Below are 57,671 nucleotides of genomic sequence, written 5' to 3' on the forward strand. Positions count from 1 at the left end.
TTGATAGCAGACGAAATTTTAGAAAATCTTTCAACACAAATTTCACCTGAAGAATACCAAAGTTATATCAAGCAATTAAAATTTAACGAAAAGGCTTCAGACGATCATATTATAGTATTCACTGCACCAAATGAGTTAATGGCTAAATTTATAAATACAAGATATGCTGATAAGATCGCTCATCTATATGAAGTTAGAACAGGGATAAAGCCAAATATTGAAATTTCATCTACTAAAAGTAGCAAGGTATCGAAGCAAAATCAAATAAATGTTAAGCAAATAAAAACACAAAGTAGCATTTTAAATCCAAGCTACACATTTGAAAATTTTGTCTGTGGAGCGTCAAATCAATACGCATTTTTAAGCGCAAAAGCAGCCGCTGAAAAACCTGGCGTACTTTATAATCCACTTTTTATCTATGGCACGACAGGGCTTGGCAAGACTCACTTACTCCAGTCAGTCGGAAATCACTGCCTAAATAAAGGAAAAACCGTTATTTGCGTAACTAGCGAACAATTTATGATAGATTTTACCAGTCATATAAATAACCACTCAATGCCAAAATTTCGTGAAAAATATAGAAACTGCGATGTTTTACTAATAGACGATGTACAGTTTCTTGGTAAAACTGATAAAATCCAAGAGGAATTTTTCAACACATATAATGAACTTTTAGCAAAAAATGGTCAAATAGTTATGACTTCAGATCGACCTCCAAAGACACTAAAAGGCTTTGAAGATAGGATGATTTCAAGATTTGATAAGGCTTTTATGGCTGATATTACGCCACCTGAACTTGATACAAAAATAGCCATCATCATCAAAAAATGCGAATTTGATAAAATCGATCTAAATAAAGAGGTCATAAACTACATAGCTACAAACATGGGAGATAATATCCGTGAGATCGAGGGAGCTATCATAAATTTAAACGTATTTAAAACTCTTATGAAAGAAGAGATCACACTTGATCTTGCAAAAAGTATATTAAAAGATTTGATCAAAGAAAAACGTGAAAATATAAATTTTGATACTATCGTTGAAATAGTTAGTAAAGAACTAAATATCAAACAAAGTGATATAAAAAGCAAATCAAGAGTTACAAATATCGTAGAAGCAAGACGAATCATCATATATCTTGCAAAGATGCTTACAACAAACTCAATGCCACAAATTGCAAACTATTTTGGTATGAAAGATCACAGTGCCGTTAGTCATAATATTAAAAAGATAAATGAGCTAATACAAACTAATGAAATTTTTAGTCTAAAAGTTACTGAATTAAAAAATAAAATTTTGACAAAAGGATAAAATACAATATGAAATTTGTGAATAAATGTGAAAAAGAAAATATAATTTTTCACATTTCAAATAGCTGTATTTCGATGTTTAAAAGTACTTTTCACTTTTTAACATCACCTACTAAAACAAAAAAATTAAATTTAAAAATAGAAGGAAGTTTTTAATGAAGGTTTTAATAAACAAAAATATGCTTGAAAGCATAGTAACAAATACAAATCCATATCTTGAAAAAAGAGATCTTAGTGCTATAACTTCTCACATTTATATCTCAGCAAAAGATGGAGTTTTAAATATAAAAGCAACTGATCATGAGATAGGACTAGCGTATAAGCTAAGTAATGTAAAAATCATTGATCAAGGCTATGCAACTGCAAATGGTAAAAAACTACTTGACATTATAAAAAGTCTAAAAGACGAAGAAGTGATGTTAGAAACTGTAAATAACTATCTTTATATAAAACAAAAAAACTCAAAATACAAACTTCCAATGTATAAATTTGAAGATTTTCCAGAATTTCCAACGATAGAAGGCAAATCAAAATTTGATGTTGATGCTGTTATGTTAGGAAGAAGTTTAAAGAAAATTTTACCAAGTATTGATAGCAATAACCCGAAATTTGAATTAAATGGTGCTTTCCTTGATATTAAACAAGACTTTATAAATATCGTTGGTACTGATACAAGAAGACTTAGTGTATTTAAATTTCAAACACCAACTGAAAAAGAATTTTCACTTATAATCCCTAAAAAAGCTATCAATGAAATACAAAAACTATTTTTTGACAAGATAGAAATTTACTATGATGAAAATATCTTAATCGCTCAAAGCCAAAATTTTGAGTTTTTCACAAAACTTATAAATGGTAAATTTCCAGACTATGAGCGTGTCATACCAAAAGAAGTAAGAAAAAGACTTCAGCTAAGTAGAGATAAGATGATAGATGGTATAAAAACTATCTCAATGCTAAGTGATACAATGAAAATAACTTTTTCAAAAGACAATATAACATTTGAAAGTGTTATAGAAGATAACTCTGAAGCAAAAACTATGATTGATTATCAAACTGGCTTAGAAGATGAATTCTTTATAGGCATAAAAAATAGATACTTGCTTGATTTCTTAACTAGTATCGAAGATGAAAATTTTGAGCTTGGATTTAATGAAAGCTCACTAGCATTTGTTGTAAATTCAAAAGAATTAACAACAGTAATAATGCCGATAAATTTATAAGATAAGGCAAGATTATGGAAAATAATTACGGCGCAGAAAATATCAAAGTACTAAAAGGGCTTGAAGCGGTCAGGAAACGCCCAGGCATGTATATAGGTGATACAAACGTTAGTGGTCTTCACCATATGATCTATGAAGTCGTTGATAACTCTATCGACGAAGCGATGGCAGGATACTGCGATACGATAGACATTGAGCTTACACGTGAGGGCTCAGCTATCATTAGCGATAATGGCCGTGGTATCCCAGTAGATATGCACCCAACTGAAAAAATTTCAGCTGCGACAGTTGTTTTAACTGTTCTTCACGCTGGTGGTAAATTTGACAAGGACACTTATAAAGTTTCTGGTGGTCTTCACGGTGTTGGTGTATCTGTTGTAAATGCTCTTTCTAAAAAACTAGTCGTAAATATCAAACGTGATGGCAAGCTTCATAGACAAGAATTTGCAAAAGGTATCCCTCAAAGCGATCTTGAAGTGATAAAAACTACAAACCGCACAGGTACGCAAGTCGAGTTTTGGCCAGATGATAGCATTTTTGAAGTGACAGAATTTGATGATGAAATTTTAGTTAAGAGATTTCGCGAGCTAGCATATCTAAACCCAAAGATAACTATAAATTTTAAAGATCAAAGAAATGGCAGAAGCGAAAGTTTTCATTTCGAGGGTGGGTTAGAGAGCTTTGTAACTGATATGAACAAAGCAAATGCTGTTAGTAAAGCAGTATCATTTAGCGGCGGCGAAGATGATGTTATGGTTGATTTTGCACTACTTTACAACGACACTTATAGTGAAAATTTACTAAGCTTTGTAAATAACATCAAAACTCCAGATGGTGGTACGCACGAGGCTGGCTTTAGAGCGGGCCTAACAAGAGTTATTACAAACTACGTTCAAGCAAATGCTGCTGCACGTGAAAAAGATACAAAGATAACTGGCGAAGATATCCGCGAGGGACTTATCGCAGTTGTAAGCGTAAAGGTGCCAGAGCCGCAGTTTGAGGGACAAACAAAGGGTAAACTAGGTTCAAGCTACGTAAAACCTATCGTTCAAAAGATGGTTTTTGACGTGCTTACAAAGTATTTTGAAGAAAATCCTATCGAAGCAAGAGCGATAATGGATAAAGCTCTAATGGCTGCTCGTGGTCGCGAGGCCGCTAAAAAAGCTAGGGATCTAACTCGCAAAAAAGAGAGCATGAGCGTAGGTACACTCCCTGGCAAACTAGCTGACTGCCAGAGTAAAGACCCAGTAATTAGCGAGCTATATCTAGTGGAGGGCGACTCTGCGGGCGGTTCTGCAAAGCAAGGACGTGATAGAGTTTTTCAGGCGATATTGCCGCTTAAGGGTAAAATTCTAAACGTTGAAAAGGCAAGACTGGATAAAATTTTAAAGTCTGACGAGATAAAAAATATGATAACAGCACTAGGCTGCGGTATCGGAGATGAATTTGACGCTGAGAAGCTTAGATATCATAAGATTATCATCATGACCGATGCCGACGTCGATGGTAGCCACATCCAGACGCTACTTTTAACATTCTTCTTTAGATTTTTAAATAAAGTTGTAGAAAACGGCCACATCTACCTAGCTCAGCCGCCACTTTACCGCTATAAAAAAGGTAAGAAAGAAATTTATCTAAAAGATGAAAAGGCACTAAACGAATTTCTTATCGAAACTGGCATAGAGGGCGTTGATATAGAGGGTATCGGTAGTGCTGATCTGATCGACTTCCTAAAGATCGTTGCAGCTTATAGAAGTGTCTTAAAAGAGCTTGAAAAACGCTTTAATGTCCTTTCAGCGATACGCTATATGATAGAAAATCCAGACATCGTCTCAAAAAGCTACAATGAAATTTTTGAAATTTTAAGGGATTTCTTAAAAGCTGAGGGTCACAACATACTAAACCACTACGTTAGCGAAGATGAGGTTAGAATTTACGTCCAAACAGAGAGTGGTCTAGAAGAGCTTGTGGTAAATGAAAATTTATTCACAAATCCACTTTATGAAGAGGCACTTTATATCAGCCAAAAGATAAAAGAGCGCGGCCTAGACTTGCATAGTGACGTTATAGACGTGCTTGATGAAGTAGAGAAAAATGCGAAAAAAGGTGCATATATCCAGCGTTATAAAGGTCTTGGTGAGATGAACCCTGAGCAGCTTTGGGAGACTACGATGAACCCTGAGAACAGAAGACTTTTAAAGATCGATATAAACGACGCTATAAGCGCCTCTGATACGTTTAATCTCTTTATGGGCGATGAGGTCGAGCCAAGAAGAAACTATATCCAAGACCACGCAAAAGACGTTAAACACTTAGATATTTAAAAGGTGATCAAATTTAAATTTGACCTAGTTAGTAAAAGTATAAAGGATAAAAAATGAGCGAAGAGCTAGATATGAAATATGGCGAGAAAATTTTGAAAGAATTTGACGTAGAGAGTGACCTTGAGGTCTGGGAAAATAAGCAAACAAGAGACTATGTCATAAAGATTACTCTGCCTGAGTTTTGCTGCCTTTGCCCTCGCTCTGGTTATCCTGACTTTGCGACGATCTATCTTGAGTATATCCCAAATAAGTTAGTTGTTGAGCTAAAAGCGATAAAGCTTTATATAAATAGTTTTATGAACCGCAACATCAGCCATGAAGATAGTATAAATGAAATTTACTCTGTTTTAGAGAAAAAACTAGAGCCAAAATTTATGAAGATAGTTGGCGACTTTAACCCACGTGGAAATGTCCATACAGTTATCGAGATCAGCTCTGATCTAGTGGTGAAAAAGCCAGTTGAGGAGAAAGAATTTACTCCAAGAACTAGAGAGAGAAGTAGCTTTGGTGATAAGCCACGTGAAAGACGTAGCACGAGCGATCGTGGCAGTAGTAGAGCTGGTGGCAGCAGAGGTGGCAGAGATGATAAATTTCAAAAAGATGACAAACCAAGAAGAAGTTTAAACAAAGAGGGCTTTAGAAAAATAAGCTATGCCGATGATAAGAAGCCAAAAGTAGTCAAAAAGGATAAATAATGATAAGTGCTAAGCTTATAGAACATATCTTTAAAGCAGCATCTATATCACGTTGGAACGACTATCCAAAGATGGCAAATTTAGTCGAGCTTGATAAACAGGCTCATAAATTTATCATCGCTTATTTCATAGCAAAACAAGAGCAAAATGCCGACATAAACTATATCATAGAGGCTGGAATTTTTGAGTTTTTAAGCAGGGTCGTAGTCACAGACATACGACCAGATGTCTTTCATCACATCCAAAAGACAAAAAAAGAGCAGATAAATAGCTGGGTCTTAAGCAACCTAGAGGAGCTGATCTCGGAAATAGAAGATGGCAAATTTTTAGAGAGATTTAAAAATCACTTTAAAAACGACAAAACCCACGAAAAAGAGCGTCTCATCCTAAAAGCAGCGAGCTATCTTGCCACGAGGTGGGAATTTTCTATCGTCTATCAAACGAGCCAATTTTTAAGCGATATCGACGAGCTTAAGGCGAAGGTTGAAGAGGAGATGGAGGATTATTATGAACTAATTGGCGTTAGAAAGATCGCTATGAATCAAAAATTAGCCCGCCTTGTTGATCTAAGCGGTAGACTTAGATTTCAAAAGCGCTGGGCACAAACGCCTCGCATTCCAGAAACTGCGGTCTTAGGACATATGCTAGTAGTTGCGATACTTAGTTATTTTTACTCACTAAAAGCAAAAGCTTGCAAAAGACGCCTAGAAAATAACTTCTTTTGCGCGCTATTTCACGACTTGCCAGAGAGCCTCACAAGAGATATCATAAGCCCTGTAAAATACGGCGTAAAGGGGCTAAATGAGATCATCAGCGAGTATGAGATGAGGCTTATTGATGAGAGAATTTTACCATTTGTGCCTGAAAAAATAAAAGATGAGTTTAGCTACATCCTTGGCATCAGAAAAGATGGTGAGAAATTTATAAAAGATGAGTTTGAAAATAGAACATATGAGCGTAAAATCATCTGCCATGAAGGGACGATGGAAAACGTAAATGAGGATAAATTTAACTCAATCGATGGCAAAGCGCTAAAATACTGCGACAAGCTCTCAGCCTACATCGAAGCTGGAATTTCGATAAGCTACGGCGTCAAGTCAAAAGAGCTAACTGATGGCTTTAATAATATGTATAAATTTTTTAGTGAAAAACCTAAGATTGATGGAGTGGATTTTTTAGAAATTTGCGATGATTTTAATGAGCATTTTGGTTTAGAAAGACCCCTTCTCAGATAACTGCGGCACACACTTAATACAAGTGCTCTGCTGTGTTCCCACCCTGAAGCGGTGCTCATAAAAAGCATTGCACAGGTCTAAGAAGGAGCTTCGCAATCATACAGAAACTATACTTAAATTTTGTTTTATAGTTACATTTTTAAAAATTTAGCTTTAAAAGTATATAATCAGCCCAAATTTCATAAAAAGTAGAGTAATGTCTGGAAAGTTTAAACTTCGTTTTTTATCAGCTTTTAGAGATTTTTTTATCTATCATCACAAATCTTTAGAATTTCGTGCAAAAATTTTTGCCGCTATGATCTCTGCTAAATTTGACCCAGACGAAGATGATTTTTTTGTTTTAAATGACATTACAAATGAAATTTATGAAAATGACCAAACTAGAAAAGACTTTTTGATCCAAACTGTTAGAGAGTATGTAGCAAGAGTTAAAAGAAACGATAGGATCACACTTGATGCACTACTTTTAAGCATTGATAAAGACCTAAAAGATCACAAAAGATACGCCAAAAAGATAGATTTTTCTCACCTTCGTCGCTTGATGAGTGGCTGTGAGGAAGAAATTTTAGTTCAGCAAAGAGTTTATGAGTTTTTAATAAACGAAGTCAAACTCTATTCTTAAAATTATCATTCATTTTAAATTTTTAATCATCAACTAGTATAAAAATTATTTCTTCATCTGAATAGCAGTCTGGATCATCTCATCACTTGTTGTGATACTTTTTGCACTAGCCTCATAAGCCTTTTGTGTGACTATAACCTCACTTAGCGCTTGACCAAGATCGACGTTACTCATTTCAAGTTTATTTGAAAGAATTTGTGAACCATAAATGGTCTCACCAGCTTTATTTTTGTAAAAAAATGCTTCGCCTGAATTTGGAGTTGCTTCATAGAGATTATCACCCACTTTTGATACGCCTTGCTCATTTTGGAAGTGATATAGAGCTATTTTTGCAACTATAAATGAACGAGAATTGTCAAAATTTGCCATTATATTTCCACGATCATCAACGCTATATTTTGAGAGATTTCCTTCGGCGTAGCCATCTGCTTTTATGACAAAGTCTTTTTTTGAATTAGCCGAGCTTGTTATGCCATTATAGACATTTGCATCTCCATCGCCAAGAAAATTTAAAGCCACGTTTCCAACGCTTGTTAATGTATTTGTAACAAGTCTGCCACTACCATCAAAAGTAAGTGTTCCCATAGCTGTATTTTGTACAACACCATTAGCATCAGTTATCGTAGCTGTAGCATTCCAGGTAGTTTGATTGCCACCTTGAGGGATTTGCTTTGTAAAATTTATAGTTACTAAGCTCTTTGTGCCATCGCTGTTATATATCTCTGAACTTAGTTTTTCTTTATTAGCTACTTCAACTAGTGAAGTAACTTCAGCTTTTACATCTAAGCTAGCAAAATTCATAAATTTTAGGCTTTTATTGTTTATATGCCAGCTGCCATCGCTCTCTAGCGTGGTTGAAAACTCACTAAATTTACCATCGCCGTCTTTTACTTTTACCACTACGCTATCGCCTGCTTTTGCACCAAATCTTGTCTGACTTAGCGGAATTTGTCCATTTAGTGAGATAGTTTTGTTTGTATTATCGAGTGTATAGTTAAAATTTGCCGCATCAATGGCTGTTGTTCGCTTATCTGTTATAAGGCTTGAGTCTAGGTTACCTTTTAAATTTATATTTTTTGTTTGCTTGGCTGGCATATATAAAAAATGAGGTAAATTTATACCTTTTTGTGAGCCAGTATCGGCTAGTTTTAGATCTTCTTCTTTTGCAGTAAATGCCTGCGTGGTACCTTTTGTTTGACCATATTTTCTAAGAGCATTAGCACTTGGAGTGACTGGAGTAAAACTTGTTAATGTACCAAGAAGCAAGTTGCCTTTATTATCTACTAAATTTCCAGCTGCGTCTATATCAAAGCTACCTGTTCTTGTATAGTAGTTTCTACCATTTTTGTCAACAACACCAAAAAAGCCTTTACCACCTATGGCTAGGTCGAAGTTATTATCAGTATTTTGAAAACTACCATTTGTCATCTTTAAAGCTGTCGTTTGTTTCGTAGCTCCAAGACCTACTTGATTGTTAGTTGGACCACTTCCAGCAGAAGCCATATGTTGATTGATTAAATTTTTAAACTCAGGGATTGAAGCTTTAAAACCTACGTTGTTGATATTTGAAATATTATTTGCCCAAACATCCATGCCAAAGCTTTGTGTTTTAATGCCACTAATTCCGTTGTAAAAACCTCTCATCATGGCTTTTATCCTTCGTAAAATTCAGATATTTTATCCATTGGGACATATTCGCCTGCGATTTTTATCATGGCTTTACCATCTACAAATTTTACTGCTTCAACCGGATAGCTACCTACTTGAGTCTTGTATGAATTACCATCTTTTCCAGTGTAATTAACAGAAACTGTATATGCACCATTTGGTAATTGTTTTCCAGAATCATCTTTGCCATCCCAAGATATTCTGCGAACTCCTGATTTTAGATCTTTTATATCGATTGAACGAACGACCTCTCCATTTGCATTTTTAATTTCAAGCTTACCATTTGCAAGATCTGATTTAAAATAAAGTGCAAAATTTACAGTTTTTTGCTCATCTGTTAGTAAAACTGAGTTTGAACCAGTTGAGACCATTTTGCCAAGAGCTGATATGGCGTAGGCATTTGCATTTGATTTTAACTGATTTACAAGCTCTTTCATAGCTGAGTTTGTATTTTGTTGCATCTCTAGTGATGCTAGTTGGCTAGTTTGTGTGAGCATCTTTTCAGTATCCATAGGGCTTGTTGGATCTTGATACTGAAGCTCTGTTAAAAGTAGCTTCATAAATGCATCTTTATCTAGCTGCGCATTTGGGTTAGTTCCTGTGCCAGCTGCTGCATCTTGCTTTGCTTTTGCCTTTTTCTCGGCATTTTTTTGTTGTGTTGTTTGTGTAGTTATATCTGAAACTGAAGCCATGATCTCTCCTAAATATATCTTGGTATTACTAGCTCAAGCAAGCTTTGTTCCGCTTGAGTGTTTTCGCTCTCATCGCTTTGATTTGAGCTGTATTTATTCTTTGCTTGTTCTCTTTTATCTTGTCTTTGATTTTGATCTGAGAAATTCATCTCAAGCTCGGTAAATCCCATATTTACAAGGCTATTTTTAAACTCGGCTTGATTTTGCAAAAAGAGATTCATCGTAGCCGTGGTTGAGTTAAAATTTACATGCAAATTATTGCCGCGATTTACCATCGTGATCTCAACCTCGCCTAAATTTAGTGGATTAAGCGTGATGTTAAAACGAGTGATCGGAGCTTTGTAATTTTGAACCTGCTCTTTTAGCGTAGAAGAGAAATTACTAAGCGTCTCTTTTATCTCAGCCTTTGTTTGAAGCTGGTGTTTAGCACTACTAGCGATATCTTTTACCATTTGATTTAGTTCTGATTTATTATCGCTATTAAATGTCTCTTTGCTCTCTAAATTCTCATTTTTTTGTTGTTCTCTTTCAGGAAAGAGTAGCGACTCAAGAGTTGGAGCTTTTTGTGCCTTTTGCTCGTGTAAATTTACCTTTACTTTAGGCTGCTCGTCTGGTTCAACATCCACTATCTCATCATCAAGCTTTACTTCACTATCTAGCTTTTTAGGCTCTTCTTTTACTAAATTTTTAGCTTCGCTAGTTGGATTTGCCACTACCTCTTTTAGCAAGGTATCAAGCTTTACTACCTCTTTTGGTTCATTTTTGATGATGGTTTGCTCGACCTCATTTTTTAGCTCTTTTAGATAAAAAGGCTTCTCTTCGGTCTTTATCGGTGTGAAAAATTCTTTCTTGCCCAAATTTTTAAACATCTCATTTAGTTTTGGCACATCTTCGTTTGAAATTTCTATATTTTCAAGGCCAAGATCAAATTTCTTAGCAAGGTCGATAAGATCGCTAACGCTTTTAACGTTGCTAAGCTCTTCGACGTTTTGGGGCACACTTAAGAAATTTGCTATTTTGTCGCTGAAATTTGGAAACTTACTTACTTTTTCATTGCCATTTAGAATTTCTAAAACTTGCAAAAGCTGCATGAAATTTGCATTTTCATAGAGCTCATTTTTTGTATCTTCGTCCAAATTTTCTTCAAGTGCGGTTGAAATTTTTGCCGTGCTTTCGCTTTGAGATTTTTGCAGCGTCTCTTTTTGAGTAGTAACCGTTTTTACTATCTCTTTGACATCTTTTTCAGTGATTTTTTGGCCGCTATTTGCCTTGCTCGCAGCTGCATCTAAAACCATCGACAAAAATTCGCCGTTGTTTTGAGATTTTTTAGAAACAGAGGGCTTTTTATTCCCAGCAGGAGCCAGCAAATCTACGTTATTTTTCGCTGTATAAGCTTGCATTCAAACCTTTCAAATTTTTAAACTTAATGCCAAACATGCAAAATCTATTCCAAAAATTAATTTCTTGATATCAGCTTAAAATTTATAAAAATTTGGCTATAATCTGCCCCTATTTTAAAACTGACAAACGAAAAATAGCAAACTAATAAACGGAGAAAAATTTGGAAAAGATACGAAATATAGCCGTTATCGCACACGTCGACCACGGTAAAACAACAATGGTTGATGAGCTTTTGAAACAGTCAGGAACATTTAATGAGCATCAAAACCTTGGCGAGCGTGTAATGGATAGTAATGACATCGAAAGAGAGCGTGGTATCACGATTCTTTCTAAAAATACTGCTATTCGCTACAAAGATACGAAGATCAACATCATTGACACCCCAGGCCACGCCGACTTTGGTGGTGAGGTAGAGCGTGTTCTTAAGATGGTTGATGGCGTTTTGCTACTTGTAGATGCGCAAGAAGGCGTTATGCCACAAACTAAATTTGTCGTCAAAAAGGCGCTCTCACTTGGACTTCGCCCAATCGTCGTCGTAAATAAGATCGATAAGCCAGCAGGCGATCCAGACCGCGTTATAAATGAAATTTTTGACCTTTTTGTAGCACTTGATGCAAATGACGAACAGCTAGAATTTCCAGTTGTGTATGCAGCTGCGAAAAATGGCTATGCTAAGTTAAAGCTAAGTGATGAAAACAAAGATATGCAGCCACTTTTTGAGACCATCTTATCTCACGTACCAGCTCCAAGCGGTAGTGACGAGAACTCACTTCAGCTTCAAGTGTTTACTCTTGATTATGATAACTACGTCGGCAAGATCGGTATTGCAAGAATTTTTAACGGCAAGATATCAAAAAACCAAAATGTTATGCTTGCAAAGGCTGATGGCACAAAGACAACTGGTAGAATTTCAAAGTTAATTGGCTTTATGGGTCTTGAAAGAACCGATATTAATGAGGCTGGCACTGGTGACATCGTAGCGATCGCTGGCTTTGATGCGCTTGACGTTGGCGATAGCGTCGTTGATCCAAATAATCCTCATCCACTAGATCCTCTTCACATCGAAGAGCCAACACTTAGCGTTGTATTTTCTGTAAATGACGGCCCACTAGCAGGTACTGAGGGCAAACACGTTACATCAAACAAGATCGATGAGCGCCTTGCAAACGAGATGAAGACAAATATCGCGATGAAATACGAAAACATCGGCGAGGGCAAATTTAAAGTAAGTGGCCGTGGTGAGCTTCAGATTACTATTTTGGCTGAAAATATGCGCCGCGAGGGCTATGAGTTTTTACTTGGCAGACCTGAGGTCATCGTAAAAGAGATAAATGGCGTAAAATGCGAGCCATACGAGCTTTTAGTGATTGACGCACCTGATGATACGACAGGCACTGTCATAGAAAAACTAGGTAAAAGAAAAGCTGAAATGGTCTCTATGAACCCAACAGGCGACGGCCAAACAAGGATCGAGTTTGAGATCCCAGCGCGCGGCCTTATCGGTTTTAGAAGCCAGTTTTTGACTGATACAAAAGGTGAGGGCGTTATGAACCACAGCTTTTTGGAGTTTAGACCGCTTAGCGGAACTGTGGAGCATAGAACAAATGGCGCGCTAGTTTCGATGGAAAATGGCGTAACGCTTGCTTATTCACTATTTAATTTGCAAGATCGTGGTGTGCTTTTCCTTGATCCGCAAGCAAAAGTCTATGTGGGTATGATCATAGGCGAGCATAGTCGTCCAAATGACCTTGACGTAAATCCTATCAAGGGTAAAAACCTAACAAACGTGCGTGCTAGCGGTAGCGACGATGCGATCAAGCTTGTGCCGCCTAGAAAGCTAAGCCTTGAGCGCGCTCTTGAGTGGATAGAAGATGACGAGTTAGTCGAGGTTACGCCTATAAATATCCGCGTTCGCAAGCGCTATTTAGATCCAACAGAGCGCAAAAGAAAAGCAAAACTCTAATCAAAATTTGTCATCTAGCCCCTTTGTAAAGGGGCTAATAATTAAACTCTAAAAACAGCAAATAAATTTCTATAAATTTCTCATATTTTTTTGCATTATTTATTTAAGTTGGCTTTGTTTAAGACGATTAAAATTTATCAATCCTAAAACTATTTATGCTTTAAAATACCATACCTACTTTTCTATTTTTACTTTTAATATAATCAATATAAAAATGTCTAGTTTATGCTAGAATCGGCGTAAATTTAAAGGAAACCGATGAAAAAAACTAAAATTTATCATTACTCTCGCCGCGGCGTTTATTTTTAGCGGCTGCTATGAGACTACGCTGCTTACTCGCGTGCCGATCTCCGCGCTTGTTTCGGACAAAGGCGCGGACGTGAAATCAACGATCATGCTAACGGGTATAACGCCGCAGACGCACGTTACGAAAACGGTAACGGACAACGTGCGGGTTTTCGTCCCGGACGCTAAATTTAAGGACTTTCCGACCGGAGAAACCGCCTATGAGATGAGCGTTAGCGTCGGCAAGGACGAAAAAGGCGGCAAAAACTCGGATAAGCGCGCCGTGCGGATATATCTAAGCCAAGACGGCGACGTCTACGGCAAGCTTAGCAAAAACATACTCGAGTAGTACGCGGGCGCAGCTAAACAGAAAATGGAGCCGACGCTAAAAGCGGCGATCAAATTTGAAAATGACACGAACGTCGTTTATGAGCTGGTCGTGGGCAACGAGTTTAAGGCGAGCGACGAGGCGCAAACGGGCGGCGTTTATACCTTGGCGCCTGGGCAGGTTACGGGGGCTATCTGGGCGGATAGTACGGCGGTACGTGACGCGGTCGCGGGCAAAGCGGTCAAAATCGGCACTCTAAAAAAGGCGGCAAAATGAAAAATCCTAAAATCGGCTTTATCGGCGGCGGAAATATGGGCGGTGCGATGATAGAGGCGCTTTGGCGCGCGCAATCTGACGAAGTGGACGCGGGGCGAAGCTTTGCCGAGGAGGAGCGGAAATTTGACGGCGGTAGCGAGGCGCAAAGGGCGGAAAATTTAGCGCAAACAGGCAAAACCTCGAGCCAGCGCGAATGTGAAAAAAAGACGAAATTTGAAATCATAGCCTGCACCAGAAGTAAAAACGAAGCCTTGCGGCAGAGATTTAGCGTAAAAATAGCCGCGAGCGAAACGGATCTAGCGCGCGAAGCGGACGCGGTCGTGCTGGCTACTAAGCCCGCTAGCTACGAGGCTATCTTGCGCCTGATCGCGCCTGATCTTGCGGGCAAAATTTTGCTTCTTTTGGCGCCGAATTTTGACATAAAACGCGCTAGGCAAATCGTAGGCGAGGGCGTTTATATCGCTCGCGCGATGCCAAATATAGCAGCTTGCATCGGCGCGTCGGCCACGGCTCTTTGCTTTGACGCGGGTTTTAGCGATGAAGCGCGCAAGACCGTGCGCGAGATAATCGCTAAAATCGGTAAAATTTACGAGATAGACGAGGCCTGGTTTGCCGCATTTACGGGCATCGCGGGAAGCTTGCCGGCGTATGCGTGCGCCTTTATCGAGGCTGCGGCCGATGCCGGCGTGCGGGGCGGACTGCCTAGGCAGCTTTGCTACGACGCCGTTGCGGCAGCCGTGGAAGGGACGGCGCGCCTGATCCAAAGCGGCAAGCACCCAGCCGCGCTAAAAGACGAGGTTTGCTCGCCGGCGGGAACCACGATCGAAGGACTTGTCGCGCTTGAAAAAGGCGGATTTCGCGGCGCCTTGATGGATGCCGTCGCTGCTTGCATCGCCAAAGCGCGGGGTTAGGCAAATTTTTAAGGATAAAAATGAAAAATTTATTATTTGCGCTATTTGCGGCGTTAAATTTATTCGCTAGCGAGCCGGGCCTTTCGCCATTGCTAGCCGCAGATACGCTAGAAAAGGTCAAAAAATGCAAAAATACCGACCTAAACGCTACCAAAGAGTGCGTGCAAGCGGGCATAGTAGCGGCAAACTTAAAGCAAGACTACGGCGCGGCGGAGGGGCTATTTAGTCTAGCCTGCGCCAAAGGAGATGGCGAGGGCTGCTTTTATCTTGGCGAACTTTATAAAAATAACTTAGTAAAAGCTGCGGATAAGAGCGAGCGCGAGACTAAGATTAGCGCGTATTACAAGGCTAGCTGCGTCCTTTACGAGTATTTGCCCGGTTGCTTGGCGCTAGCTAATTTCATGCAAGAAGAGCTGGGCGACGAGGTGCAGTCGTTTGCGATAAACAATACCCTATGCAACAAAAAATACGCTCCCGGATGCTACAACGTGGGCTGGATGATAGAGCGAACGGGGGGCGATATAGGCGAGATGATGGAGTATTACGAGCGCTCGTGTAAGCTTGGCTACGTAGGCGGCTGTGCGCGAGCGGCGTGGCTGTATGAGGGAAATTTCAACGAAAATAGATACGAGCAAGTAAAAAAAGACGCGAAAAAGGCAAAGCAAATGCGAAAAAAGGCGTGCGAGCTAGGCGATAAGCAAAGCTGTTAGATTGATAATAAGGCGTTTTGACAAAAATTTTAAAACGATAAAACTCTAGAAAGTCTTAACATAGCTAGCAATGTAGAGTAGTAACTTTTAGTATATTTATAAATACTGTAAGAGGTTTACTAATTTATGTTTTTAAGTTTATAAAAGCTTTGCCATACTTTTTATAGTAGCTAGTGAAGTAAAGTTAAATTTTTACTTCACTAGATCCATAATTAAAATTTTTACAGAGCTTGTAAGCTAGAAAAATTTTACTTATACCTTCAGCAATTAAGCCATCCAATAAAACTCATTGATAAATTTTCTGCCAAATCTTATTTTTAATAAAAATGAATATTAACTTTCTTAAATAAAGCTAAATATAACAATGTAATTTTAAACCATTAGGTTATAAGATTTTTTTAAATTTTATTTTTAAGGATTGCAACATGAAAATGCTATTTTTAGCCCCTGTCTTAGCATGTAGTCTTGCTTTTAGTGCCGATGTCATCGCAAAAGATGCCAATATAACGCTAGATGGCAAGATGATAGGAAAGATCGAGGTTTTAACACCAGTTGAAGTCGTCGAAAAAGGTGATAAAACGAGTAAGATCAAGGTTAATGGCGTAGTTTCGGCAAACTATTTAGCCCAACTTCAAAGAAGTATAGAAGATCCTGAAGTTTTTGTAGCTTTTAATGACGAGAGCGAGGCAAATTTCAAAAAAGTAAAAGACCTTGAAGACGACTACGGCGAGGTTTGGTATCAAGTTGATGGCGTTTATGAAGTGCCAAATGACGCACTTGGTGGCAACCAAAAAGAGCTTTACGCAAAGTCAAAGAAAATTTACGAAGAGACCTGCTCGGCATGTCACAGGCTACATGAACCAAATAGCTTTACAGCGGCTCAGTGGCCAGCAAATTTAGCTGGAATGGTCGATGCTAAATTTGTCGCGCTAGATGAAACTGACCTAAATTTAGTGCTCAAATACTTACAACACAATGCCAAAAAAGTAAAATAAATTTTTCATAAGGGAGAAAATATGAAAAGACGAGATTTTATAAAATTTTCCGCACTTGCAGCCACTGCGGCGCAGGCAAACAAGATAGAGGGCGTGACTAAGACCATTTTTGACCAAAAGAAAACTTTTGGGGCAAATAGATTTGGTCTATTTTGGGCAAATACCAACTCAAATCAAATCGTCTCTGTTGATCCATTTGATGGTGATAAATTCCCAAATACAATGAATAACAGTTTGCCAGATCTCATCCAAAATGAAAGTCGCGTACTCTATCCGTACGTAAGAAAAAGTTACCTAAAGGCAAAAGGCGTAGCAAAAAGCGAGCTTCGTGGCAAAGAAGAATTTGTACGTGTTAGCTGGGATACAGCACTTGACCTTGCTGCAAAAGCCTTAAAAGAAAATTTTGACAAATATGGTCCAGAAAGCATTTACGGCGAATGCTACTGGTGGGGCGGTAGCGGCAAGATCAGCTGGGGTAGGACTGTTGGTCATAGGATGCTTAAGGTTTTAGGTGGATATGTAGAAGAGAGCGGTGACTACTCAACAGGTGCTGGTCTTGTCATTATGCCTCACGTCCTTGGAAATAGTGCAGTATATGATGCTCCTACAAAATGGGAGGCCATGGTTAAAAATGCTAAGAACATTGTATTTTGGGGTACTGATCCGCTTGTGACTGGTCAAATTTCATGGCAGCCTCCAACACACGATGGTTATCTTGGTATTAAAAAGATAAAAGATGCTGGCATTAAAACTTATAGTGTTTGTGTCTTTAAAAATGACACCACAAGATACCTTGACTCTGAAACTATCATCGTTCGTCCAAACACTGACGTAGCAATGATGCTTGGTATGTGCCACTATCTTTATGAAAACAAGCTTTATGATGAAGAATTTATAAAAAAATACACAGTTGGTTTTAATAAATTTAAAGATTATTTGCTTGGTACGACCGACAAAGTGGTAAAAGATATAAACTGGGCTAGTAAAATTTGTGGTGTAAAAGCTGAAGATATAGCAAAATTTGCTACTGTACTCGCAAAAGAGCCAAGCACTATTATCGCTGGTAGATCACTTCAAAGACAAGACCATGGCGAAATGGGCTTTTGGGGTATCGTAACACTTAGTGCGATGCTTGGCCACATCGGTAAAGAGGGTCTTGGATTTGAGTTTAACCTCTATTATGGAAACGGCAGCACTGATAAGATAGCACCTGCTCTAAAAGGCATCAGTACTAGGATAAGCGAAAAATATGAAAACGTAGATGGTGCTCCGTGGAAGAAATTTAAAAACGTAACCATCCCATCTTCAAGATCAATCGAAGCCTTGCAAAATCCTGGCAAAGAGATAGATTATGATGGCTCTAAGATCAAACTTCCACATATGAGAGTAGCTTATATGGCTTCTGGTTCGATGTTTACAAGACATCAGGATGTAAACAATGCAGTTAAAGCATGGCGTAAATTTGATACTGTTATCACAGCTGAGCCATTTTGGACAAGCACAGCTAAATTAAGTGACATCGTCTTACCAGTGGCACTTGAGGTAGAGAGAAATGACATCAACCAAAGTGTCCCATCAAGCGAATACATCGTGGCTTATAAGCCAGTAGTTGAGCCAATGGGAGAAAGCAGAAGCGACTACTGGATATGTTCACAAATTTGCAAACGCTGGGGCAGAGAAGAGGTCTTTACTGAGGGTAAAGATGAGCTTGGCTGGGCAAAAGAATTTTACGCAGATGCGGTGGAACAAGCCAAAGCACTAGATCTTAAAATGCCAAACTTTGATGAGTTTTGGAAAGAGGGCTATGTCAAATTTGACAAAGACAATGAAGAGACAAAATACTACACAAGACTTAGTGCATTTAGAGAAAATCCACATAAAAACCGCCTTGGCACGCCATCAGGCAAGATAGAGATCTACTCTCCAACTATTGCTAAATTTGGCTACAAAGACTTTGCTCCACACTTTGCTTGGATCGAGCCGTTTGAGTGGCTTGGTAGCGAAAAAGCTAAAAAATATCCATTTAGCATCACAACCCCACACTCAAGATACCGCTTGCACTCTCAGCTAAATAACTCAATAATCAGAAACTACGCTGAAGTAAGCGCAAGAGAGCCGATGCTAATAAATACAAATGATGCTAAGAAAAAAGGCATCGCAACTGGTGATGTAGTGAGAGTTTTCAACGATAGGGGTGAAATTTTAGTAGGAGCGCTTGTTACTGACATCATCCCAGAGCATGTCATCGCTGTTTGCGAAGGTGCATGGTACGACCCTGAAGTGCTTGGCGAAAGAAGCCTTTGCAAGCACGGTTGCATCAATGTCCTAACACGTGACAAAGGCACATCTAGCATCGCTCAAAGCAACTGCGGACATACGATACTAGCGGATCTTGAAAAATATAAAGGCGAGATCAAACCAATAACTGCCTTTTCTAAACCAAAAATTTTACAATCTTTGTAGAATTTATATAAATTTAGCCCTCGTTTGGGGGCTAAATTATTTTTAGGTCATTTATATCTTCAAATTTGATCCTAGTTTTTACAACCATAAGAGTTTTATTTTTGAAATTTACGTCAGATATTAGTCCGCTAGCACTTGTATAGGCGTAGCCGTCATGATAGCTCACATATACTTCATCAGCCGGCCTTAGCTCGCTTATCTTTTTTAAAATTTCATCGACTTTGCTCTCATCAAGATCTAGTTTTTCGCATTTTTCTCGCTCTTTTTGTCGCAAGGCTCGCTCTAAGGTTGATAGGGGATTAAACGAGCTAAAAATTTTCGCCCTATCTTTACTCGCCACTTTTGTGCCCTCCGATCTTTTTATTTCGATCTTGCCCAGTGGCTTCTGGTAGTAGATCGATCGCTCTTAAAACCGAGTTTTTACCAAATTTTTCTTTTATGAGATTTAGGGATTTTAAAACTGCTTTTTCTTTAGTATCATCCTCAAAAAGACTAGAGTGAGCTAGGCTCTCTTTTACTACGTCATTTGCACTGATGCTAATTTGCCTAATCAGCCCAACATTTTTTATCTTGTTTAAAAGTAGCTCTTCGGCTGAGCTCATCAGCATGCTTGAAACATTTGTTGGTGTCTTAAACCGAACGCTTGCACGTTGTAGTGGCTCAAATTTATCGGCAAATTTTATATTTATTGTTATTCCACTTGCCTTGACCTCTTTGTTTATGAGCCTAAGAGCGAGCCTGTCAGCCATTTCTTTTAGTACGACTACCGCCTCACAACGTTCGTAGTCTCTTGGTAAAATTTCAGAGCTAAAGTAGGATTTTGTGCTTGGTTTATATGCTTTTATATCAGCTATTGTCGTTGGCTCTATGCCATTTGCGTGATCTACCGTTATATAGGCATCAACTCCAAAAAATTTCTCAAGTAAGCTTCGCGGAGCATTTGCTATATCTTTCATACAAAAAATTCCATGTTTTTCTAGCTTCAGCCTAGTTTGCTTACCGATGCGCCAAAAGTCGTCTAGCGGTTGATGCGTCCAAAGGCGTTCTTTATAAAGCTGCTCGTCTAAAAATGCAATCCCATCATCACTGTGCTTAGCCAAGATATCAAGGGCGATTTTTGCAAGGTATAAATTTGTGCCCATGCCACAGGTGGCAGTCACGCCAGTAGTTTTTAAAATTTCATCCATTATCTTTTTGGCTATGGATTTTGCATCGGTATTATAAAATTTAACATAAGAAGTAAGATCGATAAAGGCCTCATCGATAGAATAGACATAGATATCATTTTTTGAGACATATTTTAGGTATATCTCATAAATTTTAGCCGCATAGTCGATGTAAAACTGCATTCTAGGCGGTGCGATGATAAATTTTATATCTCGTGGTATCTCAAAAAGCCTGCATCTATTTTTCACACCTTTGACTCTAAGAGCTGGGCTAACGGCTAGGCAAACACTTCCGTTGCCGCGACTATCGTCAGCCACGACTAGATCGGCTTTAAACGGATCAAGCCCTCGCTCCACGCACTCAACTGAGGCATAAAATGACTTTAGATCAATGACGGCATAAAATTTTTGTGCTTCGTTTTTCATGGGGTGATTATAGATGAAAATTAGTAAAAGTTCGTTTCTGAAAAATTGATCTTAAGGCTAAAATTTCTAATAAAAATTTTTTAGAAACAAAATAAGTAAAATGGATAAATTTTACTAGTGGGGTTAGGGTAAATGCAATGCATAAAGAAGTTAATGTAACTAATCGGACCTTCTATTGAAAAAAGTAGACAATCAGGTGTTTATATTGGTTTAACAGATAGAAGTGATGTAAATTCTAGCAAAGTAAAAATAAAAATGGCGAGTCTATGCTCGGAGCTTTTGCTATACCAACATTTGATAACAGCGATGAAGATGCCAAAATTATAAATTATGGACTTGGTATTTTTTCAAGGCTAAATTTACCACGTGATTTTTATATCGATCTCATGGCAAAAGCCGGTAAGAGCCAAACTAAGGTTGATGCGAAAGATGTTGATTATAAAATCTCAATGTCATACTACAATGCTAGCTTTGGTGTCGGCAAAAAGATAAAATTTGATAGTTTTATGCTTGATAGTGGGCTAAACTACACACTCTCTTATGTTAGTAGTGATGAGGCAGATATCGGACAAAGCACATTAAAATTTAGCAGCGTTACATCAAGTAGAGCTAAAATTTACTCAAAAATAGCCTATGATGCTGGTAAATTTAATCCTTATGGGAAAATTAGTGCCGAGTATAAATTTAATACAAAATCAAAAATAGCAGTAATCCAAGAAGACGAGGAAATCAGCCTAACTCAAAAAGGTACAATTTCAGAGGTTGAGATCAGTCTAAGATATACGCCAACTTATGCAACACTCATAAATTTTGGCATAGCACAATCTTTTGGTAAAAAAGATCAAAGCAGCGCAAAACTTCAGTTTGCTTATAGATTCTAAAAATTTAGTGGCTTTTTGGCCACTAAATTTTTACTCATTTTTATAGATTTAGCCGTAAATTTTCTTTAGATTTTCAAGCTTTGTGGTCGCATTTAGTAGTAGCATATCAGCGATCACTAGCCTTATCATCGCAGTTGCAACGACACTACCACGTATGCCTATGCATGGATCATGTCTGCCCCTTAGCTCAAAGTCCACTGCTTTGCCTTGTAAATTTAGTGTTTTTTGTTCTTTAAATATTGAAGGTGTAGGCTTAAAATGGCTCTTTAGTATGATATCTTCGCCACTACTTATGCCACCAAGTATGCCTCCTGCGTTGTTGCTTAAAAAGCCGAGCTCATCCATCTCATCGTTATTTACTGAGCCAAATGTCTCGCTTGCTTTTACGCCAGCGCCTATCTCGACGGCTTTTACACCATTTATGCCCATTAAAGCCGCCGCCAAGGCACCATCGAGCTTATCATAAAGTGGCTCTCCAAGGCCTGCTGGAGCATTTTTAACCACACTTAAAACAACTGCACCGACGCTATCGTGGTCATTTCTAGCTTTATTTACCGCTTCTTTCATAGCTTCTTCGTTGCCAAGAGCATAAATTTGTGAATTTTTAGCAAAATTAAAGTCTATCTTATCGCTAAAAATCTTGCCGATGCCAAATACCCCGCTCAAAACCTCAATATTAAACTCATTTAAAAGTAGCTGTGCAAAAGCCCCACCAGCTACCCTGATAGCCGTTTCTCTAGCACTTGAACGCCCACCGCCCCTGTGATCTCTAAAGCCATATTTTTTAAAATATGTAAAATCAGCATGGCCTGGGCGGAAAATTTCACGTAAATTTTCATAGTCATTCGACTTTTGGTTGTTGTTAAAGATAGCAAAACCTATCGGTGCTCCAGTACTTATGCCATTAAAAAGGCCGCTAAAAATTTCTATCTTGTCAGCTTCATCTCTTGCGGTTGTGAAGTTGCTTTGTCCAGGACGGCGTCTATCTAGCTCGCTTTGGATAAACTGCGTATCGACTTTCATTCCAGCAGGAAGACCGTCTATAACGCCACCTATGGCTACTCCGTGACTCTCGCCAAATGTTGTTAGGGTTAGTTTTTTGCCAAATGTATTCAAGCTTGTTCCTATTTTTTGATTTTTTCTAGCGCGATTTTTGCAGCTAGCTGTTGGGCTTGCTTTTTGGAGCTACCAATGGCTCTTGAAATTTCCTCGCCGTTTAGCAGTAGAGCGATCTCAAATTCTTTCTTATGATCAGGACCAGATGTAGCAATTAACTCATAAGATGGTATGACGCCAAGATGTGCTTGAGTGACTTCTTGTAGAGCTGTTTTGTAGTCTTTTTCAAGGTGAGCAAAATCGATTTGCGGATAGCAAAGCTCAAGTAAGTTGATAGAAATTTCTCTTACTTTAAGAAGTCCAGCTTCGAGATAAATAGCCCCCATCACAGCCTCAAAAGCATCACTTAAAATGCTATCTTTCTCGCGTCCACCATTGTTTTCTTCGGCCAAGCTTAGTCTTAAAAATTCACCCATCTTTAGATGCCTTGCCATATTTGCAAAGCTTTTTTCATTGACAAGTGCAGCTCTTAGTTTGCTCATGTCGCCCTCTGCGATTTTGCTAAATTTTTTAAAAAGATACTCAGCCACAATTAGATCCATCACCGCATCGCCTAAAAACTCAAGTCTTTCGTTGTTTAGCGCCTGCTTAGTACTTTTGTGAGTCAGCGCCTCTTCTAAAAGCTCAGATTTTTTAAATTTATATCCAAGACTCTCTTCAAATTCTTCTAAATTTTTCATCTTTCGTTCTCATCTTTTATCTTTTGTGCCTCGTCTCTTGCCATCTGGTCGCACTCTTCATTTTCAGGGTGTCCAGCGTGACCTTTGACCCAGCTTGCTATGACTTTATGCGGCTTTGAAATTTCTAAATACTCTTGCCAAAGTTCTACATTTTTTACATTTTTAAAATTTCTCTTTTGCCAGTTTGCAAGCCACTCATTTATGCTATTTACTACGTATGAGCTATCGGTAAATAGTCTCACTTCACAAGGCTCTTTTAGTGCCTTTAGCCCCATTATCGCAGCTTTTAGCTCCATTTGATTATTTGTAGTAAATGCCTCGCCGCCACTCTCTTTTTTCTGTGCTTCATTAAATCTCAAAATATAAGCCCAGCCGCCAGCTCCAGGGTTTCCAAGGCACGAACCGTCGCTAAAAAGTGTTACTGTCTTCACTCGGTTTTTCTGTGATGTGAGATAAAATTTTTACACTTCCTAGCTCGTGGCAGACCGGACAGCGGTAAAAGTGCATCGGAAATGAGTTTTTGCAGCTTTTGCAAATGTAGTTAAAACTAAGTCCTGCTGCATCAAATTTGGCATCCTTTAGTTTTTTGATGACGTTTAGCTCAAAGCCGTAAATTTCACATGGCTCATTTATATCGCCCTTTGCGTAAAAGAGCGATCTATACTTATCATCACTCAAATTTATAGGCGTTTTTAGGTTATAAAGCAGATCAAGTACGTCTTCAAATTTGGCACAAACTTTTAAATTTTCTAAATTTTCATTGTGTCTTATAAAAAGCACCAAGATCATGCGCTTTAAAAGCTCAAAATTTTGGCTAAGACGAGAGAGAACTTCTATCTTTTCATTAAAGCTTAAATTTCTATCATCAAGCGTGCTGATAGCCTTTATATAGGCCTTTTGATCTTTTACATTTACTCCAAGCTCCTCAAGTGAGTTTAGTGCATAAAGTGCCTCTTTGTAGTTTTTGAGCTTCTCATCTATCATTGTCAGAAAGCGAAGTGCGATGACATTTCTAGGACTTAGTTCGAGTGCCTTTTCAAAAACCTCACTAGCCTTTTTTAAAAAGCCAGCTTTAAAATAGACCTCTCCAAGCTCGTTTAGGATAAATTCCTTCTCATTTTTATCTCTAGCTTTGCCAAGGGCGATCAGATAGATGCTAATGGACTTTTCAAAGTCGCCATTTTTGGCGAAAGTTTGCCCTAACATACAAAGGCTTTGAGCGTCTATCTCCGGACTTTGCAGCATCTGCTTATGCTCGTCGCTTATACCATCTTTGCTGTCAAATTTTCTTATAAATTTTTCAATGCGTTTTTTTTCATCTTTGCTTGAAAAGATACCCCAAGCATAGCTTAGTGCAGCGATCATCAAAATAATGCTAAATAAAATAATAAGGCTAAATATCGGATCTCTATGCCCAATGAAAAAAATATCCACGCTCATACTTTGTAATAAAATTTTACTTTAATTATAACAAAGCAGTTGTATAATTTTGCTTATGATAGATCCAAAATCCATTGAAAAGCTTAAAAATCAAATCGATATCGTTGACATTATAGAGCACTTTGTGCCAGTCAAAAAGATGGGTGCAAACTACAAATGCGTCTGCCCATTTCATGACGACAAAAATCCTAGTATGAGCATAAGTCAAAGTAAGCAAATTTTTCACTGTTTTGCTTGTAAGGCCGGCGGAGATGCGATTAAATTTGTGATGGATTATGAGAAGCTTACCTATCCAGAAGCTATCGAGAGAATAGCTAGCCTTGTAAATTTTAGCCTTGAATACACAAGCGATAAACTTCCAACACAAAAAGAAAATAAGCACATTTTGGAAAAGACAAATGCCTTTTATAGGAGTGAATTTTTCAAGCATGAAGCCGCTGTGAGATATATATATTCACGCGGCATAAATGATGCGATGATTGAGAAATTTGAGCTTGGCTGGGCTGGGGAGAGCGCTAGTACTATCAGGCTTTTACAAAATGAAAATATCGAGCCAAAAGAGGCGCTTGAAGTTGGAATCGTAAAGCAAAACGAGAAGGGAATTTATGCTAGTTTTATCGAGCGTATCACATTTCCCATATATGCCCATACGGCAAAATTAGTTGGCTTTGGTGGTAGAACGATCTCGGATCATCCTGCAAAATATGTAAATTCTCCTCAAAGCATGGTTTTTGACAAGTCAAAGCTACTTTACGGCTACCACTTAGCTAGACAAAGCATTTTTGAAAAGAAGCAGATCATTATCACTGAGGGTTATTTAGATGTCATCATGCTGCACTTTGCAGGCTTTACAAACGCTGTTGCCGTGCTTGGGACTGCGCTTACGACTAATCACTTGCCACTTTTAAAAAGAGGAGAGATAAGCGTAGTACTTTGTTTTGATGGTGACTCGGCTGGTATAAATGCCGCTATAAAATCATCTCGTCTTTTAGTGCAAAACGAAATAGATGGAAGCGTTGTAATCATAAAAGATGGTGCAGACCCAGCGGATATGGTATTTGCAGGTAGAAGCGACGAGCTAAAAGAGATGTTTAGCTCCGGGACTGAACTTGGCGAGTTTTATATTGAGCAAATTGTAAAAAAATATGATATTACACGCCCAGTACAAAAGCAAAAATGCTTAGAAGAGATAGTGGAATTTACAAATTCTCTAAAGTCAATAATTGCAAAAAGCTATGAGTCGTTAGTCGCAAATTTGCTCAAAATAGAGCTAAATACTTTTAGCCTTCATGGACAAAGATATATAAATAGACAAGATCAAAATTTTACAAATGCTGCAACAAATAAACAAACAGCTCAAAAAAAAGATAAAACTGATATTTTAGAATTTAGCGTTTTAAAGAGTATGCTTGCAAATAAAAATTACGAAGCTATCGTTTTAAACGAGCTTGAGGAGAAATTCTTCTTGCATCATAAAGATTATTTTCAGGCTATTTTATTGCCAAATATTGAAGATAACGCGGTACTTGTTAGAGAAATTTATGTTGATGAAAGCTCAAATGTAGCTTCTAGTGAAGATAGCCTTAAAGAGGCCATTTTAAAGCTAAAACTAAAATACTATGAGAAGTTTCGCGAAGATACTAGAAAATCACAAAAGCCAAATAAAATCGAAATAATGCAAAAAATTTCAGAGATCATTAAAGGCTTACACAACAAGCTACAAAAAAATTAAATTTCAAAATTTAACACTTATTCAGCTTTAAATCATAAAACTAAATGTAAAATGCATAAAGTAATAAATATTTTTAAGATTAGTTTTATTTTTAAGGGTTTATTATGATAAATTTTAAAAGATTTGAGGCGAATTTTAATGCTATAAGTAGATTTGGAGCATTAAAAGGTGGAGGGCTAACAAGGCTTGCATTTAGCAAAGAAGACTTGGAAGCTAGAAATTTTCTTATAAATTTAATAGAAGAAAATGGCTTTAAACTTAAAATTGACAATGTTGGCAACATCTTTGCCATCTATGATGATGGCTGTGAGCCAGGCGAGAAGCCAGTTTGTGTGGGCTCTCATATAGATAGCGTGCCAAATGGTGGCTTTTATGATGGTACGCTTGGCGTTATGGCTGGACTTGAAGCATTAACCTCGATAAAAGAAGCTGGCGTTAAACTAAAGCGTCCGCTTTGGCTGATTAATTTTTGCTGTGAAGAGTCAAGTAGGTTTAAGACAGCGACCATTGGTAGCAAGATAATAAGCGGCAAACTTGGTCTACAAAGGCTTCATGAGCTAAAAGACGAAGACGGCATTTCGCTTTTTGAAGCGATGAGTAAATTTGGACTTGACCCACAAAATTTAAATGGTTCTATTTTAAAAGAACACTCACTTCATTCATATTTAGAACTTCACATTGAACAAGGCCCAGTGCTTGAGCGAAGCGGCATAAGCGTTGGCATAGTAAGCGGTATCGCCGCTCCTATAAGATTTGAAATTATTATCCATGGTAAGGCAGATCACAGCGGTGCAACTCCGATGAATATGCGTAGTGACGCGCTGCTAGCTGCTTCACACATCATAATCGCAGCCAATAAATTTGCTAAAAACAAAAAAACAGCTGTGGCTACTGTTGGTTACGCACATGCAAAGCCAGGCGTTTTAAACGTCGTGCCAGGCGAGGCAAGGCTTGGAGTTGATCTAAGAGATATAGACAAAGCAAGCCTAAATGAGCTAAATAATGAGCTTAGAAATTTTATAAACGAATTAAGCAGTGAGCTAAAATTTAGCTACGAGATAAGAGAACTTAGCAGCGACGAGCCAGTAAAACTTAGTGAGCATGCTATAAATTTGCTAAGCGAAGAGGCTACTAAACTTGGCATAAAAACGCTTACTTTGCCAAGCGGAGCTGGACACGATGCGATGAATCTAACAAAACTTGCAAGTAGCGTTGGCATGCTTTTTATACCTTGCGTTGGCGGCATCAGTCACAATATAGCAGAAGCTATAAATTTTGATGATGCTTTCAAAGCTACACAAATTTTAACAAATGCACTAATTAAACTATCAAATGAATAAGGAGAAACCTATGGACAAAATAGCAAATTTGGCTCTTTCTTTAAAAGATGAGCTGATCAAGGATCGCAGGTATTTTCACTCACATCCAGAGACTGGCTGGTTTACATTTTTTACAACCGCCGTACTAGCAAAGAGGCTTAGTGATCTAGGATATGAAATAAGCCTTGGCGACAAGGTCGTTAAAGCCGATGCAAGGCTTGGCCTTGGCTCAAAAGAGCAATGCGAAAAAGCAATAGAAAGAGCCAAAAAACTTCTAAGTCCTGAAGAGGCAAAATATCTTCCTTATATGAAAGATGGATTAACTGGCCTAACTGCCTTTATAGACACAAAAAGGCCTGGTAAATTTACAGCATTTAGATTTGACATAGATAGCGTCGATGTGACAGAGAGCGAGGATGCGGATCACAGACCTTGTAAAGAGGGCTTTGGTGCAGATATTGCTGGTATCATGCACGCTTGTGGACACGATGGACACGCATCTATCGGTTTAGGACTAGCAAAACTTATAGCTCAGAATTTAGATGAATTTAATGGTAAATTTAAATTTATATTTCAAACTGCAGAAGAGGGCACAAGAGGTGCTGTGGCTATGGAAGCTGCTGGTGTGCTTGAGGGGATCGAGTACCTACTTGGCGGACATATCGGCTTTCAGGCAAAAACTAGCGGTGGCATCATCTGCGGAACAAATAAGCTACTTGCTACTTCTAAATTTGACGTGCATATCACAGGTCGCTCGGCTCACGCAGCAGGGGCACCGCAAGATGGCGCAAATGCTCTTTTGGCCGCAGCACAAATGGCTTTAAATATGCATGGCATCACAAGACATGCAAAGGGTGTAACTAGGATAAATGTGGGCGTTTTAAAAGCGGGTGAAGGCAGAAACGTCATCGCTCCAAACGGCTATCTAGCTTGCGAAACAAGAGGTGAGGATACAAATTTAAACGAATTTATGTATGAAAAATGCATGGATATCGTTAAAGGCGTTAGCCAAATTTACGGAGTAGAGAGTAAGGTCGTAATGACTGGTGGCACAAGCGGAGCTGACAGCGATAAAGAGGTAACAGAAATTTTTTATGAAGCAGCTAAAGAGAGTCCATTTATAGACGATGGCAAGATCGTAAAAGAGCTTGATTTTGGTGCTTGTGAAGATTTTGCTCATTTTATGAGAGCTTTGCAAGACAGAGGTGCAAAGAGCGGATATATGATGATAGGAACAAACCTCAAAGCAGGCCACCATAACTGTAAATTTGACTTCGATGAGGAGTGTTTGGTAGCCGGAGTTGATGTCTATCTAAGATCTGCTTACAAACTAAATGGAGTAAAAAAATGAAAAACGCTTTATTAATTAGTGCTTCAAGTTACAAAGATACTGGCTATCTAAGGCACTGCGAGGGTTGGATTAAGGAATTTTTAGGAAGTGATGCAGACGAGGAGATACTTTTTATCCCTTATGCCGGCGTTAGACGCACAAATGACGAGTACGAGCAAAAGGTGCAAGAGTGCTTAAATAGCAAAAATATTAAGTCCATCCACCGCTATGAGGATAAAATTTCTGCTATCAAAAATGCTAAAAGTATTGCAGTTGGTGGCGGAAATACCTTTATGCTACTTCATATGCTTTATAAGCTAAATTTAATTGAGCCTATAAAAGAGGCGGTGGCAAACGGCACAAAATATTTTGGCTGGTCAGCTGGCGCAAACATCGCTGGCAAGACGATGATGACTACAAATGATATGCCTATCATCATGCCAAAGTCATTTGATAGCTTAAATATCTTCCCATATCAGATCAACCCACACTTTATAAGTGGTAAGCTAGCTGGTCATAACGGCGAGAGTAGAGAAGAGAGACTGGAGGAATTTTTAATAGCAAATCCAAAAGATACTATCTATGCTCTACCTGAGGGCACGGCTTTGGTGATAAGAGGCAATGAAGCTGAGGTCATCGGACATAGCGACATTTTAAAGCTTGAGTACAAAAAAGAGATAGAAAAGATAGCAATTAAAACAAAATTTAAAATCTAAACAAGGAGAGAGGTATGGAATCATTCAAACTCGTAGCTGCCATTCTTGGCATCGTTGCAGTTGTTGCACTTCTTGTCTTAAAAAAAGAGACAAGAACGGTTCTAATAGGTGTTGGTTTGGTGCTTTGTTTAATTGCACTAAAACCTATGGGGGCATTAAGTGCTTTTACTGACTATATGACTAAAGCAGGGCTTATAAAGGCTATTTGTGCTAGTATGGGTTTTGCTTTTGTTATGAAATACACAATGTGCGATAAGCACCTTGTTGGTCTTCTTACAAAGCCACTTAAGAACGTGGGCTTTATTTTGATCCCAGCAACAACAGTGCTAACTTATTTTATAAACATAGCTATTCCTTCGGCTGCTGGATGCTCGGCTGCTGTTGGTGCGACACTTATACCACTTCTAATGGCCTCAGGTGTTCGACCTGCTATGGCTGGTGCAGCTGTTTTTGCGGGTACATTTGGCTCAGTTCTAAGCCCAGGCTCTGCTCACAACGTATACGTGGCTGATCTTGTTAAAAAGACAGTTGCAAACTACACTGTTCAAGATGTCATAAAAGTGCAAATTCCTAGTGCATTTACAGCTCTTGCTATCGTAGTTATCACATTAACCATTGTCGCGATACTTTTTAAAGACTATCAAAAAAATATAAATTTCACTCTTGAGGGTGGTGCTAAAAACGAAGATAATTCGGCTTTCAAAGTAAATTTTATTTATGCACTTATGCCACTTGTCCCACTTGTGATCTTAGTTATCGGCGGAACAAGCCTTTCAAAAGACTATAGCTTCCTTGCATGGACAAAAATGGGCGTTGCTGAAGCGATGATACTTGGTGCGATCATAGCTATCTTTGCTACGCTTACCAACCCACAAAAGATCACAAAAGAGTTCTTTAACGGCATGGGTCACGCTTACGCTGATGTTATCGGTATTATCATCGCAGCTGGAGTATTTGTCGCTGGCTTAAAGGCGTGCGGAGCCGTTGATGTGGTTATCGCATGGTTAAAGACAGATCAAAGTTATGTTAAATTTGGCGGAACATTTGTGCCATTTATTATGGGTATAGTCACAGGCTCAGGCGACGCTGCTACATTCGCATTTAACGAGGCTGTCACAACAAACGCTGCTGCACTTGGCTTTGAGCAAGATAAGCTTGGTATGGCCGCAGCCATCGCTGGCTCACTGGGAAGATCTGCTTCTCCAATAGCAGGTGCTGCTATCGTTTGTGCAGGTATCGCTATGGTTAGTCCAGTTGAGCTTGCAAAAAGAACATTTTTAGGTATGTTTATCTCTGTTGTGGCGATCGCATTCTTTGTCATCTAAAGGATGAAAAATGGATATCGTAGAGAGATTTATAAACTATACGAAATTTAACACTACAACAAACAAAGAGAATGGATTGAAAGGCATCATGCCTTCTAATCCAACCGAGTACGAGCTAGCCAAATTTATAAAAGATGAGCTTAGCTCGCTTGGTATCAAAGACATCATTCTACAAGACAATGCTATCTTGATAGCAAAAATTCCTGCAAACTGCGAAAACGCCCCAAGTATCGCCTTTTTTGCGCACTTAGATACAAGTAGTGAGCAAAAAAACGACACCAAAGCTAAGATCGTAAGATACACAGGTGGCGACATCTGCCTAAACGAAGAGCAAGGAATTTATCTTAAATTTAGCGACAACCCAGAGCTTAAAAAGTATGAGGGTGATGATATCGTAGTGACTGATGGTACTAGCTTGCTTGGTGCTGACGATAAGGCGGCGATCGCTAGTATCGTAAATATGGCTAGCTTTTTCATGCAAAATCCTGAGGTAAAGCACGGCAAGATCGTGATCTGCTTCGTACCTGACGAGGAGCAGGGTTTGCTTGGCGCAAAGGCGCTTGATGCGAGCTTGCTTGGAGCTGATTTTGGCTACTGCCTAGACTGCTGCGAGATAGGTGAGCTAATATATGAAAACTGGAACGCGGCTGATTGCACGATGGTCTTTAAAGGCGTTTCGGCTCATCCTATGAATGCAAAGGGTAAGCTTGTAAATTCGCTACTTCTTGCACATAAATTTATCTCGCTCTTGCCAGGTGGCGAAGTGCCAGAGTGCACCGAGGGAAAAGAGGGCTACTTCTGGGTAAAAGAGCTTAGCGGAAATAGTGCAAAAACGACACTAAAGATCGACATAAGAGAATTTGACGAGCCTAAATTTCAAAAACGACTCCAGTTTTTAAGCGACATGGCAAATTCTTTTAACAAAATTTATGGAGAGTGCTGTGAGATCACGCTAACAACACGCTATGAAAATGTATTTAAATTTTTAAAAGATGAAAATTCGCTCCCGATAAAACTTGCAAAAGATGCCTTTAGTGAACTAAATATCACGCCAAACATAAAACCTATGCGTGGCGGATACGACGGTGCTGCGATCTCTGCAAAAGGCGTGCCAACGCTAAATTTATTCACAGGAGCAAACAACTTTCACTCTATCTATGAGTATCTGCCAGTTAGCAGCTTAAAAGCTTCAAGTGAAGTGATCAAAAAAATCATAATTAACGCTGCTAAATAAACTTCATAAAAGCCTAGATTTAGTAAATTTAGGCTTTAAATTTCACTTTCAGGACAAAAATGAAGGCTTTAGCTTTGTTTAGCGGAGGGCTTGACAGCATGCTCTCGATCAAAATCATAAGCGATCAAAACATTGAAGTAGTCGCACTTTATATGGATACTGGATTTGGTGCGGATGAGAAAAAGCACGAGATATTAAGAAAGCGTGCGGCTATGGCTGGGGCAAGCTTAAAGGTCGTTGATCTACGAAATGAATATCTTCGTGATGTGCTTTTTAACCCAAAATACGGTTACGGCAAACAGTTTAACCCATGTATTGACTGCCATGGATATATGTTTAAAACAGCTCTTAATATGCTAAAAAGCGAAAATGCAAATTTTATAATCACAGGTGAAGTAGTGGGACAAAGGCCGATGAGCCAGCGCAGAGATGCACTTTTCCAGGTTAAACGTCTAGCTGATGATGAGGACGATCTAGTGCTTCGTCCGATGTGCGCCAAGCTTCTACCGCCAACAAAGCCTGAGCGTGAGGGCTGGGTCGATAGAGAGAAGCTACTTGGCATAAGTGGGCGTGATAGAAAGCCGCAGCTTGCTTTGGCAAAGGAATTTGGCTTTGAGGACTATGAGACGCCAGGTGGTGGCTGCCTGCTCACTATCGAGAGCTTTGCTGTGAAGATAAAGGACTATTTAAAATTTGATCAAGAGATGCGAGATATCGATGTTGTGTGGCTAAAGCTTGGCAGACATTTACGTTTGCCAGATGGTGCAAAAATGATAATAGGCCGTGATGAGAGCGACAACAACGAACTTTTATTGCATCCAAATGATAAATTTGAGCAGGTGAAATTTAAAGCGAGTGACGACATCGTGGGAGCTGTTAGTTTTATAAGTAAAAATGCTAGCAAAGCCGATAAAGAGCTTGCTGCTAAACTTGCACTAGCATATACAAAAGCCAATAAAGAAAAGGAATTTGATGTTTTTGTGGGAGCTGATAAATTTAAGACAGTGCCTACTGATAAAGCATTGGCTCAAAATTATTTCGTAAGGTAGTTTTTATTTATTTTTACAGACATTTTTGATTTGTATTTGGAGTAATCAAAACAGTTTTTATCTACAAATAAGTTTAAAAATTATATAATCCAAAACTTATTTTCAAGTGTCACGGTAGCTCAGCTGGTTAGAGCGCTGGTCTCATAAGCCGGAGGTCGGGAGTTCAAGTCTCCCCCGTGACACCATAGATGTCCTACTTATCGATACTTTAACTGCCCTTTTTGCAGTTTCCCTTTCTTTAAAATTTCCTAAAAGTATGGTACACTTTTTAAAAAAAGCGGTACATTTTTTCAGGATTGTTTTATTTTACAAGATGCTTTCTATAAATTTGCTTTTATTTTTACTGATAGATAAAATTTTTATCTCAAAGTGAACAAACATAAATTTATCTCGCTTAAATTTACGGCACAACTTTTGCTTACTCTTTGAAGCTAAATTTCAAGGAGTAAGCTATGAAAGTTTCCTACAACTCCATCTTAACAAAACAGCACTACCAAAAACAGACAAAAAGCGAAGGCTTTGCAAATTTCTTGCCTAACACTCCAAATATAAATTCGATCAACCAAACCACTACTCCTAAAAATGACTTTGTTTCATCTAGCGCTATCGACTCTCTTTATCAGGCCAAATTTACTTCACAAGAGGGTTATGGATACAGTGTAGATGCTAAAGGATTTATGGGAGCTGACTTTAACAAAGCAGCAGGTTTGCCACAGGACTTTAAAATCCACAAAAGCACGCTTGATGCGATAGTGCTACACAATCAAAAGCACCCAAACTATACAAATATTTCAATGGATACAAGAAAGGATAATGCTCTGTTTGGAGAGGATAGCTTTGCAAATATCGATCTAGCAGACACTATAAAGCAATACTATAAAATTTTTGATCAAATTTCAGCTGGAGTGATCAGTAAGGGTAAAGAGTTTTACTCAAACGAAGATCTAGCAAAGATGCCAAAGGGCTACTTTTCAAAAGATAAAAAAATAGAGCATGTTGAATACCTAATGGGTAGGATGACTAGCGATGAGCTAGATGGGCTAACTGATAGAAGCAATGAAAAGATAACTCATGTATTTAGAACAGCACAAGACGCAGAAGATGCACATAGGTTATGGGATGATCTAAGCGATATAAATGTAGAAGTTAATGGAAATTTCCTTGACTTTTCTCCAGAAGTGATGACAACTGAGCATACTATCCCTTATATGTGGGTTAGTAGTGCTGGATATGACTTTAAGCCTGATATGTCTGTATATGACAATGAACAAGGCTATACAAAGGAGCAAATCTTTGTAGCATTTTTAAAAAACGAGCAAGGTCTTGTGCTGCAAGGTGGCACAACAAGGATAACCGACGAGGCTCTTAGCGTGTATAAAAACTATCAGATAATTACAAAACAAGATAGAAGCGAGATAGGCATACCAAAGGCTTATTATGATGAGATACTATCTGGTAAGAAAGATCTAAAAGATATACTAGCTAGGATTTTAAAGCTTAGAAATTTAGAGCTTAAAAAAGATCAAACGCTTGAGGGACTAGCAAGCAAGATAATGGACGTTTTAAAAGAATTTGATGAGAGGATGAAGACAAGAGAGCTTTAAAAAATATAACATAGAAGGCATTCGCTCTAAGCCATTTTGGCTACCATACTACTAAACATTTTTTATATTTGCCGATATAAGATATATATTTTAAAAGGATTTAAAATGAATGTATCACCAAATTTAGAGCCCATAAATATAAATTTACCCAAAGATATGATCTATTCAAGGGTCCTTCTTGGCGTAGATAGAGTGCAAACTTTAGACAATACAAATTTAAAGTCTGAGCTTAAAGACATAGCTACTAAGCTTATCTCAAATAGCACCTACTCTATCATCCAAAATGCTAGCACCAGTGGCGTGAAGTCAGAGTATGCTAAAGCAGACAACGGAACAAACGATGCTTTTTCTTATGTGGATATACAAAGAAGAAACTGGGACAAAAAAGACTTTGAAAACAAATATCTCTTTGGCGAAGATGCCTCAGCATTAAGAAAAGTGGATCAAACTAGAACCTATTTCTCATCCATAAATTCAAAAACTCCCATTAAGCCCATTGCGGCAGCAGATACTAAATTTACAAATTTAAATGACTACGCTTATGAAAAAACGATAAAAACCTCACTGGGTGACGTGGAGGTCTTTTTGGATCTTTATGACGATAATGACAAACTAGGCATAGGCAAGCTAGATGCAAATGGATTTTTATTTAACTTTGATAGCAACAAGGACGGAGTGATAAATTCTGGTGATAAATACTTTAATAAGCTAAAAGTTAGAGGCTACGATAAAGACGGAAACGAGAAAATTTTCAAACTAAGCGAAGTTTTAAGCGAGATAAACCTTAACGACTTTATCAAAAAAGATATTAGAAATTTAAGCCATGAGGCTATGGACTTTGCTAGCAAAAATACGGTTGATTACAGAGTTAGTTTAAATAACTCAAACCCTTATACTCTATTTTCAGCCGAGTATCGCTACCAAAAGATAGACAAAGAAGAGACTAATAAATTTTTCAAAGACCATGCAGACAAAGACGGCTGGGTAGATCTTAGGGATAATAAGATATTTAACGAAGAGAGTGGCTTAAACAACTTTGCCTATGAGAAGGTTGGCTTTGACGGCAAGAAAAAGCTTAGCGAGTTTAACCCTATCATAAAACCTTCTGGATCTAAACAAGATGAGAGCTTTTCATACGCAGGCTATCAAAAAGATAGCTTTATGAAATTTTATAACGACTACCAAAAAGAGTCTAGCGCTCACAGCAAAGATGTAGAGTGGATAAGCAAAAATTTAAAAGAAAATGATGTAGAAGACGCAGATGATCTCATCTCAAAGCTAAAAGCCACAAAGTCATCTTATATGATCGCTATGGAGAGTGAGTTTGAAAAAGCGACTGCGCTTGAGTTTAGCCTAGAAAATTTAGAAAGAGTAAAGCATGCTTTTGAAAGTGATACTAGCAAGGCAGCAGCTGCTCTAAAGGACACAGACAGCGTAATAGCCATGAAGCTAAACAAAAATGGCACTATCACGCTTAAATTTGATAGTGGAAGAGAGCTAGAGGTAAAAGAAATTTATAGCGACACTGGCAAGCTAATCAGCAAAGACGACAAAGATAGCAAAAGAGCAAGTATAAATTTAGATGCTAAGAGCATGAATGATGTAGAGCTAAATAGACTTGACTTTAAAGATATAGGCATAAAGAAAGACGAGAAGATATCTAGCCTAAAAGAGCTTGGAGCAAAGCTAGTTAAAAACCTCTCTGATAAATTTACAAGCAAATTCCTAATCAGACTTGAAAACGGCAAAAGTATCACCACCAAAGAAATTTACAACATCACCTACCTTGAAAATGACCTAAAATTTAAAGAGCTATCTAGCAAAGATAGGCTTTATAAAAAGGTAGATACGAGAGTTTAGGAGTAAATTTATGCAGACCAAAAACCCTTGGCAAAATAAAACTTTTTACAAAAAAGACGATATCTTTGGTATGAAGCTAAAAGGATACTAGATGATAAACGCACTTGGTAGCTACCCCTTAAATTTAGAGCAGAATATAAAGGTATCAACCAAAGTTGCCACCAAACAAACAAGCTCAGAGGTTTTAGGCTACAAGGTAGATAAGGATGGCTACTTTACAGATGAGTTTAATAAGCAAGCTGGTATCCCAAGTGATTATAAAATTCACTCAAGCACGTTGGAGTCTTTAGTCAGATCAAACGACATAATGGACCCAGACATCAAGAATTTTAAAAGTATCGATATAGCTAAAACAGTTGGCAACGCTTATAGGTTGCTAGCTCAAGTAGTTGGCGAAGATACACTAAGCTCAAAAGAAAGCTTCAGCGCAGATGATATAAGAAATTTCCCTCAAGGCTTTTCTTATGATCGACAAAGCCTGCAAGTAGATAAAAGATACGCTAGTGCTAGTGAGTATTCTGCGGTAGAAGATAGCTTTGTGCATACGCCAACAAAGACCATAAGCACGCTTTTTTACAATGGCTCTTTGTCTATTGCGGCAGACAAGCAGATACATCCAAAAAATGTAACATACATCTTTAACAACGCAAATGGTGGCAAAGAAAATACGGTCATTGGTATATTTATGGATCCACACGGAGAGAAATACACTAACAAAGATGGATCTATAACCAAAGGCGGTCTCATAGCTGGTGTGCTAAATCACAACCTAGACATATACGAGGGCGAAACCACTGCGATAGGAAAATATGGCGGCTATGATAAAAACATCAACACAAAGGAATTTCAAAGGTCATTTAACGCCTTTAACGCTATGTGGCAAATGGCTTATGGGGTAAATTTCTCAAAAGCAGATGATGGTGCTGTCTCTATGCTGCCTGATTATATGCAAGATTATGTAAGACACAGACAAAGCCTTGATAAATTTAGCGACCAAGAAGACGAACTATCATTTAAAAAGATGATGGAGCATAATCTAAAAATGCTAAAGCTACTCTTTGGCGAGATAGATAAAGATGGTAAGAAGAGTAAAGACTTTATGGATAGCTTTTTGAAATTTAGTATGTCACCTTTAAATTTAATAAAAGAGCTAAATGAAAACCCAGCTGGAAAATATCTAGTAGATATGCTCGGCATAAAAAGAGACGTTGATATAAAGGCGTAAATTTAAAAGAAACTAAGGATAGTAAAATGCAAATTTCTAATAATCTTTCAACCCCTAACTATCTCTCAAGAGAGAACATAGCAAGAGAGATGGGCTTTAAATTTAATGATATAAACGAGATACTTAGTAACGATATGGGTCATGGCATGACATTTCCTAAGTATATGAGCCTAGACGATAAAGCTAAAGCAAGGGAATACGATAGATATGATCACTCACTTACTGGCTTCGTAAAAGGTGAAGGAGAGGCGAGAGTAAGCATACTTGGCAAGCTAATGGGCTATGACGACGCTTTTTCAAAAGATAAGATAGATGAGCTAAAGAAATTTATAGATGATAGCGGTGCTTTGGGGCTTGAGAGAGCTTTTGGTGACTCAGAGACTTTATCTGTTAACGAATTTATAAAAAGATATACCAGAAAGCATGGTTTCTCTGACTTTACCTTTGGCGGAACAAAAACAGCCGAGTTACTTGATAGCGATATGAGCGTTGATGAGTTTAAAGCCAATTGGACTAAATTTGCACTAAATGAGCGCTTTGGTTTAGAGCTTGACGAGGAGCTAGCAAAAGAGACTATAAATTCTATCAACGATCTTGAAGCACAAAACGAAGAAGATAAGAAAGAGAAGAAATTTACACCTATACAAGTTACTAAAAAATCTCAAACCTATAAGCTTGAAGCTGATGAGAGATTTAAGGAGCTTTATAAATTTATAAAGAGTGAATTTGATAATGGCAAGAGCATGTTTGAAATTTTAGAAAAAGTGGCAAAGCTTAAAGTGGATAAAACAGCATAAGGGGGAGCTGAAATGTTTATTACTACCTACAATGGATCAATGCAATATAAAGAAATTTTAGATGACTACATAGCTCACGGTAATAAAAATTTATCTGCAGAAGATGAGAAAGCTAAAGTTGATGCTTATATGCAAGGACCATTTGGTGCTGGACTAGATAAGATAATCGGTATAGAAGAAGGAACGGAAGACTGGATAACAAAAACCATAGATAAAATAGATAGTATGCTATCGAACAAATACTCTCCAGAAGAGCGAAGAGCTCTATACGGAAAATACCCAGAAACCATAGAAAAAGCGATAGATTGGGAACTTCAAGGCTATATGGATTTTCTGAGGGATAACTCTATAGACGGCAAACCAACAATAGAAGGTAAGATGATAGGTATCGGCACAAAAGAAGAAGAAGATGAACTAGATGCTTTTATGGAAACTATGTCCTCCCTTTATCCAAATAATAATGACGAGTCGCTTAGTCTTTTAAATAGAACCGATCTAAGCATAGATGAATTTAAGACTTTATTTGCCAAAGCAAGAGAAAAAGCTACAAATGATGTTGCAGAACAAAGAAAACAGATAATCAAAGAAGAACAAGAATACAATGCAAATTTCGCTAAAGAGCAAAATGAGAAGAAATTTAAACCTATGCAGGTTAAAAAGAAGTATGAGACCTATGATATAAACAAGGATCAGAAATTTCTCTATGCAAGAGAGCTTTTAAATTTCAAAGAAAAAAGAGGCATAGACGTCTTAGAGCTTATGCAAAAGATAGACAAGAAGCAAATTTTAAATAAGATGGCTTAAATTTAAAGGATATTAGATGATAAACGCACTTAGTAGCTACCCCTTAAATTTAGAGCAGAACATAAAGGTATCAACCAAAGTTGCCACTAAACAAACGAGCTCTGAGGTTTTAGGCTACAAGGTAGATAAGGATGGCTACTTTACAGATGAGTTTAATAAGCAAGCTGGCATCCCAAGTGACTATAAAATTCACTCAAGCACGCTGGAGTCGTTAGTCAATGTTGCAGAGGGAACTTCATTTTTTAGTCGCACCTTTAAAAGCATAGATATAGCAAAGACTGCTGGCAATGCTTATAAAATACTCTCACAAGTAGTTGGCGAAGACACGCTAAATTCAAAAGATAGCTTTAGCTTAGATGAGATAAGAAATTTCCCTCAAGGCTTTGAGTATAATCGCCAAAGTATGCAAGTAACCAAGATACATAACTCCATTCATGACTTTGATGCAGCTGCTTCTAGCTTTAACTACAAAGAGTCAAACAAGCAGATGATAAGCACGCTCTTTTTCAACCCAAGCTTTAATGGCGGAGATGGCAGGCAACCACTAAAGCCAACAACAGATATCTTTAACAACAACAATGGCGGCAAGGAGAGCGTGGGAAGTGGTGTTTTTATCGATCCACACGGCGAAAGATACACTAATAAAGATGGCTCTATAACCAAAGGCGGACTTTTAGCAGCCGTCATAAATAGCAACCTTGATATTAAAGAAGGTGAAACTACCGTTTTTGGAAAGAAGCAAGGCTTTGATAAGAGCGTAGATAGTAAAGAATTTAGTAGGGCATTTGAGCTATTTGAGCTTATGGGTGAGATGAAATTTGGAGCAAATTTCAACAAGGCAAGCGACTCTGATCTAGCTGGCATGCCTGAATATATGCAAGAGTATGTTAAGTATAAAAGAGACCTTGTCTATGTAGATCTAACGACTGGGTTTGTCGGTAAGTATTCAGATGAAGAAGACGAACTCTCATTTAAAAAGATGATGGAGCATAATCTAAAAATGCTAAAGCTACTCTTTGGCGAGATAGATAAAGATGGTAAGAAGAGTAAAGACTTTATGGATAGCTTTTTGAAATTTAGTATGTCACCTTTAAATTTAGTAAAAGAGCTAAATGAAAACCCAGCTGGAAAATATCTAGTAGATATGCTTGGCATAAAAAGAGATGTTGATATAAAGGCGTAAGGGGGAGTTAAAATGATAACTAGCATAAACGGACTTAGCAATACACCGATACAAGATAACACTATCCACAAAGAAAATGTAGCCAAAGAAGGCAAGCAAGATAAAAGCGTCATCGAAGAAAAATTTGATTACTCAAAGTATATGTTTAGACCCTGGACTGATAATGTAAAAGAATTTATTGATATAGACCAAAGTAAAGAGGGCTGGATAACAGATACTATAAATCGAATAGATAGTATGCTGTCTGATTACCCCATGAAAGAAAGAAGAGCTTTAGCATCAAAACCTCCAGAAACTATGGAAGAATTTAGAGTCGGAGAGTTACAAAGCTATATGGATTGGCTACTTACCAACTCTGTTGATGGCAAGCCAACCATGTTAGGAAAATTAATAGGTATCGGCACAAAAGAAGAAGAAGATGAACTAGATGCTTTTATGGAAACTATGTCCTCCCTTTATCCAAATAATAATGACGAGTCGCTTAGTCTTTTAAATAGAACCGATCTAAGCATAGATGAATTTAAAACATTATTTGCCAAAGCAAGAGAGAAAGCAACAAAAGATGTCGAAGAACAAAGAAAGCAGATAATTAAAGAAGAACAAGAATACAAAGCAAATTTTGCCAAAGAGCAAAATGAGAAGAAATTTAAACCTATGCAGGTTAAAAAGAAGTATGATACCTATGATATAAATAAGGATCAAAAATTCCTCTATGCAAGAGAGCTTTTAAATTTCAAAGAAAAAAGAGGCATAGACGTCTTAGAGCTTATGCAAAAGATAGATAAGAAGCAAATTTTAAATAAGATGGCTTGATAAATAAAAAATAGCTATCTTATTTATTGTATAAAGTAGTGATTGCTTTAAATTTGACCCTCTATATGGTTTTATCCACTTTTTTATTTGCGACTTTTTCTAAAATTTCGAATATACTTTCGCCATTATCAAATTCAGTTTTTATAAATTTGTAAAATTCTTTAAATTTTTCATCGGCTTGCATATCATAAGTTTTAAATTTCTTAGTTACTTGCATAGGCTTAAAGGTTTCTTGTTTTTGCGTGTCAGTTTGATTGTCTTGTTCTTCATGATCGCTTTTTTGATCTATTAGTCCATAATCACCAATCTCTTGTGGCATACTCCTATTTATAACCTTAGAATATTTCTCAATAAATTCATCTACACTTATATTAGACGATTCAAGAAGCTTACGACCCTCATTACTAAAAGATACGCCAAATCTTTCTAAAGTTTGACGTATCTTTTGTCCTTCTAGATTATCATCTGATTTTTTGCCCCAAATGGTTTGCTTGTCATCATTGTTGGATTTAAAAGCCCCAGTAAAGTTTGTGCTATTGCCCATCACTTTCTTATAATTAACTCTACTTGCGAATTCTTTTCCTTCAAATAGTGAATTGTTATTTAGATTTGGCGAATAGGTTATATTATTAAGCATTGTTAAGGTCTCGCTTTGTTTAGATATTCCAGCATCTCTTTCATAGGTTTTAATTCTTTTTTATGGTATTAATTTGCATTAGAGCATCTTGCTACCATCTATCCAGCAATGCTGTTTTTATACACTAACACATATTCGGCTAAAGAATATAAATTCAACCTACTTAGGTTTAATGCTTTTATGGGCTAGAGTATAATCAATAACTAAATCGACCTTTTAGCGATTTAGTTTATATATAACTTATCTCTACACAAAAGTCTTGCTGATAGAGCTTATCCTTTTGCTCCAAGAATTTGCTAGAGAATTTATATCCTCGCTAGTTGGCTTAAATTTCTCATATTCGTTTGAAGTGACACTTTCTGCGTTAATGTTCTTTGATCTTGCATACATCAAAAGCGTGAGCTCTTTAAGTCTTTCTTTTATGAGCGCTTTTATGCTCTCGTTATCCTTACCCATTTTTTCAAAATCCACAAAATACTCTTTATGCTCTCCAGTGCTTGAGATATCATTTAAGGCAGCACTGCTAAACTTAGTCTTTGCACTATCACTTGGTAGTGGTCTAGAACTACGCAAAAATCCCATGAAAAGAGCTTCTTTGCTATAACCTTCATCTGCTTGATATACAGACATATCAGGGTTAAAGCTAAACTCATCACCTGCTTCGCTCATCGTAAAATCAACCTCTTTTACTATGAGCCTAACTCCTGCACTTGAAAGCTCTTTACTTAGAGACTTAGCGCTATTTAGCTCATCGCTGCTAGAGTAGATGTTTGAGATAGTAGAGTTTGATAGATCTTTTAGCAAGTATCCTTTGGCATCATAGCGAGTGCCTTTTGTGCTATAACCTTTTGGTAGTTTGCCTATATCTGCAAGGGTGTAGCTCTTTTTATCATCGCCTAAAGCAGAGGTCATTTGATCAAATAGTCTGTAGTAGTGCTTTATGGTGTCAGCCATATCGATGTTGTCAAAGATCTTTATCTGCTCGTCCTTGCTCTTGATGCGGTTTAGCACATGGTTACGCTCGGCAAATCTACTAAGCTCATCAAGCGTGCTTTTGTGAATTTTAAAGTCCTGTGGCAAGCCTGCAGCTTTGTTAAAGTCAGCTCCCATAAAACCAGCTTTATCCACTGTGTAGCCATAAGCTTGAAGGTCACTGAAATTTAAAGAGATGAGGCTGTTTTGAGAGGGAATAGTATAAGTAAATTTAGCTGGCTCTTGGAGTAATAGAATTAAGGAGAACACTTAATCACTATATTAGTGAAATATGTACTTCTTAATTCTTTTTTATTTAAGAAACTAAGAGAAAGGGGGTAAAAATGAGGAATTATGAAAAGATAACAGCACTCTATGAGAGATTAAGTCGTGATGATGAACTTCAAGGAGAAAGCAATTCTATTGTAAATCAAAAGAAAATCCTTGAAGAATATGCAGGTAAAAATAATTTAAGCAACATCATACATTTTACAAATGATGGAATAAGCGGAACACAGTTTGATAGACCGGGCTTTATGGCAATGATGAACGGAGTTAATCAAGGTAATATAATAGGTTGTATAATCGTAAAAGATATGAGTAGACTTGGCAGAGACTATCTTAAAGTCGGTCAATGTATGAAAATCTTAAGACAAAAGGGAGTTAGGCTCATTGCTATCAATGATAATGTAGATAGCTTTTATAGAGAAGATGATTTTACCCCTTTTAGAAATATTATGAATGAATGGTATACAAGAGATACTTCAAGAAAAATACAATCTACATTCAGGTCAAAGGGGGAAAGCGGAAAGCATACGGCAAGCTCTCCACCTTATGGATATATCAAAGATGAAAAAGACAAAGATAAGTGGATTGTAGATGAAAAAGCAGCGGAGATAGTAAGGAGAATATTCAATCTGACCATGCAAGGCAATGGTCCGTATCGAATAGCAAAGATATTGGAAAGTGAAAAAGTAGATATACCTGCTTACCATCAGCAAAAATTAGGATATGGACTACATCAAAGCAAAGTGTTTGAACATCCTTATCGTTGGTGCAGTTCTACAATTGTAAGTATCTTAAAGAAACAGGAATATTTAGGTCATACTGTAAACTTCAAAACAAGAAAGCATTTCAAGGATAAGAAAAGCAAATATGTATCTGAAGAAAACTGGCTGATATTTGAAAATACCCACGAGGCAATTATAGACCAAGAAACCTTTGATAATGTGCAAAGGATAAGAGGAAATGTAAAAAGGTATCCCGATGGTTGGGGAGAATATCACCCTTTAACTGGGCCTTATGTATTATGCAGATTGTGGCAGTAAAATGTATGTTCATAGAACAAGTAATTACAAAAATATTCCCTACTACACTTGCAGTGCTTACACGAAAGTACCCTGTGGAACGTTTTGTCCATCTACTCACAGGATAAAAGCGGAAGCAGTCTTAAACCTTATACAGGAAACCTTAAAAGACATTAAAAAATATCTTGATGAAGATCACGAAGCCTTTATCCGTTCCATTTAAAATGAAATGGAAGAAAAGGAAAAAGTAGAGATAGAAAAGACAAAAATAAGATTAATGGAAAGTAAAAACAGGCTTCAGGAACTTGAACGATTGATGTGCCGTATTTACGAAGATATGATACTTGAAAAAATACCAAGTAATAGATATGAGATACTTAACAGTCAATATGAAACAGAGCAAATAGCTTTAAGCAAAGAAATTAAAGACTTAGAGTTTGCAATATTAAGATATGAAAAAGAAACAGATAAGGCGAAAAAGTTTATATCTCTAATAAGCCGATATGAAAATTTTGATGAACTTACAACTACAATGATAAATGAGTTTGTAGAAAAGATTATTGTTCATGAAAGGAATAGAAAAAGTAGTCAAACATCAAAGCAAAAAAATAGAGATATATTTTAATTTTATCGGTAACTATGAGCCACCAAAAGAAGAATTGACTGAAGAAGAAGAAGAAAGATTAAAAATTGAGGAAGAAGAGAGAAAAATCAAGGAAAGAAAAGATAGACTTCATCAAAACTACTTAAAGCGTAAAGTAAATGGAAAACAACAGGAATATGAGGAAAGGTATAAGGCAAGGAGAGAACAGAGAAAACAAGAAAAATTAAAGGTTCTGAAAAGGGCAGGTATACAAGTTAATAAGTTAGAAAAAAGAGATTGAAGTTAGTTAATCTCTTTTTTAGTACAGGTATCAAGTATATCAATTATGTTATTTGCAATTGCATGGATAACAGTAACGGCAACAGAATTACCAAACTGTTTGTAACTTTGAGTATCACTTACAGGAATGATATAGTTTTCGGGGAAGCCTTGAAGTCTTGCAGCTTCACGAGGTGTTAGTTTTCGTGGATTTTTTCCTTTTTGCTCAATAAGTATTTCACTCCCGTCTTTATAATATCTTGCAGATAATGTATTTGTATAAGGACTGTTTTCATTGAACAATGTGTAACCAAATCCATTTCCTTTTATTTTATGTTCTTTCTTTCGTCGTTGATGACCTTGCCAAAGTGCATTTGAAATGGTGTATTTAGTATCAACATTTTGCTCTAAAATATTTCCCACAGAAACATCTGGGCAGGGAGGAATTGGAAAAGAAAAATCTTTATAGTTATCTATTTTATCCTTATCAAATCCAACAATGTAAATACGCTCTCTATTTTGTGGAACACCGAAGTCTTTTGCTTTAAGTATAATAGAATGAACATCGTAGTTTAAATCCTTTAATGTTTTTTCTATTGTTTTATAGGTACGACCTTTATCGTGAGATTTTAGGTTTTTGACATTTTCAAGAAGAAATGCCTTAGGTCGTTTCTCTTTAATAATTCTTGCAATTTCAAAAAATAATGTTCCACGAGTATCTTCAAAACCAAGCTTTTTACCGGCTTGACTAAATGCTTGACAAGGAAAACCACCGACAATAATATCATGATTAGGAATATCTTTTTCAGATATTTTTGTAATATCTCCAAAAGGAGTTTCACCAAAATTTGCCTTATATGTTTTTACTGCAAATTTATCAATTTCACTACTGAATACGACATTTGTTTTACCTGTTTGGTAAAATCCAAGCCTTGTACCACCAATTCCGGCAAATAAATCAATGATTTTATAGGGGGCATTTTCATTATTAGGGAAAGGTACTTTTTCAGGAAATGATAAAATATGTTTCAGCTCAATGGACGATGGCTGACTTTCTCCATTTTCCCATCTGCGAATTGTCCTATCTCCGAATTTGGACATACCAACAGCATCAGCTAATTCTTTTTGAGTCATTTGTAATCTGATACGCTTATTTTTTATTAAAATAGCAGGGGAATTATCTATGATTTGTGGTATAATATTCATATATATTCTCCTTTTTATATATGTTATTTCAAGGACTAACTGTCCTCTATTTGACACTATTGTACCATATAGAAGAAAATTTTTCAAGAAAGGAAAAGAGTTATGGCAAATATTTCTCTTGATGAATATAAAAACTTAGTTAAAGAAAAAAGGAAAGAAGGCTTTAAACAGCCTTATGACTTAGTTTATGATAATTTTATTACATTAGGATACGACAAAGTCCCTAAAGAATTCTTTTTAAGTAATGCAAGTGAAGTTGTTGAAAAACTTAGAAATAGCTGTTGGAGTGAATTTCAGCCATTAGAAAAAGACTTTACTTCAAAAATGCTAAAAGAGTTAGTTGATGATGAGTATATCAAAACTCTTACACCAATAGAGGCAATTACTTGGTTTGTGGAAGAATTTCCGGAACATATATATGCTTTGACTTTGTCAAATACTCAAAGTAGGAGGAGTAGAGCAGGTAAAGAATTTGAAAGTATTATAGAACTCATTTTGATTGGTGCAGGGATTCCACTTGACAGTCAAGGTAATATAGGTAAACAAGAGTTTGTCAATAAAGGTCTTGGTAAATTGGTAGATTTAGTTTCTCCGGGTGTTTTAGAATACATTGTAAATAAGAGAAATACTGTCTTAATTAGTGCAAAAACCACATTAAGAGAAAGATGGCAAGAAGTACCTGAAGAAATGGGAAGAACAGGTGCAAGAGAAATGTTTTTAGCAACTCTTGATACTTCTATTAGCTCTGATGTATTGAACACTCTATATGAGGCTAATATACAAGTTACAACAACAAAAAATATAAAAGAAACATATTATTCCGATAATGAAAGGGTATTAACCTTTGAAAAGTTGGTTGAAATATGTTTAGACAATGTTTCTCATTGGAAAAATTTCAACTACACAGTAGAACAAAATGAGCAAATGATAGAGCTTATCACTAAGCAAATTGAAAAACACCAAAATCATAAATTTGTAGAAGAATATTATGATGAGAGATTAAAAAACATAAAGAAGTAGACAAATTAGAATTTGTCGGTATATCATTAAATCGCATTTTTTCGATTAAACTATGGAATACAAAGGAGCAAATAATCATGAGCGAACAGAGAATCTATTGCATGGACCTTGTAAAAAAAGAGGATCCGGAAAAGGCTGTCAGAACACCGTTTTATCAGACAGAATCTACAGGCGGATCGGTCTGGGTTATCAAACCCGGTCAGACATTGCAAAAGCACTATCACCACAATTCCGACGATATATGGATCGTCCTTCAGGGAGAGGGAATATTCTACCCCCAGCCTAATGAAGAGGTTCCATTCAAGAAAGGCCATGTCATAGTATCGAAGAAAGACTCCTGCCACGGAGCAAAAAATACTGGAGATGAGGATATCATCTTTGTAAGTATAGTAGCACCTGTCCCTTCCGACTATGATCCTATAAACGAGTGACAGGAAAATAAAATTCCCGTTTGACAAAGGATTGTGATTATACTTGAGAAAGAAAAATGTTTATATAACATTGGGATACATAGCTGTATATCTGGTGATATATTGGTGAGAGCAACTTGATTGGTTGGCTATTTACTAATATTTCAACTGGTGAGCATAGTTATTTATATGGTTGGTTGCTCAGTAGTAATCTGTTTTGGTATGCACTTGCGATTTCTGCGCTTCCTTCTCTTTGGGGTAAGTTTAAGTTTTCGGCTGTTACTACGGCGGGATTTATTGTAGGTATTGTAGCAGGCATAATCGTTGAGAAATACAAGAAGTAAGTCAAATTTCAGTTTGTCGAGCTGAATAATACAGATTCAAGACGATAGAAAGTAAAACATCTATCGTCTTTTCTTATGAAAAAAACTTGAAAGGAGATGAAATTTATGGACAATAAAAACAGAATTAGAAAAAGTAAAAGAAAAGATTGAAAGCAAGTAAGAAGAAAAAAAATATGAAAAGAAACTATCTCAGCTTAAAAATCAGGAAAAGAAAATCAGAAAGCAAACGAGCCTTGAAGAAAGAAAAAAGCGAAACCATAGATTGATAGAGCGAGGAGCAATCTTAGAAAGTTTAATTGAGGGAGCAAGCGAGAAAAGTAATGAAGAAATAAAGGCTATTTTGCAAAGAGCATTTCAAAAAGACTAAGAAACGCAAGGACATAGTATAATTGTAATTCCCTTAGATTTTCTAAGGGCGCAATTATACACCCTTTAGGTGTCCTTGCGACCTGCGGTGCTTTTACCCTTGCGGGGAGCAAAGAAAAAAGCCGAAGCATTTTTCCGTATTAAAGGCAAAAGACAACTGAATATAATTCATTCGCTTTTTTATCATCAAGGGTAAAGCACATTCACTATCGCTCACCCTTGACAATAAAAATTTGAAACAGATAGCTTACATTAAGCCGACATACTGAAACAACAAAAGTTAAAAGTATAGTCGGCTTTTTCTATTGTACCGTTTCAAAACGCTCATTCAGTTTATAGAAAAGCAAAAGTATTTTTAAGACCGACATCTAAAACAACAAAAGAAAAATAAGAAGATGACAAATGCCACATTCCCAAAATGGGAGTGTACCTAAATCAAAGACAGTACTAATCAAAGGGGGTAGTGAAACACGACTTCCTTAAAAGATAAAAGGAGTAACGATTTGTTGCTACATTTTCATAACAAAAGATAGGAGAGAAAAATGGCAGATAAAAGGATGTTTTCAATAAAGATAGTGGATAGCGACTTATTTTTGGATATGCCATTAAGTAGCCAATGCCTGTATTTTCATCTATCTATGAGGGCAGATGATGATGACTTAAAAATTCTAATTACAAAAGGTTTTGTAATTGTCTTTTAAAGAGGGGTTATAGTCATTACCTATTGGAAGATAAATAACTACATCAGAAATGACAGACGAAAAGAAACGATGTATCTTGAAGAAAAGCAAAGTATAACGCAAACGGAAAATGGAGCATATATCAAGGTTGAAAATCTTGGTATACCAAATGACAACCAAGTGTCAACCGTTTGTCCGCATAGTATAGTTAAGGGTAGATTAGATAAGAGGAGAATAGAACAGGTTGCCCCAGTGTCCCTTTATGGAGAGTATCAAAATATTCATTTAACCGATGAAAAATACCAAAATCTAAAAGATAGGCTGAAAGGTCATACAGATACAATGACTGAAAAGCTATTAAGATATATCAAAAGTAAAGGCACAGACTACAAAGACCACTATGTAACAATCCTTAATTGGTATGAATTGGTATGAACAGGATAAAGAAAAGCTATCACAGAAAAATAATCAAAATAAAAGCCATAGAACCTATTCAACCAACTATGAAGACAGCGACAGCCTATAAAAGGTGTTTTTAAGGGTTTAATCATAAAAGAGGTGTCAGACTATGGTTAAGATAAAAATAAGCCTTAAAAACGCATTATAGAGCCTGATGTAGAAAAGGAGACTAAAATTATGAATGATAAAGAAAATATGATTACTACAAAAATTCAAGGGACAGATTTTATCTACAACAAAGATACTCACTATGAAGAAGACGGACATATCTATTGCAAGATTTGTAATGAAAGAATAGACGGTAAGGTAATTCCGATGTTGGATAAGCCTATGATTATCAGAACGGCTTGTAAATGTGATAGAGATAGAGCCGAACAAGAAAAAACTGTTAAAACAAGATAGGTTGAGACAAAGCTGCTTTATATCCAAAAATCAAATAGCCTACACCTTTAAAAATGCCGATGAAGATACAGATAAGGAAATCATCAAAAAAGCAAAGAACTATGTAAAACATTTTGAAGAAATGAGAAAAGATAATGTTGGACTGTTACTTTACGGAAATGTAGGAAGTGGCAAGACCTATGTAGCTTGTGCTATTGCCAACGCTATAATTACAGAATATAGCCATACAGTAAAAATGAGGAACTTTGCACAGATATTAAACGACTTACAAAAAGGCGGCTTTAATCTTGATAGAAACGAATATATCGAATAGATAACAAGCCCTACCCTACTAATTCTTGATGATTTTGGAATAGAGAGAAATACAGAATATGCCTTAGAGCAAATTTACAATGTAATCAATGCAAGATACCTAAAGGCAAGACCAACCATTATAACTACTAACCTTAATTTCAAAGATATAGAAAAAGAACAGGAAGATATAATGCTTGGCAGGATTTATTCAAGGATAATCGAGATGTGTTTACCTCTTAGGATAACGGGACTTGATAGAAGAAAAATACAGAGCAAAGAAAAGCTGAAGAAAGCACAAAACTTAATAGATGAATGAGAGCGATTGGAAAAGTAAAAAATTCTAATCGCTTTTTAATTGCAAGAAAAGGAATGATGATATGCAAAAAAATAATACAGAAACAAAAACAATAAAGAAGATTGGAAAAACTACCTATGAAGTTGTTGTACATTTTAATAAAAATACTACTGAAACAATGCAAGACAAATTGAAACGCATAATGCTTAGAGAAATTGAGAGTGAAAAACATCAAAAAAATGATAAAAATGATTAGAAAGTCCTTGACAAGTTGTTACAGGTTTGGCTCGCTAATCTTTTCTTTGGTCTTTTGGTTAAAAATATCACTAAAATTTGCAGACCTGCCTTGTTTGTGCTGTTGCTTAGTGTATGAATTTATATTGGTGCTTAAGATGCTAATATCATTCGTGGTTTGCCTCCTAGCTTCTTGCTTTTTAAGTTTTAATTAAAGTAACCATAAAATAATTGACTATCCAAATTTATCAGTCAAAATAAACAAGTGACAAATATGCCAATCACAAAAATTACAAAAATTTACTTTTACTAAGTCATTCTTTGGTGGGACTGATTTAATTCCAGTATGCGCCAAAATTCAATTCAGATATTAGGGCGAGCATACTCTATGTAGCTACAAAATGTTACCATTTGTTGCTCCATAGAGGCTCGCAAGGAGAGCTTGCCGCTCCCTTGACCCACGCTAAAAAATATTTTCTTAATTAAAAATGGCCATGCAGGATAGGCTATTTTTAATAAAATATTAAGTTTACTAAGGGTAGCCATAAGTATAAAAAATAATTAGACTAAATTATTTTTTGTGGTCTGCAAAATATATTTTAGTAGATTTTTAAAATGGCAACGTAACAAATAAGGTTTTTTGGAAGTAATAAATGAGATGGTTTGTCTAATAAACTTAATATAGTCGCTAAATTTAAAACATATCTTCTAGGCTTTGAGTTTTTTCCTTGCATACATCACTTGCATGGTGATGTATGCTGGTTTTTTTGGAGTATTCACGCTCCTCTATAAATTCTCTACATATTCTTGTAGCATCTTGTGCTCTATCTGTAAGCTCTCGTATGCTTCTCTCAAATTTTGGAATTTTTCTTCTGAATTTTTTAATTTTTCTTCCAAGCAAGATATTGAACTCTCGTACATATCTCTTTGTTGCTGCAAAGATTCCGTTAAGGCGTCGTTGCAATCTTTGTTCAAGCTCTTGACTTTCTTTATTAGCGCTGTCACATTTGTCCGTAATATCACAAGCTCCTTCTCGCAGTCTTGTTGCAAATTCATTATTTCTAATTCGTGTCTGTTCCTTTCGTCTTCGATCATCTTGGTCAAGCGCTCGTTCTCTTCTAGCAATGCTTTCTCTAATGCTGTCATCCTCTACTCCATTTTCATTAATATAAATTTCCTGCGCTCGTTCTCTGTTATCTCTTCGTCTTTTGGAATTGATATGTAATATTCCCTCTGGGTCTTGTCTGCAGTAGGTTGGCTGTATCTCCATTGTTTTGGTATCGTCCAAGCTACTTCTTCCTTTAATATCATTGCGTGCACTACCCAGCCAATTGCTATTCCCAAAATTAGTGCGGTAGCAACTGATAGCGAGATTATCACCGATCTGTCCTTGTGATGCAAGGATATTGTTTTTTGAAGTTCTTTCGACATATCTTTCTTGATTAAATCTATCTCTTTTAACAATAAGCTCCTCAAGTTTTCGCCTATTTTCTCTGCACTCTGCTTGTGTATTTCTATCATGGAATTCTCTAATTCTTCTGCTTGAGCTTTGGCTGAGTTCTCCAAGTCTTTGAGCACTGGTGAAGTCTGCATCGTATATTCCTCCTTTTAGACGATTTTTTGTTTTTTTAGTAGGCAGTATGATCGTTATGCCTTTTTTGTTGATCCTGGTTATTTCGATACCATTTTGTTTAAGAAGTTCAATCATGTGGTCTCTATTTTTAATATAGCCTTGCTTAACCAGATCGTGCAGCTTTTGGTCGAGCTCTTCCAAATTTTTATAATGATTGATGTTTTTCTTGCTAGACAATATAGTTTGCTCTTTTGCTGGATCATCTGGACTTGATAGTCCATACTCATCGTTAATGATCTTTTTAATTAGATCTATTCTAGTTTGATCATATTTAGCAAAATAAGGATTAAATGACCTGTCTGTTTCAAGATCTATCTTAGGGATAAGGAAATTTAACTCAAGCCGTCCATCCTTATCAGAATGCTCTACCCATAATACATTTGTACGTTCAAGCATATATTCACCCAAAAGAGCACGTTCAAAATCCTTAATGATTTTTAGTTTTTGCTCTTCAGTCAAAAAGTCATACTTCTCTTCAAATGATAAAACACCAAAACAGGTCTTTTGTTTATAGGTGATGCCTTTTATAATAGCTCTAGTTAAATTTTCATCACCTTTTATAACTCTTGCTGTTCCAGCAGCTTTTCTCTCATTTAAAAGATAATTTATGCTCCCAAGGCCACCACCAGTATAAGTACGAAGAAATTTAACTAGCATCACTAGTGCCTTTATTTGTATTGATGCAAAGTAAATCAAGCAACATATTATTTACACAATGCTTCATACACTTTATGTAAGACATCATTATCGTCCGCTATGATCTCAATACCAACTCTATCTAGGCTTTGCCCACTATTTAATTTGGCAGCTATTTGGTTCATGTTTTGTCCATGTCTAGATAGTTCAGCTAAAAGCTCTCTCATAATTGGTGCATAAATCTGCTTAGACAACATAGCTCTTAGGGCAAATTTTGAGAAAGTTAGGCCACTTTCTTGTAATTTATCATTAATTACCAACCATTCTGCATTACTTAGCCTAAGTCTTTTAGTTATGACTTTGGTTACCTTGCGTTTTTTTATCTTTTCAGAACTCACGTAAATTTACTCCTAATCCAAGAAGAAGCCACTCAAAAATCCTATGTCATAAAATTTTTGGCAGACTTGCTCTTTAAATATCTTTTAAGATTATTTTATAAAATTTCACAGCCTAAAACAAGGAATCTGATAGGCTTCAGGCCGCTAAAATGCGTGTTTTTTAAAAATACTATGAAATATATAATATAATTTTTGTAGCTTTTAAATTTCTCTTAGAAATTTAGTCTAGTATGAAATCAAGAAAATAAAATAATAAAAATGTAAGGGGTTATGCTCATCATAAAAGAGCACTTAGATAGGACAAGCTAATAACATAAAATTAGTTACTAGCAAATCACAGAAGACTAAAGTCTAGCTTAATGCTTAGTTAAATTTATCCTTTAGCATCTTGTATACTTCGTTGTTCTCTCTTTTGCCAACAACTAGCACCAATACTACGATCTCATCATCTTTTACTTGATAGGCCAAGCGGTAGCCGACATCTCTTAGCTTGATCTTATAGACATCTTCATAGCCTCGTAGCTTGTCTTTGGTAACCTTTGGGTTTTCTAGACGCTCACTTAGCTTCTTTTTAAACTGCACTTTTATGCTATTGTCTAGCTTTTGCCACTCTTTTAAAGCACTTGGCAAGAACTCATAGCTCATCTAAGCTTACTTTTACTGGCTTTTCACCACTTGCTAGAGCAGCATCTACTGCTTTGCTTAGATGATACTCTTCTATTATCTCTTTCATCTTTTCATAGACAGAGCTAGGTACTAGATAGGCGCTAGGGACATTGTGGTTTAGTATGGCTACGACATTATCTCCAGCTTGTTTTAAAATTTGAGCTGGAGACTTTTTTAGCTCGCTTATGCTAGCTGTGAAATTTGCTTGTATGGTTTGCATTTTTATCCTTTATTTAATACCTAAAATAATACTAAATAAGATATAAAGATAGTCTTAAAAGTTTATGCTTTGAAATTTACTCCTATTCATTATCATACGATACCATCTCTACTTTAGCCTTTAGTGTGTTTGCATTAATAGGTTTAGCATAGGTGTTTAGCAAAATTTTATACTGCTTTTCATGTCCTACTATCTGGGCTATAAGATTTGCTTCTACCTCGCGTTGCACTAGATAGTCTATAAAGTAGTGTCTAAAAGAGTAGAAGGTCTTTTTAGAGTCTTTGTCTATAAACTTTCTTTGGATCTGGCTTCTAAAAATTTCAGAGAAGTCCTTATTGCTTACCTTAAATATATTTCCGCTTTTCTTGCTATTAACATATTCTAGCAGGCCTAGATCTATGAGCTTACTATGGATAGGCACAAACCTAATGCTATTTTTGGTCTTGGTAGTTTTACCATCATTTGTGTTTATGTTAAAGCAGTAAATTCCATCTTTTAAGACTATATCTTCTTTATGAAGTTGTGTGATCTCTTTTATCCTCATGCCACTATAAGCAGCTATCATTGTGACGTAGTAGAGCTCACTAGCCTCTATCCTTGAACTTGGAGATTTTCCGCTTTGTTTGATGTTGGTTACTATGTCAAAGATTTTCCTAGCTTCTGATACATCGTATGGAAGCACTGCCCTCTCGCTAGGGTCTACGTCTATCTTGACGTTCATTTTTGCAGTTATGCTTTTACCTATATAGCCACTATCAAAGCAGTAGTTAAAAAACTGAATAACCCTTATCATATATTTTTGAATAGTAGGTTCAGAGAGTTTATCGTCCTTTTCTCCCAGCTTAAGTATCTGAGATAAACTTTTATCTTTATACCTACTCTTTTGAGCTAGCTTGGTTGGAATTTTATAAAGAAGATCTCTAAATTCAAGCAAGTTATCTCTCGTGATCCTATAAACTGGCGTATCTTCGTTAAAGTATAAAAATAAGAGCTTTTTTACGCCAGTAACTAATCTTTGCGTATCTGGCGACCACTTATCAGCTCTTTTAGTGTTTGTCTCAAATATCTCGAATGCATCCTTTAAGCTCTTTTGATCTTCTAAATTTAAAGCTGAGAATTGATTGCTAGAGCCAGATGTCGCTTGCAGTACTTGCCTGATCTCATACTCTTTGGTTATTTTGGCGCTAGGATTAAAAATACTAAAGCTACTATCGTCATCTAATTTTATCTTGATATTTTTTGGTGGATTTGGATCCAATATGATATCTTCCATGCTTCTATGGCTATTCTTTGTTCTTACTAGCTTTAAATTTGAAGTTGAGCCATACTTTTGATCTAGTATGGCATAAACCGTCTCGCTAATCCTCTGAGCCATAGCCTTAAGCTGCCCATCAGTAATGGGCAAACAACCACTATCTTCAAGCTCTTTTATATTTTCTTGGAATGAAGCTATGTCCTTAGCGTCAAACGAACTAGGTTTGGCATGTTTGGCTAAGTTATCACTAGAATCATCTTCAAGGAAACAGTGCTCACGCTTGTCATCAAAGAGCACACTGCTCTTCTCAAGCTTTGATACAAGATAGTTAAGTGTTAGTATGTTTTTCTCTAAAAGAGTTTGCCCTATGTTCTCTTTATTCTTGCTACCAAGAGCGCCAGCAGTGTTAGTGATATTACTTATATCCTTAATTAAAATTTGAGGCAGACCGCCATCTATCAAACTTTGTTTAAAGTAGTCATTGAGCGCATTTAGAAATTCTACATCCATCTTCTTATTAAGAAGAGAGTGCTCTTTGATGCTCTTACTAAGCTTTACTTTCATAAACGAATTTACAAAAGATTGGATTATGCTATCACCAAGATTCATGTGAACCGCCCTTTTTATCAAGTAAAGATTGTTGTCTAGAATTTTAGCCCTTTTTCTGGCTTTTTCCAAGAGATTAGTGGATGTGGAGAAGCAAATTTCTCGCTTTTCGTTAAAAAATTTTCTAATGCTTGGAGCAAGTGTGACTCGGTAGTAATATATACCGTTTCGCTCCCTTAAGTGTTGTCCCATATTTAATAGCCAACCGGTCAAAAATGGAACAGTTTTATGTAACTACTAAGTAAAAATCGTCTAAAGTGCGTATTTCAGGCTTTCAGGAGCTCATATAAAAAATCCTCATAAGCCGGAGGTCGGGAGTTCAAGTCTCCCCCGTGACACCATAAATACCTAAACTACGATGTTTCTACAATATTATATTGCAGTCACCTTTCATAAAATATAGCTTAAAGTTTGTAGCAAATTTAAAATTTATGTAGCAAAAATTTAAGCTGACTGTAATTTTAGCATATTTTTGCGTAAAATTTTTAAAATACTGCTTTAAAAGCATAGTCCTTTTTATAAATAATTTATGTCATTCTTTTTATTTTTTATATTACATACAAATACTATACAAACTATCATACCGCCAAGTTAAATTTTCAATATATCAAAATTAATAGAAAACAAAAATTTGTATCCAGTAATTACAACAAGAAGTAACGTAGCAAAGACTGTTATCGTCTTTAGTATAATTTTAAAAAACATCACAAATAACTATAGGCTCAAAACAAGTTAAAAACTTTAAAAGGAGTTTTTAACTATGATCCTACTGATGTTCCTAAAAAGTAACGAGTGTAGTGAAATTAAAAAATAAGTATATCTATCGTTACCAAATTTCAGAGAAGAAATTTCCTGAGATTTTGAAATATTTTTCTTTAGATTTAGAAGCCATAAAGATAGCCAAAATCTATAAAATTTCTAGGAATTCTACAAATAAAATTCTAAGAGATTAGAATTCTTGTATCAAA

56 protein-coding genes, 1 tRNA gene, 1 other RNA gene and 2 pseudogenes (1 of these 60 running past the window's edge) are annotated in these 57,671 nt (G+C 36.7%); 42 read left to right on the plus strand and 18 right to left on the minus strand.

Translation table 11 applies throughout. The features are described from left to right. The 5 genes from dnaA to CCON33237_RS00025 all read left to right on the plus strand — a co-directional run bounded on the left by dnaA (position 1) and on the right by CCON33237_RS00025 (position 6,787). Complete coding sequence (dnaA, locus tag CCON33237_RS00005; RefSeq protein WP_054195855.1) at positions 1-1,311, plus strand: chromosomal replication initiator protein DnaA; 1,311 nt, start codon at positions 1-3, stop codon at positions 1,309-1,311. Between the two features lie 154 nt (positions 1,312-1,465). Then, positions 1,466-2,533, plus strand: a complete 1,068-nt coding sequence (gene dnaN, locus CCON33237_RS00010; protein ID WP_054195856.1) for a DNA polymerase III subunit beta — start codon at positions 1,466-1,468, stop codon at positions 2,531-2,533. Between the two features lie 14 nt (positions 2,534-2,547). Further along, positions 2,548-4,857, plus strand: a complete 2,310-nt coding sequence (gyrB, locus tag CCON33237_RS00015) for a DNA topoisomerase (ATP-hydrolyzing) subunit B (protein ID WP_054195857.1) — start codon at positions 2,548-2,550, stop codon at positions 4,855-4,857. A gap of 53 nt (positions 4,858-4,910) precedes the next feature. Continuing rightward, entirely contained in the window at positions 4,911-5,552 is a 642-nt protein-coding gene (queF, locus tag CCON33237_RS00020; protein WP_234402305.1) for a preQ(1) synthase, read from the plus strand. Continuing rightward, positions 5,552-6,787 (plus strand): HD domain-containing protein, encoded by a 1,236-nt coding sequence (locus CCON33237_RS00025; protein WP_054195858.1) that lies wholly within the window; start codon positions 5,552-5,554, stop codon positions 6,785-6,787. The genes queF and CCON33237_RS00025 overlap by 1 nt, the downstream gene beginning before the upstream one ends. Here CCON33237_RS00025 and ffs read toward each other — a convergent pair. Next, positions 6,774-6,871: signal recognition particle sRNA small type (ffs, locus tag CCON33237_RS09340), an RNA gene on the minus strand. The two genes, CCON33237_RS00025 and ffs, sit on opposite strands and share 14 nt — an antisense overlap. Positions 6,872-6,983: 112 nt before the next feature. Between ffs and CCON33237_RS00030 the strand changes: the two genes are divergently transcribed. Next, positions 6,984-7,409 carry a hypothetical protein gene (locus tag CCON33237_RS00030; RefSeq protein WP_054195859.1) on the plus strand — a complete coding sequence of 142 codons (426 nt, stop codon included), beginning with the start codon at positions 6,984-6,986 and terminating at the stop codon, positions 7,407-7,409. Between the two features lie 45 nt (positions 7,410-7,454). Here the strand turns inward: CCON33237_RS00030 and CCON33237_RS00035 are convergent, their stop codons facing one another. From CCON33237_RS00035 to fliK, 3 genes are read right to left on the minus strand one after another with little or no spacing between them, the layout of a single operon-like run. Further along, positions 7,455-9,056 (minus strand): flagellar hook protein FlgE, encoded by a 1,602-nt coding sequence (locus tag CCON33237_RS00035; protein ID WP_069174571.1) that lies wholly within the window; start codon positions 9,054-9,056, stop codon positions 7,455-7,457. 5 nt (positions 9,057-9,061) lie between these two features. Further along, complete coding sequence (locus CCON33237_RS00040) at positions 9,062-9,769, minus strand: flagellar basal body rod modification protein (RefSeq protein ID WP_021090228.1); 708 nt, start codon at positions 9,767-9,769, stop codon at positions 9,062-9,064. 8 nt (positions 9,770-9,777) lie between these two features. Further along, positions 9,778-11,169 (minus strand): flagellar hook-length control protein FliK, encoded by a 1,392-nt coding sequence (fliK, locus tag CCON33237_RS00045; RefSeq protein ID WP_054195860.1) that lies wholly within the window; start codon positions 11,167-11,169, stop codon positions 9,778-9,780. Between the two features lie 161 nt (positions 11,170-11,330). Here fliK and typA point away from each other — a divergent pair, with 161 nt between their 5' ends. The 7 genes from typA to CCON33237_RS00075 all read left to right on the plus strand — a co-directional run bounded on the left by typA (position 11,331) and on the right by CCON33237_RS00075 (position 19,101). Beyond that, entirely contained in the window at positions 11,331-13,133 is a 1,803-nt protein-coding gene (gene typA, locus CCON33237_RS00050) for a translational GTPase TypA (protein ID WP_054195861.1), read from the plus strand. 379 nt (positions 13,134-13,512) lie between these two features. Next, positions 13,513-13,767 (plus strand): ubiquitin family protein, encoded by a 255-nt coding sequence (locus CCON33237_RS09745; protein WP_234402304.1) that lies wholly within the window; start codon positions 13,513-13,515, stop codon positions 13,765-13,767. Between the two features lie 24 nt (positions 13,768-13,791). Continuing rightward, the gene (locus CCON33237_RS09750) at positions 13,792-14,022 is read left to right on the plus strand and encodes a hypothetical protein (RefSeq protein ID WP_234402303.1); all 231 of its coding nucleotides are present in this window, start codon (positions 13,792-13,794) and stop codon (positions 14,020-14,022) included. Next, complete coding sequence (gene proC / locus CCON33237_RS00060) at positions 14,019-14,933, plus strand: pyrroline-5-carboxylate reductase (RefSeq protein WP_054195862.1); 915 nt, start codon at positions 14,019-14,021, stop codon at positions 14,931-14,933. Before CCON33237_RS09750 ends, proC begins: the two co-directional genes overlap by 4 nt. 20 nt (positions 14,934-14,953) lie before the next feature. Beyond that, positions 14,954-15,643, plus strand: coding sequence for a tetratricopeptide repeat protein (locus CCON33237_RS00065; RefSeq protein ID WP_054195863.1), 690 nt, complete (start codon positions 14,954-14,956; stop codon positions 15,641-15,643). Between the two features lie 425 nt (positions 15,644-16,068). Then, positions 16,069-16,638, plus strand: a complete 570-nt coding sequence (locus CCON33237_RS00070) for a hypothetical protein (RefSeq protein ID WP_054195864.1) — start codon at positions 16,069-16,071, stop codon at positions 16,636-16,638. A gap of 21 nt (positions 16,639-16,659) precedes the next feature. Continuing rightward, positions 16,660-19,101 carry a molybdopterin-dependent oxidoreductase gene (locus CCON33237_RS00075; protein ID WP_054195865.1) on the plus strand — a complete coding sequence of 814 codons (2,442 nt, stop codon included), beginning with the start codon at positions 16,660-16,662 and terminating at the stop codon, positions 19,099-19,101. A 31-nt stretch (positions 19,102-19,132) separates the two neighbouring features. On the opposite strand, the gene CCON33237_RS00080 is transcribed toward CCON33237_RS00075, so the two are convergent. Both CCON33237_RS00080 and CCON33237_RS00085 read right to left on the minus strand, forming a co-directional pair. Beyond that, positions 19,133-19,441 carry a YolD-like family protein gene (locus CCON33237_RS00080; protein WP_054195866.1) on the minus strand — a complete coding sequence of 103 codons (309 nt, stop codon included), beginning with the start codon at positions 19,439-19,441 and terminating at the stop codon, positions 19,133-19,135. Further along, positions 19,431-20,693 carry a Y-family DNA polymerase gene (locus CCON33237_RS00085; protein WP_054195867.1) on the minus strand — a complete coding sequence of 421 codons (1,263 nt, stop codon included), beginning with the start codon at positions 20,691-20,693 and terminating at the stop codon, positions 19,431-19,433. Before CCON33237_RS00085 ends, CCON33237_RS00080 begins: the two co-directional genes overlap by 11 nt. Before the next feature lie 266 nt (positions 20,694-20,959). Here CCON33237_RS00085 and CCON33237_RS00090 point away from each other — a divergent pair, with 266 nt between their 5' ends. Next, entirely contained in the window at positions 20,960-21,574 is a 615-nt protein-coding gene (locus CCON33237_RS00090) for an autotransporter domain-containing protein (RefSeq protein ID WP_054195868.1), read from the plus strand. A 48-nt stretch (positions 21,575-21,622) separates the two neighbouring features. Here the strand turns inward: CCON33237_RS00090 and aroC are convergent, their stop codons facing one another. The 4 genes from aroC to CCON33237_RS00110 are packed head-to-tail and all read right to left on the minus strand — an operon-like array spanning position 21,623 to position 24,810. Continuing rightward, positions 21,623-22,690 (minus strand): chorismate synthase, encoded by a 1,068-nt coding sequence (aroC, locus tag CCON33237_RS00095; RefSeq protein WP_054195869.1) that lies wholly within the window; start codon positions 22,688-22,690, stop codon positions 21,623-21,625. 8 nt (positions 22,691-22,698) lie between these two features. Continuing rightward, a complete protein-coding gene (rnc, locus tag CCON33237_RS00100) occupies positions 22,699-23,370 on the minus strand; it encodes a ribonuclease III (protein WP_054195870.1) in 672 nt (223 codons plus the stop codon). Further along, on the minus strand, positions 23,367-23,801 hold the full coding sequence (gene rnhA, locus CCON33237_RS00105) for a ribonuclease HI (RefSeq protein WP_054195871.1): 435 nt from the start codon (positions 23,799-23,801) through the stop codon (positions 23,367-23,369). Before rnhA ends, rnc begins: the two co-directional genes overlap by 4 nt. Continuing rightward, the gene (locus CCON33237_RS00110; RefSeq protein WP_234402302.1) at positions 23,779-24,810 is read right to left on the minus strand and encodes a tetratricopeptide repeat protein; all 1,032 of its coding nucleotides are present in this window, start codon (positions 24,808-24,810) and stop codon (positions 23,779-23,781) included. The genes rnhA and CCON33237_RS00110 overlap by 23 nt, the downstream gene beginning before the upstream one ends. Positions 24,811-24,865: 55 nt before the next feature. Here CCON33237_RS00110 and dnaG point away from each other — a divergent pair, with 55 nt between their 5' ends. From dnaG to CCON33237_RS00185, 15 genes are all read left to right on the plus strand, one after another. Next, complete coding sequence (gene dnaG / locus CCON33237_RS00115) at positions 24,866-26,542, plus strand: DNA primase (RefSeq protein WP_054197356.1); 1,677 nt, start codon at positions 24,866-24,868, stop codon at positions 26,540-26,542. A 104-nt stretch (positions 26,543-26,646) separates the two neighbouring features. Next, positions 26,647-27,882 (plus strand): M20 family metallo-hydrolase, encoded by a 1,236-nt coding sequence (locus tag CCON33237_RS00120; RefSeq protein ID WP_054195873.1) that lies wholly within the window; start codon positions 26,647-26,649, stop codon positions 27,880-27,882. A 10-nt stretch (positions 27,883-27,892) separates the two neighbouring features. Beyond that, entirely contained in the window at positions 27,893-29,212 is a 1,320-nt protein-coding gene (locus CCON33237_RS00125) for an amidohydrolase (RefSeq protein WP_054195874.1), read from the plus strand. Next, positions 29,209-29,907, plus strand: coding sequence for a dipeptidase PepE (gene pepE, locus CCON33237_RS00130; protein ID WP_054195875.1), 699 nt, complete (start codon positions 29,209-29,211; stop codon positions 29,905-29,907). Before CCON33237_RS00125 ends, pepE begins: the two co-directional genes overlap by 4 nt. A 14-nt stretch (positions 29,908-29,921) precedes the next feature. Then, positions 29,922-31,232, plus strand: coding sequence for a C4-dicarboxylate transporter DcuC (gene dcuC, locus CCON33237_RS00135; RefSeq protein WP_054195876.1), 1,311 nt, complete (start codon positions 29,922-29,924; stop codon positions 31,230-31,232). Between the two features lie 10 nt (positions 31,233-31,242). Continuing rightward, a complete protein-coding gene (pepT, locus tag CCON33237_RS00140) occupies positions 31,243-32,466 on the plus strand; it encodes a peptidase T (protein ID WP_054195877.1) in 1,224 nt (407 codons plus the stop codon). Between the two features lie 59 nt (positions 32,467-32,525). Next, positions 32,526-33,515, plus strand: coding sequence for an argininosuccinate synthase domain-containing protein (locus tag CCON33237_RS00145; protein ID WP_054195878.1), 990 nt, complete (start codon positions 32,526-32,528; stop codon positions 33,513-33,515). 108 nt (positions 33,516-33,623) lie between these two features. Beyond that, a tRNA-Met gene (locus tag CCON33237_RS00150) sits at positions 33,624-33,700 on the plus strand. Between the two features lie 267 nt (positions 33,701-33,967). After that, entirely contained in the window at positions 33,968-35,119 is a 1,152-nt protein-coding gene (locus tag CCON33237_RS00155; protein WP_054195879.1) for a Cj0814 family flagellar-dependent secreted protein, read from the plus strand. Positions 35,120-35,224: 105 nt separating this feature from the next. After that, complete coding sequence (locus CCON33237_RS00160) at positions 35,225-36,979, plus strand: hypothetical protein (protein WP_002941437.1); 1,755 nt, start codon at positions 35,225-35,227, stop codon at positions 36,977-36,979. 91 nt (positions 36,980-37,070) lie between these two features. After that, on the plus strand, positions 37,071-38,204 hold the full coding sequence (locus CCON33237_RS00165; RefSeq protein ID WP_054195880.1) for a Cj0814 family flagellar-dependent secreted protein: 1,134 nt from the start codon (positions 37,071-37,073) through the stop codon (positions 38,202-38,204). Positions 38,205-38,230: 26 nt separating this feature from the next. Next, on the plus strand, positions 38,231-39,001 hold the full coding sequence (locus tag CCON33237_RS09755; protein ID WP_069174572.1) for a hypothetical protein: 771 nt from the start codon (positions 38,231-38,233) through the stop codon (positions 38,999-39,001). 12 nt (positions 39,002-39,013) lie between these two features. After that, positions 39,014-39,805: a hypothetical protein gene (locus CCON33237_RS00175; protein WP_054195881.1), complete on the plus strand. Its 792-nt coding sequence runs from the start codon at positions 39,014-39,016 to the stop codon at positions 39,803-39,805. Positions 39,806-39,821: 16 nt separating this feature from the next. Then, complete coding sequence (locus tag CCON33237_RS00180) at positions 39,822-40,988, plus strand: Cj0814 family flagellar-dependent secreted protein (protein WP_054195882.1); 1,167 nt, start codon at positions 39,822-39,824, stop codon at positions 40,986-40,988. Positions 40,989-41,000: 12 nt separating this feature from the next. Then, positions 41,001-41,801, plus strand: coding sequence for a hypothetical protein (locus CCON33237_RS00185; RefSeq protein WP_054195883.1), 801 nt, complete (start codon positions 41,001-41,003; stop codon positions 41,799-41,801). A 61-nt stretch (positions 41,802-41,862) separates the two neighbouring features. On the opposite strand, the gene CCON33237_RS09760 is transcribed toward CCON33237_RS00185, so the two are convergent. Together CCON33237_RS09760 and CCON33237_RS00195 are read right to left on the minus strand one after the other, a co-directional pair. Then, positions 41,863-42,438: a hypothetical protein gene (locus tag CCON33237_RS09760; protein ID WP_234398883.1), complete on the minus strand. Its 576-nt coding sequence runs from the start codon at positions 42,436-42,438 to the stop codon at positions 41,863-41,865. A gap of 246 nt (positions 42,439-42,684) precedes the next feature. Then, positions 42,685-43,680, minus strand: a complete 996-nt coding sequence (locus tag CCON33237_RS00195) for a Cj0814 family flagellar-dependent secreted protein (protein WP_236842011.1) — start codon at positions 43,678-43,680, stop codon at positions 42,685-42,687. 74 nt (positions 43,681-43,754) lie between these two features. On the opposite strand from CCON33237_RS00195, the gene CCON33237_RS10165 reads away from it, so the two are divergent. The 4 genes from CCON33237_RS10165 to CCON33237_RS10180 are packed head-to-tail and all read left to right on the plus strand — an operon-like array spanning position 43,755 to position 45,601. Next, the gene (locus CCON33237_RS10165; RefSeq protein WP_429828456.1) at positions 43,755-44,738 is read left to right on the plus strand and encodes a recombinase family protein; all 984 of its coding nucleotides are present in this window, start codon (positions 43,755-43,757) and stop codon (positions 44,736-44,738) included. A gap of 1 nt (position 44,739) precedes the next feature. After that, complete coding sequence (locus CCON33237_RS10170; protein ID WP_429827803.1) at positions 44,740-44,940, plus strand: recombinase zinc beta ribbon domain-containing protein; 201 nt, start codon at positions 44,740-44,742, stop codon at positions 44,938-44,940. A gap of 6 nt (positions 44,941-44,946) precedes the next feature. Next, positions 44,947-45,342, plus strand: a complete 396-nt coding sequence (locus tag CCON33237_RS10175; RefSeq protein WP_009295471.1) for a DUF4368 domain-containing protein — start codon at positions 44,947-44,949, stop codon at positions 45,340-45,342. After that, the gene (locus CCON33237_RS10180) at positions 45,284-45,601 is read left to right on the plus strand and encodes a hypothetical protein (RefSeq protein ID WP_428844942.1); all 318 of its coding nucleotides are present in this window, start codon (positions 45,284-45,286) and stop codon (positions 45,599-45,601) included. The genes CCON33237_RS10175 and CCON33237_RS10180 overlap by 59 nt, the downstream gene beginning before the upstream one ends. Before the next feature lie 2 nt (positions 45,602-45,603). Here the strand turns inward: CCON33237_RS10180 and dcm are convergent, their stop codons facing one another. Beyond that, positions 45,604-46,785, minus strand: a complete 1,182-nt coding sequence (gene dcm, locus CCON33237_RS00205; protein WP_021084971.1) for a DNA (cytosine-5-)-methyltransferase — start codon at positions 46,783-46,785, stop codon at positions 45,604-45,606. A 102-nt stretch (positions 46,786-46,887) separates the two neighbouring features. Here dcm and CCON33237_RS00210 point away from each other — a divergent pair, with 102 nt between their 5' ends. The 8 genes and pseudogenes from CCON33237_RS00210 (at position 46,888) to CCON33237_RS00245 (ending at position 51,311) form a co-directional block, all read left to right on the plus strand. Beyond that, positions 46,888-47,805, plus strand: a complete 918-nt coding sequence (locus CCON33237_RS00210; RefSeq protein WP_009495139.1) for a type II restriction endonuclease — start codon at positions 46,888-46,890, stop codon at positions 47,803-47,805. A 77-nt stretch (positions 47,806-47,882) separates the two neighbouring features. Beyond that, positions 47,883-48,236 (plus strand): cupin domain-containing protein, encoded by a 354-nt coding sequence (locus tag CCON33237_RS00215; protein WP_009295467.1) that lies wholly within the window; start codon positions 47,883-47,885, stop codon positions 48,234-48,236. Positions 48,237-48,737: 501 nt separating this feature from the next. After that, a pseudogene (locus CCON33237_RS09765) lies at positions 48,738-48,926 on the plus strand (DUF3847 domain-containing protein); the annotation flags it as partial. A gap of 769 nt (positions 48,927-49,695) precedes the next feature. Next, a complete protein-coding gene (locus CCON33237_RS09710; RefSeq protein WP_009295465.1) occupies positions 49,696-50,040 on the plus strand; it encodes a hypothetical protein in 345 nt (114 codons plus the stop codon). A 201-nt stretch (positions 50,041-50,241) separates the two neighbouring features. After that, a complete protein-coding gene (locus tag CCON33237_RS10185) occupies positions 50,242-50,466 on the plus strand; it encodes a hypothetical protein (protein ID WP_009295464.1) in 225 nt (74 codons plus the stop codon). Then, the gene (locus tag CCON33237_RS10190; RefSeq protein ID WP_054195884.1) at positions 50,420-50,779 is read left to right on the plus strand and encodes a P-loop NTPase family protein; all 360 of its coding nucleotides are present in this window, start codon (positions 50,420-50,422) and stop codon (positions 50,777-50,779) included. The genes CCON33237_RS10185 and CCON33237_RS10190 overlap by 47 nt, the downstream gene beginning before the upstream one ends. After that, on the plus strand, positions 50,780-51,076 hold the full coding sequence (locus CCON33237_RS10195) for an ATP-binding protein (RefSeq protein ID WP_107698022.1): 297 nt from the start codon (positions 50,780-50,782) through the stop codon (positions 51,074-51,076). It begins immediately after the preceding gene. 61 nt (positions 51,077-51,137) lie between these two features. After that, a complete protein-coding gene (locus tag CCON33237_RS00245) occupies positions 51,138-51,311 on the plus strand; it encodes a transposon-encoded TnpW family protein (RefSeq protein ID WP_009295461.1) in 174 nt (57 codons plus the stop codon). Positions 51,312-51,983: 672 nt separating this feature from the next. Here CCON33237_RS00245 and CCON33237_RS00250 read toward each other — a convergent pair. From CCON33237_RS00250 to CCON33237_RS00270, 5 genes are all read right to left on the minus strand, one after another. Continuing rightward, positions 51,984-53,579 carry a relaxase family protein gene (locus CCON33237_RS00250; RefSeq protein WP_054195885.1) on the minus strand — a complete coding sequence of 532 codons (1,596 nt, stop codon included), beginning with the start codon at positions 53,577-53,579 and terminating at the stop codon, positions 51,984-51,986. Between the two features lie 47 nt (positions 53,580-53,626). Then, complete coding sequence (locus tag CCON33237_RS00255; protein WP_054195886.1) at positions 53,627-53,956, minus strand: plasmid mobilization protein; 330 nt, start codon at positions 53,954-53,956, stop codon at positions 53,627-53,629. A gap of 363 nt (positions 53,957-54,319) precedes the next feature. Then, positions 54,320-54,601: a type II toxin-antitoxin system RelE family toxin gene (locus tag CCON33237_RS00260; RefSeq protein ID WP_054195887.1), complete on the minus strand. Its 282-nt coding sequence runs from the start codon at positions 54,599-54,601 to the stop codon at positions 54,320-54,322. Next, a complete protein-coding gene (locus tag CCON33237_RS00265; protein WP_054195888.1) occupies positions 54,591-54,842 on the minus strand; it encodes a type II toxin-antitoxin system Phd/YefM family antitoxin in 252 nt (83 codons plus the stop codon). Before CCON33237_RS00265 ends, CCON33237_RS00260 begins: the two co-directional genes overlap by 11 nt. Before the next feature lie 82 nt (positions 54,843-54,924). Then, entirely contained in the window at positions 54,925-56,706 is a 1,782-nt protein-coding gene (locus CCON33237_RS00270) for a site-specific integrase (RefSeq protein WP_054195889.1), read from the minus strand. 794 nt (positions 56,707-57,500) lie between these two features. Between CCON33237_RS00270 and CCON33237_RS00275 the strand changes: the two are divergent. Further along, positions 57,501-57,671 (plus strand): annotated as a pseudogene (locus CCON33237_RS00275) (transposase); it runs 386 nt beyond the window's last position.

Origin of the sequence: Campylobacter concisus, from assembly GCF_001298465.1 — a bacterium.
Taxonomy (GTDB): domain Bacteria; phylum Campylobacterota; class Campylobacteria; order Campylobacterales; family Campylobacteraceae; genus Campylobacter_A; species Campylobacter_A concisus.

Excerpts from the sequence above, each read along its gene's own strand:
- CCON33237_RS10165 (WP_429828456.1), top strand. The coding sequence starts at position 43,755 with ATGAGGAATTATGAAAAGATAACAGCACTCTATGAGAGATTAAGTCGT.
- CCON33237_RS00085 (WP_054195867.1), bottom strand. The coding sequence starts at position 20,693 with ATGAAAAACGAAGCACAAAAATTTTATGCCGTCATTGATCTAAAGTCA.
- fliK (WP_054195860.1), bottom strand. The coding sequence starts at position 11,169 with ATGCAAGCTTATACAGCGAAAAATAACGTAGATTTGCTGGCTCCTGCT.
- CCON33237_RS00245 (WP_009295461.1), top strand. The coding sequence starts at position 51,138 with ATGCAAAAAAATAATACAGAAACAAAAACAATAAAGAAGATTGGAAAA.
- CCON33237_RS00125 (WP_054195874.1), top strand. The coding sequence starts at position 27,893 with ATGGACAAAATAGCAAATTTGGCTCTTTCTTTAAAAGATGAGCTGATC.
- dcuC (WP_054195876.1), top strand. The coding sequence starts at position 29,922 with ATGGAATCATTCAAACTCGTAGCTGCCATTCTTGGCATCGTTGCAGTT.
- proC (WP_054195862.1), top strand. The coding sequence starts at position 14,019 with ATGAAAAATCCTAAAATCGGCTTTATCGGCGGCGGAAATATGGGCGGT.
- CCON33237_RS00270 (WP_054195889.1), bottom strand. The coding sequence starts at position 56,706 with ATGAATCTTGGTGATAGCATAATCCAATCTTTTGTAAATTCGTTTATG.
- CCON33237_RS00035 (WP_069174571.1), bottom strand. The coding sequence starts at position 9,056 with ATGATGAGAGGTTTTTACAACGGAATTAGTGGCATTAAAACACAAAGC.
- CCON33237_RS00120 (WP_054195873.1), top strand. The coding sequence starts at position 26,647 with ATGATAAATTTTAAAAGATTTGAGGCGAATTTTAATGCTATAAGTAGA.
- CCON33237_RS00215 (WP_009295467.1), top strand. The coding sequence starts at position 47,883 with ATGAGCGAACAGAGAATCTATTGCATGGACCTTGTAAAAAAAGAGGAT.
- CCON33237_RS00210 (WP_009495139.1), top strand. The coding sequence starts at position 46,888 with ATGGCAAATATTTCTCTTGATGAATATAAAAACTTAGTTAAAGAAAAA.
- CCON33237_RS09755 (WP_069174572.1), top strand. The coding sequence starts at position 38,231 with ATGCAAATTTCTAATAATCTTTCAACCCCTAACTATCTCTCAAGAGAG.
- CCON33237_RS00110 (WP_234402302.1), bottom strand. The coding sequence starts at position 24,810 with ATGAGCGTGGATATTTTTTTCATTGGGCATAGAGATCCGATATTTAGC.
- CCON33237_RS00145 (WP_054195878.1), top strand. The coding sequence starts at position 32,526 with ATGAAGGCTTTAGCTTTGTTTAGCGGAGGGCTTGACAGCATGCTCTCG.
- CCON33237_RS00180 (WP_054195882.1), top strand. The coding sequence starts at position 39,822 with ATGATAAACGCACTTAGTAGCTACCCCTTAAATTTAGAGCAGAACATA.
- CCON33237_RS00155 (WP_054195879.1), top strand. The coding sequence starts at position 33,968 with ATGAAAGTTTCCTACAACTCCATCTTAACAAAACAGCACTACCAAAAA.
- CCON33237_RS09710 (WP_009295465.1), top strand. The coding sequence starts at position 49,696 with ATGTATCTTGAAGAAAAGCAAAGTATAACGCAAACGGAAAATGGAGCA.
- queF (WP_234402305.1), top strand. The coding sequence starts at position 4,911 with ATGAGCGAAGAGCTAGATATGAAATATGGCGAGAAAATTTTGAAAGAA.
- CCON33237_RS00075 (WP_054195865.1), top strand. The coding sequence starts at position 16,660 with ATGAAAAGACGAGATTTTATAAAATTTTCCGCACTTGCAGCCACTGCG.
- CCON33237_RS10185 (WP_009295464.1), top strand. The coding sequence starts at position 50,242 with ATGAATGATAAAGAAAATATGATTACTACAAAAATTCAAGGGACAGAT.
- CCON33237_RS00175 (WP_054195881.1), top strand. The coding sequence starts at position 39,014 with ATGTTTATTACTACCTACAATGGATCAATGCAATATAAAGAAATTTTA.
- CCON33237_RS10180 (WP_428844942.1), top strand. The coding sequence starts at position 45,284 with ATGAAAGGAATAGAAAAAGTAGTCAAACATCAAAGCAAAAAAATAGAG.
- CCON33237_RS00030 (WP_054195859.1), top strand. The coding sequence starts at position 6,984 with ATGTCTGGAAAGTTTAAACTTCGTTTTTTATCAGCTTTTAGAGATTTT.
- CCON33237_RS10175 (WP_009295471.1), top strand. The coding sequence starts at position 44,947 with ATGGAAGAAAAGGAAAAAGTAGAGATAGAAAAGACAAAAATAAGATTA.
- CCON33237_RS00185 (WP_054195883.1), top strand. The coding sequence starts at position 41,001 with ATGATAACTAGCATAAACGGACTTAGCAATACACCGATACAAGATAAC.
- CCON33237_RS00040 (WP_021090228.1), bottom strand. The coding sequence starts at position 9,769 with ATGGCTTCAGTTTCAGATATAACTACACAAACAACACAACAAAAAAAT.
- rnc (WP_054195870.1), bottom strand. The coding sequence starts at position 23,370 with ATGAAAAATTTAGAAGAATTTGAAGAGAGTCTTGGATATAAATTTAAA.
- CCON33237_RS00025 (WP_054195858.1), top strand. The coding sequence starts at position 5,552 with ATGATAAGTGCTAAGCTTATAGAACATATCTTTAAAGCAGCATCTATA.
- pepE (WP_054195875.1), top strand. The coding sequence starts at position 29,209 with ATGAAAAACGCTTTATTAATTAGTGCTTCAAGTTACAAAGATACTGGC.
- dcm (WP_021084971.1), bottom strand. The coding sequence starts at position 46,785 with ATGAATATTATACCACAAATCATAGATAATTCCCCTGCTATTTTAATA.
- CCON33237_RS10170 (WP_429827803.1), top strand. The coding sequence starts at position 44,740 with ATGTATGTTCATAGAACAAGTAATTACAAAAATATTCCCTACTACACT.
- pepT (WP_054195877.1), top strand. The coding sequence starts at position 31,243 with ATGGATATCGTAGAGAGATTTATAAACTATACGAAATTTAACACTACA.
- CCON33237_RS00250 (WP_054195885.1), bottom strand. The coding sequence starts at position 53,579 with ATGCTAGTTAAATTTCTTCGTACTTATACTGGTGGTGGCCTTGGGAGC.
- CCON33237_RS09750 (WP_234402303.1), top strand. The coding sequence starts at position 13,792 with ATGGAGCCGACGCTAAAAGCGGCGATCAAATTTGAAAATGACACGAAC.
- CCON33237_RS09760 (WP_234398883.1), bottom strand. The coding sequence starts at position 42,438 with ATGCTTAATAATATAACCTATTCGCCAAATCTAAATAACAATTCACTA.
- CCON33237_RS00160 (WP_002941437.1), top strand. The coding sequence starts at position 35,225 with ATGAATGTATCACCAAATTTAGAGCCCATAAATATAAATTTACCCAAA.
- dnaN (WP_054195856.1), top strand. The coding sequence starts at position 1,466 with ATGAAGGTTTTAATAAACAAAAATATGCTTGAAAGCATAGTAACAAAT.
- CCON33237_RS00090 (WP_054195868.1), top strand. The coding sequence starts at position 20,960 with ATGCTCGGAGCTTTTGCTATACCAACATTTGATAACAGCGATGAAGAT.
- CCON33237_RS00065 (WP_054195863.1), top strand. The coding sequence starts at position 14,954 with ATGAAAAATTTATTATTTGCGCTATTTGCGGCGTTAAATTTATTCGCT.
- gyrB (WP_054195857.1), top strand. The coding sequence starts at position 2,548 with ATGGAAAATAATTACGGCGCAGAAAATATCAAAGTACTAAAAGGGCTT.
- CCON33237_RS00070 (WP_054195864.1), top strand. The coding sequence starts at position 16,069 with ATGAAAATGCTATTTTTAGCCCCTGTCTTAGCATGTAGTCTTGCTTTT.
- CCON33237_RS00260 (WP_054195887.1), bottom strand. The coding sequence starts at position 54,601 with ATGAGCTATGAGTTCTTGCCAAGTGCTTTAAAAGAGTGGCAAAAGCTA.
- CCON33237_RS00265 (WP_054195888.1), bottom strand. The coding sequence starts at position 54,842 with ATGCAAACCATACAAGCAAATTTCACAGCTAGCATAAGCGAGCTAAAA.
- dnaG (WP_054197356.1), top strand. The coding sequence starts at position 24,866 with ATGATAGATCCAAAATCCATTGAAAAGCTTAAAAATCAAATCGATATC.
- CCON33237_RS00165 (WP_054195880.1), top strand. The coding sequence starts at position 37,071 with ATGATAAACGCACTTGGTAGCTACCCCTTAAATTTAGAGCAGAATATA.